The sequence below is a fragment of the Flavobacterium sp. NKUCC04_CG genome (assembly GCF_019345525.1).
Taxonomy (GTDB): domain Bacteria; phylum Bacteroidota; class Bacteroidia; order Flavobacteriales; family Flavobacteriaceae; genus Flavobacterium.
Map to the genome: position 1 here is coordinate 57,672 of NZ_JAHKRA010000006.1, position 57,671 is coordinate 115,342.

Annotated in this window: 47 protein-coding genes (2 of these 47 cut by a window edge); 23 read left to right on the plus strand and 24 right to left on the minus strand. The window is 36.5% G+C overall.

The window, feature by feature from the left end; translation table 11 throughout:
- Positions 1-14, minus strand: partial view of a rhodanese-related sulfurtransferase gene (locus KO524_RS06415; RefSeq protein ID WP_219291974.1) — the 5' portion only. 1,351 nt of this gene lie to the left of the window's left edge; only the first 14 of its 1,365 coding nucleotides appear in the window; its start codon is at positions 12-14; its stop codon lies beyond the left edge, outside the window.
- Between the two features lie 253 nt (positions 15-267).
- Here KO524_RS06415 and recA point away from each other — a divergent pair, with 253 nt between their 5' ends.
- Positions 268-1,272: a recombinase RecA gene (gene recA, locus KO524_RS06420; protein WP_219291977.1), complete on the plus strand. Its 1,005-nt coding sequence runs from the start codon at positions 268-270 to the stop codon at positions 1,270-1,272.
- An 82-nt stretch (positions 1,273-1,354) separates the two neighbouring features.
- On the opposite strand, the gene KO524_RS06425 is transcribed toward recA, so the two are convergent.
- Positions 1,355-2,095 carry a 1-acyl-sn-glycerol-3-phosphate acyltransferase gene (locus KO524_RS06425; RefSeq protein ID WP_219291980.1) on the minus strand — a complete coding sequence of 247 codons (741 nt, stop codon included), beginning with the start codon at positions 2,093-2,095 and terminating at the stop codon, positions 1,355-1,357.
- A gap of 177 nt (positions 2,096-2,272) precedes the next feature.
- Between KO524_RS06425 and trpS the strand changes: the two genes are divergently transcribed.
- Positions 2,273-3,247 (plus strand): tryptophan--tRNA ligase, encoded by a 975-nt coding sequence (trpS, locus tag KO524_RS06430; protein WP_219291982.1) that lies wholly within the window; start codon positions 2,273-2,275, stop codon positions 3,245-3,247.
- Positions 3,248-3,293: 46 nt separating this feature from the next.
- Here the strand turns inward: trpS and dprA are convergent, their stop codons facing one another.
- On the minus strand, positions 3,294-4,397 hold the full coding sequence (gene dprA / locus KO524_RS06435) for a DNA-processing protein DprA (protein WP_219291985.1): 1,104 nt from the start codon (positions 4,395-4,397) through the stop codon (positions 3,294-3,296).
- Between the two features lie 205 nt (positions 4,398-4,602).
- On the opposite strand from dprA, the gene KO524_RS06440 reads away from it, so the two are divergent.
- The 3 genes from KO524_RS06440 (at position 4,603) to KO524_RS06450 (ending at position 6,975) form a co-directional block, all read left to right on the plus strand.
- On the plus strand, positions 4,603-5,529 hold the full coding sequence (locus KO524_RS06440) for an SPOR domain-containing protein (RefSeq protein WP_219291987.1): 927 nt from the start codon (positions 4,603-4,605) through the stop codon (positions 5,527-5,529).
- 69 nt (positions 5,530-5,598) lie between these two features.
- Positions 5,599-6,108: an acyl-CoA thioesterase gene (locus KO524_RS06445; protein ID WP_219291990.1), complete on the plus strand. Its 510-nt coding sequence runs from the start codon at positions 5,599-5,601 to the stop codon at positions 6,106-6,108.
- A gap of 81 nt (positions 6,109-6,189) precedes the next feature.
- Positions 6,190-6,975, plus strand: coding sequence for a S1/P1 nuclease (locus tag KO524_RS06450; protein WP_219291993.1), 786 nt, complete (start codon positions 6,190-6,192; stop codon positions 6,973-6,975).
- 39 nt (positions 6,976-7,014) lie between these two features.
- Here KO524_RS06450 and KO524_RS06455 read toward each other — a convergent pair whose 3' ends face one another.
- The 4 genes from KO524_RS06455 to KO524_RS06470 form a co-directional block, all read right to left on the minus strand.
- Positions 7,015-8,262, minus strand: a complete 1,248-nt coding sequence (locus tag KO524_RS06455; protein ID WP_219291996.1) for a hypothetical protein — start codon at positions 8,260-8,262, stop codon at positions 7,015-7,017.
- Positions 8,263-8,393: 131 nt separating this feature from the next.
- Entirely contained in the window at positions 8,394-10,280 is a 1,887-nt protein-coding gene (locus KO524_RS06460) for an OmpA family protein (RefSeq protein WP_219291999.1), read from the minus strand.
- Between the two features lie 113 nt (positions 10,281-10,393).
- Positions 10,394-11,317, minus strand: a complete 924-nt coding sequence (locus KO524_RS06465; protein ID WP_219292002.1) for a type IX secretion system membrane protein PorP/SprF — start codon at positions 11,315-11,317, stop codon at positions 10,394-10,396.
- Positions 11,318-11,376: 59 nt separating this feature from the next.
- Positions 11,377-16,335 carry a gliding motility-associated C-terminal domain-containing protein gene (locus tag KO524_RS06470; protein ID WP_219292004.1) on the minus strand — a complete coding sequence of 1,653 codons (4,959 nt, stop codon included), beginning with the start codon at positions 16,333-16,335 and terminating at the stop codon, positions 11,377-11,379.
- Positions 16,336-16,779: 444 nt separating this feature from the next.
- Here KO524_RS06470 and hflX point away from each other — a divergent pair, with 444 nt between their 5' ends.
- Positions 16,780-18,012 (plus strand): GTPase HflX, encoded by a 1,233-nt coding sequence (gene hflX / locus KO524_RS06475; protein WP_219292007.1) that lies wholly within the window; start codon positions 16,780-16,782, stop codon positions 18,010-18,012.
- Between the two features lie 49 nt (positions 18,013-18,061).
- Here the strand turns inward: hflX and KO524_RS06480 are convergent, their stop codons facing one another.
- The 5 genes from KO524_RS06480 to KO524_RS06500 form a co-directional block, all read right to left on the minus strand.
- Positions 18,062-18,913: a DUF3078 domain-containing protein gene (locus tag KO524_RS06480; RefSeq protein ID WP_219292010.1), complete on the minus strand. Its 852-nt coding sequence runs from the start codon at positions 18,911-18,913 to the stop codon at positions 18,062-18,064.
- 63 nt (positions 18,914-18,976) lie between these two features.
- Positions 18,977-19,486, minus strand: coding sequence for a DUF2480 family protein (locus KO524_RS06485; RefSeq protein WP_219292012.1), 510 nt, complete (start codon positions 19,484-19,486; stop codon positions 18,977-18,979).
- Between the two features lie 2 nt (positions 19,487-19,488).
- Positions 19,489-19,812 carry a DUF59 domain-containing protein gene (locus tag KO524_RS06490; protein ID WP_219292015.1) on the minus strand — a complete coding sequence of 108 codons (324 nt, stop codon included), beginning with the start codon at positions 19,810-19,812 and terminating at the stop codon, positions 19,489-19,491.
- Positions 19,813-19,814: 2 nt separating this feature from the next.
- Complete coding sequence (locus KO524_RS06495; protein ID WP_219292018.1) at positions 19,815-20,234, minus strand: SufE family protein; 420 nt, start codon at positions 20,232-20,234, stop codon at positions 19,815-19,817.
- Positions 20,235-20,250: 16 nt separating this feature from the next.
- Entirely contained in the window at positions 20,251-21,465 is a 1,215-nt protein-coding gene (locus KO524_RS06500) for an aminotransferase class V-fold PLP-dependent enzyme (protein WP_219292021.1), read from the minus strand.
- 182 nt (positions 21,466-21,647) lie between these two features.
- Here KO524_RS06500 and KO524_RS06505 point away from each other — a divergent pair, with 182 nt between their 5' ends.
- From KO524_RS06505 to KO524_RS06535, 7 genes are all read left to right on the plus strand, one after another.
- Positions 21,648-22,508: a hemin ABC transporter substrate-binding protein gene (locus KO524_RS06505; protein WP_219292024.1), complete on the plus strand. Its 861-nt coding sequence runs from the start codon at positions 21,648-21,650 to the stop codon at positions 22,506-22,508.
- Positions 22,508-23,539 carry an iron ABC transporter permease gene (locus KO524_RS06510; protein ID WP_219292027.1) on the plus strand — a complete coding sequence of 344 codons (1,032 nt, stop codon included), beginning with the start codon at positions 22,508-22,510 and terminating at the stop codon, positions 23,537-23,539. Before KO524_RS06505 ends, KO524_RS06510 begins: the two co-directional genes overlap by 1 nt.
- A gap of 2 nt (positions 23,540-23,541) precedes the next feature.
- On the plus strand, positions 23,542-24,321 hold the full coding sequence (locus tag KO524_RS06515) for a heme ABC transporter ATP-binding protein (RefSeq protein WP_219292030.1): 780 nt from the start codon (positions 23,542-23,544) through the stop codon (positions 24,319-24,321).
- 14 nt (positions 24,322-24,335) lie between these two features.
- Complete coding sequence (locus KO524_RS06520) at positions 24,336-25,388, plus strand: hemin-degrading factor (RefSeq protein WP_219292034.1); 1,053 nt, start codon at positions 24,336-24,338, stop codon at positions 25,386-25,388.
- A 136-nt stretch (positions 25,389-25,524) separates the two neighbouring features.
- Positions 25,525-26,601 carry a peptide-N-glycosidase F-related protein gene (locus tag KO524_RS06525; protein ID WP_219292036.1) on the plus strand — a complete coding sequence of 359 codons (1,077 nt, stop codon included), beginning with the start codon at positions 25,525-25,527 and terminating at the stop codon, positions 26,599-26,601.
- A 346-nt stretch (positions 26,602-26,947) separates the two neighbouring features.
- The gene (locus KO524_RS06530; protein WP_219292039.1) at positions 26,948-27,922 is read left to right on the plus strand and encodes a ribonucleotide-diphosphate reductase subunit beta; all 975 of its coding nucleotides are present in this window, start codon (positions 26,948-26,950) and stop codon (positions 27,920-27,922) included.
- A 29-nt stretch (positions 27,923-27,951) separates the two neighbouring features.
- Complete coding sequence (locus KO524_RS06535; protein ID WP_219292042.1) at positions 27,952-29,652, plus strand: ribonucleoside-diphosphate reductase subunit alpha; 1,701 nt, start codon at positions 27,952-27,954, stop codon at positions 29,650-29,652.
- Positions 29,653-29,716: 64 nt separating this feature from the next.
- Here the strand turns inward: KO524_RS06535 and KO524_RS06540 are convergent, their stop codons facing one another.
- The 3 genes from KO524_RS06540 to KO524_RS06550 all read right to left on the minus strand — a co-directional run bounded on the left by KO524_RS06540 (position 29,717) and on the right by KO524_RS06550 (position 31,693).
- A complete protein-coding gene (locus KO524_RS06540; RefSeq protein ID WP_219292046.1) occupies positions 29,717-30,229 on the minus strand; it encodes a hypothetical protein in 513 nt (170 codons plus the stop codon).
- A 2-nt stretch (positions 30,230-30,231) separates the two neighbouring features.
- A complete protein-coding gene (locus KO524_RS06545) occupies positions 30,232-30,684 on the minus strand; it encodes a hypothetical protein (RefSeq protein WP_219292049.1) in 453 nt (150 codons plus the stop codon).
- 391 nt (positions 30,685-31,075) lie between these two features.
- Positions 31,076-31,693 carry a hypothetical protein gene (locus KO524_RS06550; protein ID WP_219292052.1) on the minus strand — a complete coding sequence of 206 codons (618 nt, stop codon included), beginning with the start codon at positions 31,691-31,693 and terminating at the stop codon, positions 31,076-31,078.
- 235 nt (positions 31,694-31,928) lie between these two features.
- Here KO524_RS06550 and KO524_RS06555 point away from each other — a divergent pair, with 235 nt between their 5' ends.
- The gene (locus tag KO524_RS06555) at positions 31,929-33,626 is read left to right on the plus strand and encodes a helix-turn-helix domain-containing protein (protein ID WP_219292055.1); all 1,698 of its coding nucleotides are present in this window, start codon (positions 31,929-31,931) and stop codon (positions 33,624-33,626) included.
- Between the two features lie 64 nt (positions 33,627-33,690).
- Here KO524_RS06555 and mgtA read toward each other — a convergent pair whose 3' ends face one another.
- Positions 33,691-36,378: a magnesium-translocating P-type ATPase gene (mgtA, locus tag KO524_RS06560; protein WP_219292057.1), complete on the minus strand. Its 2,688-nt coding sequence runs from the start codon at positions 36,376-36,378 to the stop codon at positions 33,691-33,693.
- Between the two features lie 1,036 nt (positions 36,379-37,414).
- Here mgtA and KO524_RS06565 point away from each other — a divergent pair.
- The gene (locus KO524_RS06565) at positions 37,415-38,071 is read left to right on the plus strand and encodes an ATP-binding cassette domain-containing protein (RefSeq protein ID WP_219292060.1); all 657 of its coding nucleotides are present in this window, start codon (positions 37,415-37,417) and stop codon (positions 38,069-38,071) included.
- 216 nt (positions 38,072-38,287) lie between these two features.
- Here KO524_RS06565 and sufD read toward each other — a convergent pair whose 3' ends face one another.
- From sufD to KO524_RS06585, 4 genes are all read right to left on the minus strand, one after another.
- A complete protein-coding gene (gene sufD / locus KO524_RS06570) occupies positions 38,288-39,607 on the minus strand; it encodes a Fe-S cluster assembly protein SufD (RefSeq protein WP_219292064.1) in 1,320 nt (439 codons plus the stop codon).
- Positions 39,608-39,657: 50 nt separating this feature from the next.
- A complete protein-coding gene (sufC, locus tag KO524_RS06575; protein WP_219292067.1) occupies positions 39,658-40,407 on the minus strand; it encodes a Fe-S cluster assembly ATPase SufC in 750 nt (249 codons plus the stop codon).
- Positions 40,408-40,507: 100 nt separating this feature from the next.
- Complete coding sequence (gene sufB, locus KO524_RS06580; RefSeq protein WP_219292069.1) at positions 40,508-41,956, minus strand: Fe-S cluster assembly protein SufB; 1,449 nt, start codon at positions 41,954-41,956, stop codon at positions 40,508-40,510.
- 141 nt (positions 41,957-42,097) lie between these two features.
- Positions 42,098-42,427, minus strand: coding sequence for an iron-sulfur cluster assembly accessory protein (locus KO524_RS06585; protein WP_219292072.1), 330 nt, complete (start codon positions 42,425-42,427; stop codon positions 42,098-42,100).
- Between the two features lie 527 nt (positions 42,428-42,954).
- Here KO524_RS06585 and KO524_RS06590 point away from each other — a divergent pair.
- The 7 genes from KO524_RS06590 (at position 42,955) to KO524_RS06620 (ending at position 52,253) form a co-directional block, all read left to right on the plus strand.
- The gene (locus KO524_RS06590; RefSeq protein WP_219292075.1) at positions 42,955-43,812 is read left to right on the plus strand and encodes an MBL fold metallo-hydrolase; all 858 of its coding nucleotides are present in this window, start codon (positions 42,955-42,957) and stop codon (positions 43,810-43,812) included.
- A 646-nt stretch (positions 43,813-44,458) separates the two neighbouring features.
- Positions 44,459-46,072 carry a S8 family peptidase gene (locus KO524_RS06595; protein ID WP_219292078.1) on the plus strand — a complete coding sequence of 538 codons (1,614 nt, stop codon included), beginning with the start codon at positions 44,459-44,461 and terminating at the stop codon, positions 46,070-46,072.
- 100 nt (positions 46,073-46,172) lie between these two features.
- Positions 46,173-48,065, plus strand: coding sequence for a M1 family metallopeptidase (locus tag KO524_RS06600; RefSeq protein ID WP_219292081.1), 1,893 nt, complete (start codon positions 46,173-46,175; stop codon positions 48,063-48,065).
- A 94-nt stretch (positions 48,066-48,159) separates the two neighbouring features.
- Positions 48,160-48,552, plus strand: a complete 393-nt coding sequence (rnpA, locus tag KO524_RS06605) for a ribonuclease P protein component (protein ID WP_219292084.1) — start codon at positions 48,160-48,162, stop codon at positions 48,550-48,552.
- Positions 48,553-48,565: 13 nt separating this feature from the next.
- A complete protein-coding gene (locus KO524_RS06610; RefSeq protein ID WP_219292086.1) occupies positions 48,566-49,417 on the plus strand; it encodes a DUF4349 domain-containing protein in 852 nt (283 codons plus the stop codon).
- A gap of 26 nt (positions 49,418-49,443) precedes the next feature.
- On the plus strand, positions 49,444-51,423 hold the full coding sequence (locus KO524_RS06615) for a KUP/HAK/KT family potassium transporter (protein ID WP_219292089.1): 1,980 nt from the start codon (positions 49,444-49,446) through the stop codon (positions 51,421-51,423).
- A gap of 8 nt (positions 51,424-51,431) precedes the next feature.
- Complete coding sequence (locus tag KO524_RS06620; RefSeq protein ID WP_219292091.1) at positions 51,432-52,253, plus strand: OmpA family protein; 822 nt, start codon at positions 51,432-51,434, stop codon at positions 52,251-52,253.
- Positions 52,254-52,267: 14 nt separating this feature from the next.
- Here the strand turns inward: KO524_RS06620 and KO524_RS06625 are convergent, their stop codons facing one another.
- The 4 genes from KO524_RS06625 to pgk are packed head-to-tail and all read right to left on the minus strand — an operon-like array spanning position 52,268 to position 56,468.
- A complete protein-coding gene (locus tag KO524_RS06625) occupies positions 52,268-52,729 on the minus strand; it encodes a GNAT family N-acetyltransferase (RefSeq protein WP_219292094.1) in 462 nt (153 codons plus the stop codon).
- Positions 52,722-53,702 carry a DUF4837 family protein gene (locus KO524_RS06630; protein WP_219292098.1) on the minus strand — a complete coding sequence of 327 codons (981 nt, stop codon included), beginning with the start codon at positions 53,700-53,702 and terminating at the stop codon, positions 52,722-52,724. The genes KO524_RS06625 and KO524_RS06630 overlap by 8 nt, the downstream gene beginning before the upstream one ends.
- Before the next feature lie 16 nt (positions 53,703-53,718).
- Positions 53,719-55,224, minus strand: a complete 1,506-nt coding sequence (locus KO524_RS06635) for a lytic transglycosylase domain-containing protein (protein ID WP_219292100.1) — start codon at positions 55,222-55,224, stop codon at positions 53,719-53,721.
- A gap of 53 nt (positions 55,225-55,277) precedes the next feature.
- Positions 55,278-56,468 (minus strand): phosphoglycerate kinase, encoded by a 1,191-nt coding sequence (gene pgk, locus KO524_RS06640; RefSeq protein WP_219292103.1) that lies wholly within the window; start codon positions 56,466-56,468, stop codon positions 55,278-55,280.
- Positions 56,469-56,771: 303 nt separating this feature from the next.
- On the opposite strand from pgk, the gene KO524_RS06645 reads away from it, so the two are divergent.
- On the plus strand, positions 56,772-57,671 hold the 5' portion of the coding sequence (locus tag KO524_RS06645) for an FAD-dependent monooxygenase (protein ID WP_219292106.1). Its footprint extends 252 nt past the window's final position; the window shows 900 of its 1,152 coding nt (coding positions 1-900); the start codon lies at positions 56,772-56,774; its stop codon lies beyond the right edge, outside the window.

Sequence of the window (57,671 nt, forward strand, 5' to 3'; positions counted from 1 at the left end):
TTATACAGTTGCATGCTATTAACTTTTAAGTTGGTAAATAAACAATATGAAAAATCATTCTAATTGGAAGAATGAAGCGACAAAGATACCCTTTTTTAAAAATCCTATAAAATGATAATTATCATTTTATGATGAAACACAGCAGTAAACACTGATTTTACGCTATAAGGAGGGATTTTATCGCTATTATTATAAATTCTAATGGGCAAGCAACTCCTTTGTAACTCAAAAAAAAGCTGTACTTTTACATTTCAAATTTTATGAAAGATGAGTGCAGATAAAGAAGCCAAATTAAAAGCTTTACAGCTTACATTAGATAAATTAGACAAAACCTACGGTAAGGGAACGGTGATGAAATTGGGCGACCGTGCAGTAGTCGAGGTAGAAGCAATTTCTTCAGGTTCGTTAGGATTGGATTTAGCCTTGGGAGTAAATGGATATCCGCGCGGAAGAATCATCGAGATTTACGGCCCGGAATCTTCTGGTAAAACCACACTTACTTTACATGCAATCGCCGAAGCTCAGAAAACAGGAGGTATTGCTGCATTTATTGATGCAGAGCATGCCTTTGACCGTTTTTACGCACAGAAATTGGGTGTTGATATCGACAATTTAATCATCTCTCAACCAGACAATGGAGAACAAGCACTTGAAATTGCAGAAAATTTAATTCGCTCTGGAGCTATTGACTTAGTGGTAATTGACTCTGTTGCAGCATTAACTCCAAAAAGCGAAATTGAAGGTGAAATGGGCGATTCCAAAATGGGTCTTCATGCCCGTTTGATGTCACAAGCCTTAAGAAAACTTACTGGAACAATTAGTAAAACGAACTGTACGGTATTTTTCATCAACCAGTTGCGTGAAAAAATTGGGGTTATGTTTGGTAATCCAGAAACAACAACGGGAGGTAATGCATTAAAATTCTATGCTTCTGTTCGTTTAGACATCCGTAAATCGACTCAGATTAAAGATGGCGATTTAGTAATGGGTAACCGCACCAAAGTAAAGGTTGTGAAAAACAAAGTAGCACCACCTTTCCGTACAGCAGAATTCGACATTATGTATGGTGAAGGAATTTCTAAAGTCGGTGAAGTATTGGACTTGGCTGTAGAATTTGAAATCGTTAAGAAAAGTGGTTCTTGGTTTAGCTATGGCGACACCAAATTGGGTCAAGGTCGCGATGCGGTTAAAGGCGTAATCAAAGACAATCCAGAATTGATGGATGAATTAGAGATTAAAATCAAAGAATTAATCAAAAGCAAAGAAGATTAGTCTAGGAAATCTGGGTTAACAATTCAATAAATATCAGGGCTGTCTAAAAAAGACGGCCCTTTTTTCGTAGCTTATTTTTCTATTATTTAAAAAGCAACAATTGCTTTAACATCATTTCTCTAGCTTGCTGTTTCACTTCTTTTCTATCGGCAAGAGTCTTACCTTTAGTTACTATAAACGGATGAACCACCACGGGGACCGTCCCGGGATAACCTGCAAAAAATTCAAAAGGAAAATAACGTTTTAATCCGCCGAAAGACATAGGAACAATTTCTATTTGATGTTCTATCGCCAAGCGAAATGCACCATCTTTAAACTCATCTAAGACCACGGATTTATCATCAGACACTCCCCCTTCAGGAAAAATACAAATGCTGCGTCCCAATTTTATCTTATCCTCTGCACTTTTTATAGCTTGCATTCTACTTTGGGAATTTCCGCGATCAACCAGAATACAGGTTCTTTTATAAAAGAATCCAAAAATAGGTAATTTTGCCAATTCTTGTTTACCGACAAAAACAAAGGGATTGTCTTTAATCAAAATCAACATCAGCATAATATCCATCATCGATGTGTGATTGGCGATTAACATATAACTCTTCCCTTTTTCTGGTTTTTGTTGCCATTCGACTTGATAACGAAAACCCATACCAAAAAAAACAATTCTAGCCCAAAAACGCGCTAAAATAAAGAAGTACGGATATGTTCGATCGCTAGAAATAGTTAAAATTAGTAAGGGAGACATGATTATGATCACCACCGTCATCAAAAGATAAAACCATATTTTCCACAAAATCCAGAATGCAATTTTCACTAGCCTCATACGTTAACTATTTCTTAAATTTTCAACAAATCAAAAGTAAAACATATAAAGCAATATAACATCACGCACTTTGATCAGCAAGGCTAAAATTAAAAAAAAAGTCTTTAGCAACAGAAAACATTGCTCCTCACTCAAGCAAATCGGTTATCTTTGTTCTAAATTTAGAAAAAATCGAAAATGGCTAAAATTCTAACTGGAGTACAAAGTACTGGTACTCCCCACTTAGGAAATCTTTTAGGCGCTATCCTCCCTGCGATACAAATGGCCAACCTTAAAGAAAACAATTCCTTTCTTTTTATCGCTGATTTACACTCAGCTACACAGATAAAAGAAGCATCTATTTTGCAGGAAAACACCTATAGTGTAGCTGCAACTTGGCTGGCTTGTGGCTTAGACATTAATCACGTAACCTTTTACAGACAATCCGATGTTCCGCAAACCACCGAGTTATCGTGGTATTTGAGTTGTTTTTTCCCTTTTCAAAGATTGACACTAGCGCATTCTTTTAAAGATAAAGCCTCGCATTTAGATGATGTTAATGCCGGACTTTTTACCTATCCAATGTTGATGGCAGCAGATATATTACTGTATGACGCCGAATTTGTTCCAGTTGGAAAAGACCAACTACAACATTTAGAAATCACTAGAGATGTAGCCTCGAGATTCAATCATCAGATGGGCGAAACCTTTGTTTTACCAGAAGCAAAAATCGCAGAGGAAGTGATGATAGTTCCTGGAACAGACGGAGAAAAAATGAGTAAATCCAGAAATAACTATATCAATATATTTCAAGATGACAAGGCCTTGCGCAAGCAAGTCATGGCTATACAAACCGATAGCACTCCTTTAGAAGACCCCAAAAACCCAGATACCTGCCATGTCTTTGCGATTTATAAATTATTAGCTACAACGGAACAAATAGCCGAATTAAAAGCCAAATATCTAGCAGGAAACTACGGATACGGTCATGCTAAACAAGAATTATTTGAGTTAATAACGAACCGTTTTAAAACGGAACGAGAAAAATACGATTACTATATTAACCATTTAGAAGAAGTGGATGACTTATTACAAATTGGCGCCAAGAAAGCAAGCCTTATTGCTCAAAATACGTTAAATCGTGTTCGTCAAAAATTGGGATATCGAATCTAAGCAAAAACTATTCTCTAAAAAAGCTGCCTCAAAAGGGTGGCTTTTTTTATAACAATTCAAACATTTTACCGGGCAAGGGACGAATAATACCCTTTAGTTCCATCTTTAACAATAGTGCCCCAACTTTATAAACTGCCATTTGACAGGAAATTGAAATAAGATCTAACGGTTGTTTTCCAGTAATTCGCAAGTAATCGTAAATTTTTTGTTCGTCGTCACTCAAATCTTCAAAGAGTTGTTTTTGGATTTTAGCTGTTGTTTTTTGCATTTGATCCCATTGCAAAATTTGTACTACATCTTGAGCGGATGTAATCAGTTGGGCTTGTTGCCATTTAATCAATTCATTACAACCCTTACTATATTTATCTGAAATTCTTCCGGGTACAGCAAAAACCTCCCTATTATATTCATTGGCAAAACGGGCTGTACTGATGGAGCCCCCCTTTTCCGCGCTTTCGATGATAATAGTTGCTTCCGACAAACCTGCTACAATTCGATTACGTCTAACAAAATTCTCTTTATCTATAGAACTTCTGGTTTTAAACTCGGTTAAGAAACCGCCACTCGATTCAACAGCTGCAACATATTTTCGATGTGCTTTAGGATAAATATCCAATAGGCCGTGACCTAAAACAGCAACCGTTTTCAATTGATTTTCAATAGCCGCCCTATGTGCCAATATGTCTATTCCAAAAGCAAAACCACTTATTATAACAGGATTATACACCGCGAGATCTTGAATAAAAGTCCGACAAAACTCTTCGCCTCGAGCCGTAGCATTTCTAGTTCCCACTACACTAACTATACGTGGATTATTCCATGCTAATCTCCGCGTAGAGAACAACAAAACAGGGCCGTCTTCACAGTGTTTTAATCGATCTGGATATTCCTTGTCTCGAAAGTAAGTGACTACTATATTGTTTTTAACGATATTGTGCAGCTCTTTCTCCGCTTCCACAAAGATGGTCTTACTCTTTAAGTTGGACAATAAACGATTGCCTATGCCCTCTATTTTTACCAGCGATGAAACGGATGCTTTCAAAACCTCCTCTGCATCTTCAAAGATATTCAACAGCTTTTTCGCAGTCAGGTCTCCCACCCCTTCTACTTGCTGAAGCGCTAGTGTATAAAACAATTTTTCCTCATCCATAAAAATTAGAAAATGAATTAAACATCACCTAATATAATACATATCAACGCATTAGTCTTGCTTTTTTACACAAAATTGCAACTAACGATTTTTCCATTCCATTTATAATCGCTTATGAACAAGTTGTTTACAACTATTTATCGTTTTGTTAATAACATTTGTGGATAAAATTTTGCTTTGTGTGTTGATTCGTTAACTTTGTAATATGATGATAGAAAAATACATATCCGCCTTATTATATCGCTATCAGTGTGTTATAGTTCCTGGGTTTGGTGCTTTTTTAACCGAAGTCCAGTCTGCTAGCTTTCACGAAGGTAGTCAGACTTTTTTTCCACCAAAAAAGTCAATTTCATTTAATGCTCAACTGATTCATAACGATGGGCTTCTAGCCAATCATATCGCATTAGAAGAAGGTATTTCATATGAAAAAGCAGTTGTTCAAATTACAGCCGTTGTTTCCGAATGGAAACAAGGTTTAGCGGATGACCAAACCATCTTTCTTAAGCCGATAGGATCTATCCATTTAAACGAGCGTGCTAATTTGGTTTTTGAACCCCAATTAAGCACCAATTACTTAACTTCTTCCTTTGGATTAAGTACCGTTTCTGCACCCTCAATTGGAAGAATGCAAGCCATAATAGCAGAAACAACCACGCCAATCATCAGCTTGGCACCAAAAAGACAACGCAAATACACTTTTCTTAAATATGCTGCTGTCTTAGTTGTAGCAACAAGTATTGGAGGAACCATATACAAGCAAGAACAGGAAGCTTATATAGCCGAACAAACCTTAAACGTTGAAAAAGCCGTTCAGGACAAAGTGGATTTACAAATTCAACAGGCAACCTTCTTTATCGAAAAACCACTAACACCTGTGGTACTAACAGTAAAAGAAGCGGTAATTTTAAAACCTTATCACATCGTTGCTAGTGCTTTTAAAAGCGAAGAAAATGCAGCCAAAGCAGTAAAAGAGCTTGAGAAAAAAGGTTATGAATCTTCTTTCTTGGAAAAGAACAAATATGGTTTTTACCCAGTTTTATATGGTAGTTATGCTAATCTCGCAGAAGCACAAGCAGCCATGCGAGCAATTCACAAGAAACACAACAAAGAAGCTTGGCTTCTCGTAAAATAAATCAAAAAATCCTGAATTAATTTCAGGATTTTTTTTGTTATAATGTTTTTATCTTTGTAAAAAAAACAAATGAATCCCAAATTAGTATCCGAATCTGTAACCGTAGTAACCGATTTAGTATTACCCGGTGAAACCAATCCGCTAAACAACCTTTTTGGCGGTGAACTATTGGCCCGTATGGATCGTGCCGCTAGTATTACAGCTCGCAGGCATTCTAGACGCGTCTGTGTAACGGCATCTGTAAACCACGTTGCCTTTAACAGAGCCATTCCCTTAGGAAGTGTAGTGACCATCGAAGCACGTATCTCCAGAGCTTTTAACAGCTCTATGGAGGTTTTTATTGACGTTTGGATAGAGGACAGGGAATCGGGCATTAAAAACAAGGCAAACGAAGCCATATACACCTTTGTTGCGGTTGATGAAACCGGCAGACCCATAGTAGTTCCGCAGATTATACCTGAAACCGAATTAGAGAAAGAACGTTTCGAAGCTGCTTTACGTCGAAAACAATTGAGCTTGGTTCTAGCTGGAAAAATGAAACCTTCCGAGGCTACCGAATTGAAGGCTCTTTTTCAATAAGCCATATCTTATCTTTTTATTAACACCCTAGACGGTTTCAACTCTGAACGGTTGTGCCTAACTTTGGATAAAATTTTTAAAATGAGAAAAATAATCTATTTATTTGTAGCGTTGTTTTTAATTAACACCACTGCCGCTTGGGCATGGGGAACAACAGGGCACCGCGTAGTTGCAGAAATTGCCGAGCGCAATTTGACTCGAAAAGCTAAGAAAAATCTAAAAAAAATAATTGGAAATCAAAAACTGGCATATTGGTCAAACTGGCCAGACTTTATTAAGTCTGACTCCTCATGGAAACACGCCGATGGCTGGCATTATGTCAATGTAGGAAGTGATTTAAGCATATCGGATTTCGGCAAAGAAATGGAAGCAACTACTACAGAAAACCTTTATAAGAGAACACTTTCTTTAATAGAAGAACTCCAGGATAAGAACTTGCCTCTAGCAAAAAAACAAGAGAACCTCTATTTCCTAATCCATCTAATTGGCGACGCACACCAGCCCTTACACGTAGGTAAGGCAGAAGATTTAGGCGGTAATAAAATTGGTGTAGAATGGTTTGGACAGAAAACAAATCTACATACCTTATGGGATTCCAAATTAGTAGATTTCACTCAATATAGTTATACAGAGTTTTCAACGGTACTGAACATACACGACAAACAGTATAATTCGGCACTAACACAAGGAGAATTGGTTTCTTGGCTTTATGAATCGTATAGTACTGCACAACGTATATACGATTCCGCTCAGCCCGAAGCTAAATTGAGTTATAAATACTATTTTGACTATCAGAAAGATCTGGAGCAACAATTGCTCAAAGGTGGCTTGCGGCTAGCTAAAATATTAAATGACATATATGGATAAAAAAACAGGCCTTTGGGCCTGTTTTTTTTATAAAGATGATTATCGCGAACTTCTACTAGAACTTCCTACCCCTCTACCACTTGATGAAGAAGACCCCATCGACGAGCTAGAAGATCGACTGCTTGACATCGAAGGCGAAACACTTGAAGAACGACTTGTTGACATAGAAGCTCGGCTACTAGCACCGCTATTATTATAACTAGAAGAAACTCTTGAAGCAGGCGCCGTACGCTCAATTCGAGCAGGCTGACTGTTTACACGCGTAGCAGCAGAAGTATTAGATCTTGTATTCACAGAAGATGACGATACCCTAGAGCTATTAGTTGTTGTTGGCGACACTCTAGTACTCATTTCGGTATTCGTTGCTCTAGCGCCCGTATTAACTGCCCTGGTACTCGTGCTAATATCTCTTGAACTACTGTTACTAACTCTTGAACTGTTACTAACATCTCTAGTACTACTATTAACTTGTCTTAAGCCGCTATTAACGGTATTGCTTCTATTTGAACTTGAATTCAAATTCTGATTTTGTACGGATCGATTGCTCGTTCTCGTTTGATCCAAAACATAACGGTTAGACACATTGCTGTTTCTTTGACTAAAAGAATTTTGCGGATTCTGTCTTTCATAAGAATTAGCACGCACATCACTTAACAATCGAACAGAACGCGAACTTCTACGATCAGCCGCATAAACATAACGATTGCTGTTATTTATATGAACATGTATGTTACTTCTATATCGGTAAATTGGATACGGTTCCCAAGGCGAATAATAAGTAGGGTAATAATTCCAATACCAAGAAGAATAATATGGTCTATACGAAACCCCCCAAAACAAATCAAACATGATAGGCGTCGAAACGTACACAGGCTCGTATATATAATTTCTTCCATAGAGATATTCGTTACCCACAATCTGCACTTGTACCCGGTTTTTTCGATCTTTCTCCACCTCTATAGTAGCCACGTCCTGGAACATATCCTGTCCCAATACCGCTTGAACTACAATCAAGTGAGTTTGCCCCTCAGTAACTTCAATTACACGCAGATAATCAACATAGTTATCTCTGTTTAAATCCAAATTGGAAATTTGGGATTGAGGGTCGTTTAGTCTGCGTTCAAAATCAGCCAAATCTCTTGACTCTCCAAAAATGGAGGCCACTGCCTGTAGGTCCAAGTTGTCACTAATATCATAATTCATAGCTGTGACAGTTGCCTTTTGAGAGAAGCCCAAGGTAGAAAGCAATAAGGCGATACATAAAAATGTTGTTCTATATAAATTCATAAGGTTGTTTTTTCATGGTTGTTATTACTATAATACCAACTACTATGCCAATATTACTTTTGCGTATTAAAACGAACAATCCCAGCACTTAACAAGTACCGGGATTGTTTACAAACAATTTAAAAAGTATTTTATTTCTGTAATATAATGAATTCAGATCTTCTATTTATCGCGTGTTGCTCTTCGGTGCAATTATCACCACAATCCACTTTAGGTTCACTTTCGCCATAGCCTTTTGCAATCAAGCGACTTGGAGAAATTCCCATGGATATTAAATACTGTAAGGTGGTTTGCGCTCTACGTTCAGACAATTTTAAATTGTAAACATCGCTTCCTCTCGTATCTGTATGAGATTTAATCTGCACTTTCATATTTGGATTACGCTCCATTACTTGAACTAATTTATTTAATTCAAATGATCCTTGTTGGGTAATGTTTGCCTTGTCAAATTCGAAATAAACATAACCTAATAAGATTTGCTCTTCAACGACAATCACTTCAATTGGACGAAGTGAAACCGTCACTTGTTGTCTTCCACCCTTATGTGGTGGTAGCTCGATAATCTTACTTTCGTAACCGCTTCTATCGACCTGTAGAACAAAGTTCTTACGACAATCCACTACATATTCAACAATTCCACGAGCATCGCTATATTTGATTTCAATAATGTTATTTCTATCATCTAAGATTTTCACTTGAGCACCAGTAAGTATTTCTCCTGTTTTTTCATTAATCGTAGTTACATACATCTCTACATGACAAACCGGAATTGCTTTGTAAATATCATCTCTACCCACTCGATTAGTTGAGAAGAAACCAATGTTTTTATCTGGATAAAAAGAGAATGAGAAATCGTCTTTTGGTGTATTGATTGGATTACCAAGGTTCTTCACTTCGGCATCTTTAATCTCTAAATCCAAAACATATACATCCAAACCTCCAAAACCTTTTCTGGAATCTGAGGCAAAATACAATTTATTATCATCGGAAATAAACGGAAAGGATTCTCTTCCTTCTGTATTAACCTTAGCACCTAAATTCTCAGGAGCCCCATAAGTTCCATCTTCATTAATAGCCACTTTCCAAATATCCATACCGCCTAAAGTGCCCGGCATATCAGAAGCAAAATAAAGCGTTTTCCCATCCTTACTTAAACTAGGGTTACTGGTAGAGTATTCTTTACCATTATAGGGAAATGCTTCAAAATCGCCCCATTTCTTACCTTTTTTAGTAGCTTTAAATAAACTAACCTTACCGAATTTCAAAAGTTTCGCCTTATTCTTTATAAAGCTCCCTTCACGGAAACTTTCTGTTGCAAAATACATGGTTTTACCATCAGCACTCACGGTAGCAGGTCCGTCATGGTATTTGGTATTGATTTCAGAAACTGCTTTAATTTGGCTGAAAGTTTGAATTTCTGGATCGTATTTTGCTTGAAATAAATCCAAAAAAGGTTGGTTGTTCCACCCGTATGTTTTTTTATTCTCTGTACGGGTAGATGCAAAATACAACGTATCGTTTTGTGTCAGAAAAGCTCCAAAATCAGATCCCGCGGCCATGTTAAGTCCACTGTCTTCAAAGGTATATAAATCTTCTTGGCTTCTCAATCGAGGTATGTAGTCTGGTTCTTTTTGAAACGCAATGGTTCTAAAATCGGTAGGGGCTAATGTGGCGAATTTCTTCATCACATCATTAGCCGTATCATAACGACCACTCGCTTTAAGCATTTGAGCATATTTATAATATACTTCTGCATCAAGTTCTGGATTAACAGCTATCGCTTTGCCATAATACTTTGCCGCCTCAACGGTATTAAAGATATTATAATACGATTCTGCTAATTGTAAATTAATGTAATTGTCGGTTTTAACACCACGAACTAATTTTTGATACTCTTTTGCTGCATTTACAAATTCATATTTGCTAAAAAATTCATCGGCAATTTTTGTTTTTTCATCCTGAGCATGTCCTAAGAACACGCTACAAGAGAAAAACAAACTTAAATATATTTTTTTCATATCTGATTACTATTTTATGTGCTGGTTGCTATGTTATCGCTTGATACTGCTCCTTCTTTTAAAGCAAAAAATGAGAGAAAACGATTTCATATTATAAATATTGATTTTTTAAATTAAAAATATCTCGGTGAACTGGATACTTTTTTAGAAAAATAAATATCGTACAATAAAATAAACTCATGAGATGCTTTCGCCTTAACATTTAAATCAGACATAACATGATCATAAGCATAACCGACACGAATATTTGGCGTAATACGGTAGTTGACCATACCACTGATGGCATCATCGATACGGTAAGAAGCTCCAATTTCGAATTTATTAACATACATCACATTTACAGATAAATCTGCCGACACTGGTGAATCTGGCGCATATTTCACCATAAAGAAAGGTTTTAACTTAAACTCTTTGTTTAAATCAAAAACATATCCCCCTGTCAAAAACATATGCATTACTCGAGTACCGAATTTTTTACCATCGTAATCCAAATAATTGCCTTTAAGCATATTGGGCACCCCTAATCCTACATAATAGTCTTTAGTATAATAAAAAGCACCTGCACCTACATTAAAAAGAGTGCTTTTTGAATCTTCTGCAAAAGCAGGATCTCCTGCATCGGTTATAAAACCATTCCCTATATCAGAAAAAAGGCCAATATCATGTAAAGTAACTCCCGCTTTTAATCCTAATGCCAATTTTTGTTCTCCTCCTAAATCCAAAGTATAAGAGAAATCCCCGTAAATATTATTTTCTTTTACCGGTCCAATTTTATCACTAATTACCGACAGCCCTAATCCGACTTTTTTTCCTACCCGCGTGTGTCCAAATAGTGTTCCTGTTTGCGGAGCTCCATCTAGTCCTACCCATTGTTTACGGTACAACAATCCCATAGCTAATCCCTCTTGTGACCCTGCATAAGCCGGATTAACCACACTCATATTATACATATACTGAGTGTAATGAGGAGCCTGTTGTGCGTGAACTTCAGGAAGGAAGAAAAATGCTGTTAATGCTGCAAGATATAATTTCTTCATAAGTAACTGTTATTTTTAGTTTATAAAGTCGGCAGCAACATACTGCCGACTTTTGAAATTTATTTATTAATCTGAATCCAACCTGTAAAAGTCTCAGTAGAAGTAACTATCTCATAGAAATAAGTTCCATCTGGCAAGGCAGAACCGCTATCTGATTGTCCAGTCCACTGATTCGTATATCCAATACCGTGCGAATACACTTTTTTACCGTATCTGTTAAAAATAGTCAAATTATTGACAACATAACGAGACAAATCAAAAGAATCATTGATGCCATCGCCATTTGGAGAAATCCCCTTTGGAATCATACAATCAACACGGTCCAATTCGATTTTTAAGGTTTCATAACAACCATCTGTAGTTGTTAATAATACACTATACTCCCCTTTTCCAGGAATAACAATCTCTCGTTTATCTGATTTAAACCCATCTGATCCTTCCCAAGCGTACGTCGCTGTAGTCATATCAATATTTTGCAACAAATCCACTACTCTTAATTTATACTCACCACCGCTACATTCGGCATCGTACGTAATCTGGAAACGCTCAAAAATTTCAATCTCCGTCGTTCCTATAGTAGTTTCACCACATCTATCACTTGGAATTGAGTAAGTATATGTAATCACATGTTTACCTGCAGCGCTTTTTTCTACATCAATTACTCCTGTTTTAGGATTAATTGACACACCACTTGCTCCAGAACTAAAAGTTCCTCCCATATCAAAGTCTGTCACAAATTCTGGTGCAATCGTCATATCGTTATTGATACATATTGGAGCAGGATATTTAAATCCTACAACCGGATAAAGCGTTGGCTTAACTACTAAATTCACAGGGAATATTTTTTCACATTTCGAAAGTTCCTTTCTCTTGATTTTTAAAAATACCGTTTTCGCTATACTTTGATAAATTCCGCTTACATCAATAGGATCCAAATTACTCTCCGCATCTAAAATTGAATTATAATACGAATATTCTAAATCCATTTTACCTGGATTAGGATCAGTATTGATCGCATTTAAAGCAAATTTCTTTAAATCAAATTGTCCAACACCATTATTATCTGGATCACATGAATCTATACCACCAGCCACCGTTCCTTCAAACGACTTGACAAACTTAATCACTACCTCATCTTTCGGGTTTTCGATACAATCTACCTTCTCTACCAAAACCTCGTACTTGCCCGATTCTGTTACGGTAATTCTGTCCTCAAAATATACAGCAGGATCCATTGGCTCACCATCTTTAAACCAGTTATATACCAATCCTACAGTATCTCCTCCTGTCGAAACTTTCGCCACGATTACATATTCATCTGTATCACATAAAACTTTATCTTTTCCTAAATCTACGTCGCAATTAAAATTACAATCAGTAGAACCTCCTCCTGGCGCACCTGCATTAATTTGTTTTAATTTAATAAAACCTGCAGATCCTCTGAAATTGGTTATCAATACTGCATAAATCTCACCTTCTTTAGCATTTAGGATATTTAATCTTTCAATTGGGTCACCAGAGTAACTACAATCTACAACATTTCCTCTTGGATAATAAGTCCCGGGTACCAAACCATTATTGTTTTCCCATCTTGGAAGATTGGGGCCGAGGTCCGTTTCGGAACACGCTTGCCTCAAACTTTCGAAAGGACCGAAAGCAACATAATCCACATCTAATCCAGTACCATTAGGATTACCATTAGCATCAAAACTGGTATTTTGAATAATATCAAAAAGTAAATCCCCATCTTGTCGCACTTTTAAATAATACCAAACCGGTCTAGGAGCTTGTCCTAAACAAGCAATATTATTAGGTAAATTAGGAACTCCCATAGTATCATCAACATTCGGAAAAATCAAAGATTCGTCACCTGCACAAAAAGGCAAAGCCTGCGCCATTCTTTTAAAAACTATTCGATAATTTACCTTAGTCCATATACTTTTGTTATCCACTCCACAAACTGCCCTAATAAAGAAAGAATATGTATTTCCCTCTATTAAATTATGGAAAACATGTTCCCTAATATCGTTTTGTACTAAAACAATATCTGCAGGAAGCGGTTCTAATAAGTCCGCATCAAACGGTACCGCAGCAACTTCCCATTCGGTTTCGTCTCCATCCGGTTCCCAGAAAAATTCTGAACCTGTTGGTTCTGGATTGGCACAAAGTCCAATGTTTTTAGCTTTAACACTCGGACAAGTCACTACTTTTATACCTACATTGTCGATCGCAGCAGGAGGCTGAGTACCTCTAGCATTATCATTAACCCACTCAAACAACAATCTCATGTCACGTCCGGCATAACGCCTTACATTTACCTCAACATTTGTTTGAATAAAGTCGCCAGTGAGATTGTTTAAATAATCAAGAGTACTACTGCTTGCTAAATCATATTCTCCTACTTGAACCCCGCCAAATAAAGTAGCGGTAGTACTCACTCTTACACCTTCTACCGGTATAAATTCCGTTGGTACTAACCATACTCTTAAAAAATCTCTAGGTGCCAGTCGAGTTCCTTCTCCAATACCTTTCCAATCAAACGACACTAAAATTTCAACCGTATTGGCAGGAATGGTAATATCTCTATAAAGATGAGAAACTTGCTCTCTAGTAATAGTATAGGTATGATTGACACCGTTATTATTAGAAATATACATTGAATTTCCTACACCAGCTGTCGCTGCCGACCCCTTAAACCATTTATTTACCTTGTCTGAGAATAAACTTGTCCAAGTATTTTGTTCAGTGAAATTTTGTTCAAAATCCTCTGTATATGGCAATACTGCAGGAACCTGAGTTGTAATTATTTTTAAAGGTCCAACCCAATAACTCTTGGAGGTATTTGCCCCTGTTCCACAACTTGATCTTAACCAAACATAGTACACCGTATTGGTTGTCAATCCTGTAATAGTATGTACAGTACCAGTAACCCCAGTAACCGTAGGTGTCGTACTAGTAATCGGCATGTCTTGAGTTGTACTGTGATACAGTTCATATGAACCAGGTCTCACGAACGGGTTATTCCATCTGAATTTTGCCGAATCACGAGTTACAGCATCTAAGTTAAAGGTCGTTGGCACAGCACATGTCAATGCTCTCAAATCTATATTGTCAATGGCCGCTGGAGGTTGATTTCCTAATGTACGGTTATTAACCCATTCGAATACCAATCTACCGCGTTGTCCAGATAAATTTAAATTCGCAACTTGAAATTCTATATTCTCCCTAGTAAAATCGGTTTTATTATTATATGCATCTGTTCCAATTCTAACTCTATTTGCTGCTGCTGTAATCGGTGTTCCTGAAGTAGGAACAAAATCGATAGGTACCATCCAGATTCTAAAATAATCAAAACGCTGTGCAGCAGTAAAGCCTTCTCCAAAACATTTCCAATCAAAGCTCAGACTTAATTCCGTTACCCCTGTATTGATTTGAATGTCTCTATAAGCATGCGATGCCGCTTCTTGATTTAAGGTGTACTCATAAGTGGTACCTGCATCTCTAGAAACATATAACGATTTTGTACCACGACTATTAACCGCTGTGCCTACTGCCCATTTATTGGTTTGAAGAGAGGTTTCAGTGCTGTTTAAATTCCAGCCATGAGTACCTTCAAAACCTTCAACATAAGGTAATTGTTGCGGAACTTGTCCCGTAGTAAACACTGCTGGACCAACCCAAAAACTCTTATTTGTAGCGGCACATTTTGTTCTTACCCAAGCATAATATTTTGTATTTGGAGTTAACCCTTGTAAATCCAGACGGTTTGCAGTAATATTTTCCGTTATAGCCGCTTGATTATCGTAGATAATCGGATTGGGATCAGAAGTATAATACACTTCATAATTAGGAGTCAAAGAAGTGATTCCTGTCCAATTCAAACGAACCGAATTTTCTGTTAAGTCAGAAGTTGTTAGATTTGTTGGCGCTACACAAGTAACATTTTTAATGTCTATATTATCGATTGCTGCAGGTGGTTGATTTCCATCAGTAGCATCATTACGCCATTCGAAAACCAATTTCACTGTTTGTCCGGCAAACTGATTTAAATTAGCTACTAAATTTTCTCTTAAGAAAACAGCATTGTTGTTAAATTCGCGAGCTCTTAATAAAATACCTCCACTTGTAGTCGAAATCAAGGTTCCTGTAGTGGGAACAAAAGTTTCTGGTACAACCCAAACTTTAAAATAATCCAAAGCGGGATTTGGAAGAAAACCATCTCCTTTACATATCCAATCAAAAGAAACGCTTACATCTTGAGTCCCTGCAGGAACAATTATTTTTTTACTAGCATGTGTAACTTGTAAACCCGAAAGGTTATACAAGTGAGAAACCCCATTATCTCTAGAAATATACAAAGATTTTAATCCTGTAGATTTCACAGCTGTATCAACATACCATCTATTAACATGAGCTCCAGTTCCAAATTCAAAACCGTGATTAATGCTTTCAAAACCTTCCGTATAAGGTATACTAGCAAAGGTTGTAAAACTCATAGAACCCAACCAATCACCTTTTACTATGTCTACCGTTGTTCCTGTAGTAATACTACAACTAGAACGAACCCATACAAAATAGGTGGTATTATTTGTTAGCCCATTTAAGGTAGTGTTTAATCCAACAACATCAGCTACAGTCGGAACTGTGGCTACAGTTGGCACTGTGGCTACCGTAGAGTAATATACATCATATTTTGCACCCACACTAACGGAACCTGTCCAAGTTATACGTGCAGAATTGTGCGTCAAACCATCAAATAACAAAGCTGTGGGGGGCGCACAAGCCGGATCTAGTAATAGAACATCCAGCGCATTCCACAAATTCACAGCTGCCTCTCCACTAAAATACTGCTGTAATTTTAATTGAGGATCATAAGACCTTGCGGACCAACTCCAACGAATAACTTCAGAGGAAGCCGCTGTAGAATCTAAATTAAGTCCTGTAATGCTACTGTTTCTGTTGGCGAAGCAACAAAAAGTCAGTAGGAATACCGCTATTAATAATGTAATTTTTCTCATATTTTGGATAACATAAAGATTAGTCTGGCTCCAAATATATAATATATATTTAGCTTTATATTAACAAAGAGTGTTAAAAAAACTAAAAATTTTATTCAAATTGTTTAAACCGAGTTGCTTTCTCCGATAATAATACAGATATACACCCCCAAATATTACTCTTTTATTACTAAATCCTATTATTAATTAGATAGTTCATTAATAAAATCTACATAAACATTTCATAACACGTACTAACTTCGAATTCCTTTTGTCTTTTATAGGTTTGCATTAAATCGCTGTTTGATAAGGATGTAAAAGAAGTATTCGTTCCTATTTTAACATCCAAAAGGGCCTTGTAATTTCATTTTTACGACAACAAAAAATCGTTACTCCCTTTATATTTAAAAGTTAATTCCCTATCCATCATTCTTTTTCCTTATTTTTGTAAGACAAACTCAGACTATGTTAGACAAAGAAGAAATAAATTTTGAACGTTCCGTGATTGTTGGTATCATTACACAAAATCAAGATGAGGAAACGCTAAACGAATATTTAGAGGAATTAGAGTTTTTGACTTATACCGCTGGTGGAAAAGTAATCAAACGTTTCACCCAGAAAATGGAACAACCCAATCCCAAAACTTTTGTAGGTACGGGAAAAATGGAAGAGATTCATACTTACATCTTAGAAAACGATATCAGTACTTTAATCTTTGATGATGAATTAACACCGGCACAACAAAAAAACATCTCTAAAATAATCGATTGTAAGGTTTTGGACCGCACCAATCTAATCTTGGATATTTTTGCACAAAGAGCTCAAACCTCTTATGCCAGAACCCAAGTAGAATTAGCTCAGTTTCAGTATATACTACCTCGCTTGTCTGGTATGTGGACGCATTTGGAACGTCAAAGAGGGGGAATTGGAATGCGTGGACCTGGAGAAACGGAAATCGAAACGGATAGACGTATCGTTAGAGATCGAATTGCCTTGTTAAAAGACAAAATTAAGGTCATCGACAAACAGATGTCTATACAAAGAGGAAATCGCGGCGCTATGGTGCGTGTTGCTTTGGTTGGCTATACCAATGTTGGTAAATCTACTTTGATGAATGCTATTGGAAAAAGCGAAGTTTTTGTAGAAAATAAATTATTCGCGACTCTTGATACCACCGTTAGAAAAGTAGTTATAGGGAATTTGCCTTTCTTGCTTTCCGATACTGTAGGTTTTATCCGAAAACTACCAACACAATTGGTCGAATCCTTTAAAAGCACGTTAGACGAAGTCCGAGAAGCTGATTTATTATTACATGTAGTAGATATTTCTCATCACGATTTCGAAAACCATATAGAGTCGGTAAATCTGATTTTAAAGGAAATCAAGAGCAACGACAAACCGATTATAATGGTTTTCAATAAGATTGATGCTTATGTACCGGAAGTGATTGAAGAAGATGATTTAATGACCGAAAGAACTTCAAAACACAACAGTATTGAGGATTGGAAAAAAACCTGGATGTCTAAAGTTGGAGCAGATAATGCCATCTTTATCTCAGCGACCAACAAGGAAAATTTCGAAGAGTTTAAAGAAAAAGTATATGAAACGGTTCGTAAAATTCACGTGACACGTTTTCCTTACAATAATTTATTATACCCAGACTTCAAAGATATTGAATGGGATACGGAAGAAGAATAAAAAAGGGGCTTGTGGCCCCTTTTTTTATAATTTATATTTTGAATGCCGATTAAAAAGTATAGTTTAAGCCCACTCCAACAGCTTGTCTGATTTGAAATCCTTGATAAGAATTATCGTCATAGATTGTTTGTAGCGCAAAATTGGTAGATAGATATTTGTTGATTTTTAAAACCACGTTCAATTGGTAGTCTATATCTACATTTTGAGGGTCTTCTAAATAATTAGAATATAAATTCAAGATATTTTCAACAGTAACATTCTCCATTAAAGTTGCTTTGTAATATCCAGAGATTGATGCTCCCAACTCATATCTCATATTATCTCCTTGTTCCACACCAAAGGCAGGTGCAAATTCCGTGAAATGGTCATGAACAAAAATAAATTTAGAAGTTGCCGGTGCAAAATTTACTTTTAAATTATCTGATTTTTTCCACAACATACCGGGACCTATTTGCAAATAGGCCGGTGAAAAGAAATGCGAATTTCTAACTTCTTTATCATTTGGATCCATACCTGCATCCATTTGAGTTTTAAAGTTTAAGAATGCAGAGTAAAACCAATTTCCTGAGGCTTTTTTACCTACTAAAGAGTTGAATTCAAAACGATCATCTGTTTTTTGAGAATCACTACCCTTGATTTTTGAAATACCATAGTTGACTTGAATTTTATTATCCCAATTCCAATCCTCACTTTTGTAATTAATATCGTAATTAATTCCCAAAGTTCCGGCAAAGTTATTGTCTCCACCTGCTTGCCAATTGGTAAAACTAGACTGATTCCCCAATAAGGAAAAAGTTCCTTTAGAAGTCCACGGTCCAACTTGAGAATCTGATACAACTTCTTGAGCGTTAGCTCCAAACATAGCGAAGAGCACCATCAAACTAAATGTAATTTTTTTCATTTTCTTGAGTTTTTTATACTCAAAGCTAGTATTTTCCTATAAAACAAACAAATTTCTTTTGAATTAAACTTTTTTCTTAAAAATAGGAACTGCCGAACAAGCTTCACCAAACATCACAGATCGAGCGTGTTTCATCAATTTTTGAGTCGCCAAAACATAAGCTTCTTCTGGAATATCATGTTTAGAACAACCTTTGACAATCGTTGCTTTCCCATCGTATTCCGAATAATCCACTTGTTGTAATAAATCTTGGAAAAGAGCGCTTTCTAAATGTTTACGATCACCCAAAAAAACTTGTTTGGCGATCGGTTGCAAATAGCTGGTTACCAACATAAATGCCCAGGCGGGCAAAATCGCATCTGTAGCACAATACAAAGCGACATAAGCATCAGAAAAAACACTCCAATCATGATCTTTTAAGGCAGCACGAAATTCTTTTTCACGCAATATAAACCCCTCATAAAGCCATTTTGAAATATCCAGTTCCATGCGCGGATTGGAGGGATATAGATCCTCCATATCAAACACCATCAAAGCACTATTGGCCACTTTATTTACAATTTCTCCTTCCATAACTACAACATTCCCAATTCTAACTTAGCCTCTTCACTCATCAAGTCTTTAGTCCAAGTTGGATCGAAAGTCAATTCAACTTCCACGGCCTTTACATGTTCTACAGACCGTACTTTTTCTTCCACTTCTCGGGGCAATGTTTCAGCGACTGGACAGTTTGGCGAAGTTAAAGTCATCAATACTTTAACGTCGTAGTTCTCATTGACGAAAACGTCGTAGATCAATCCTAATTCGTATATATCTACCGGTATTTCAGGGTCAAAAATCGTTTTTAACACCCTTACAATACGCTCTCCTAATTCTTGTACATTAATTTCGTTTTCCATTTTTATTTATTTGCTTGAAAGGCTAATGAATACATTTTTATTTGTTTTATCATCGATACCAATCCGTTGGCACGTGTAGGCGAAAGATGCTCTTTCAACCCAATTTCGTCGATAAAATCCATTTGGGCATTAAAGATATCTTGAGGTGTTTGACCGGAAAAAGTTCGTATCAAAATAGCGATAATACCTTTGGTCAAGATGGCATCGCTGTTGGCTGTAAAATATACTTTGCCGTCTTTGTAGTCAGCATGCAACCAAACTTTAGATTGGCAACCCTTAATCAAGTTGTCTTCGGTTTGATATTTTTCTTCTATAATCGGCAGGCTTTTCCCCAACTCAATCATATATTCATAACGTTGCATCCAGTCTTCAAACATGGAGAACTCTTCGACTATTTCCTTTTGTATTTCTTGTATGCTCATTTTTTTTTACTTTGTTTTATGACAACATCTGTTTTGCTTTTTTTACAGCTTCGACCAAAACATCGATTTCTTCTTTGGTGTTGTAAAAACTAAAAGAAGCTCGAACTGTTCCTGGAATGTCGAAGAAGTTCATTATAGGCTGCGTACAGTGATGTCCTGTCCTCACGGCAACGCCAAGTTTATCAACTATAACGCCAATATCGTAGGGATGAATTCCCTCAATGTTGAATGAAATTACCGCAGCTTTTTCCGCAGCTGTACCAACAATATGAAGTCCCTCAATCTGCAATAACTGCTTCGTTCCATATTCCAACAATTCTTTCTCGTAGGCCGCTATCTGGTCAAATCCAATATTATTCATATAATCGATTGCAACTCCCAGTACAATTCCACCAGCGATATTTGGAGTTCCCGCTTCAAATTTATGAGGCAAACAAGCATAAGTGGTTTTCTCAAATGTAACCTCTTTAATCATTTCACCACCTCCTTGATAGGGAGGTAATTTATTTAACCATTCTTCTTTACCATATAAGATTCCCGTCCCCGTTGGTCCGAAAACCTTATGTCCCGAAAAAACATAAAAATCACAATCTAAGGCCTGAACATCAGGCTTTATATGCGGTGTGGCTTGAGCTCCATCGACTAATACAGCCGCTCCCACTTCATGTGCTTGATCGATAATATACTTTATCGGATTAACTGTTCCCAAAGCATTGGATACATGTGTTACCGCAACTACCTTGGTATTTGAATTTAATAATCTATCAAATTCTTCCAAAATCAATTCCCCCTTTTCATTCATTGGAATCACCTTTAGCACGGCTCCTGTGCGCTCGCATAAAAATTGCCAAGGCACTATATTGGAATGGTGCTCCATAGCAGAAATCAATACTTCATCGCCTGCTTTTAAAAGGCTCCCAAATCCGTGTGCTACTAAATTAATACCAAATGTAGTCCCGGAGGTGAAAAGCACCTCATAAACACTTTTAGCGTTGATATGACGCTGAATCTTTAAACGAGACTCTTCATAAGCATCCGTAGCTAACTGGCTTAAAGTGTGAACACCTCGGTGTATATTGGCGTTTATAGTACTGTAGTAGGTTTCAATAGCATCTAATACTAGCTGTGGTTTTTGAGCTGTTGCCCCATTGTCAAAATAAACCAACTGCTTACCGTTCACCTGTTGGCTTAAAATTGGGAAATCGGCTCTTATGGATTGAATATCTAACATCTTATGTTCAATTTTATACAAAGTTAGTGTTTGTAATCACACCTACTAATATTTAAAGCAAAGATAGCTATTCCCCAAACTATAAATTAAAATTTTAATTTAAAATTAATCTAATTATATTTTATAACTCAATAAAAAAATCTAGATTTGCCTTTATTTAGATTTAATTCAAATAGCGTTATATGAAAAACATGTTGACTATCGCACTTGCAACAGTGCTGTTTATTTCTTGCCAAGACAAGACAAAAAAAGATGATACAACCGAGATTAAGGAAGATGTAAAGATCGAAAAAATAATTTCACTCAACGGTGCAGTTACTGAAATATTGGCCGCATTAGGAGAAAGCACTAATATTGTTGGTGTAGATGTAACCAGCACTTATCCAGAGGACATCAAGCAAACCGCAAAAGATTTAGGTCATGTTCGTTCCCTTTCTTTGGAATCTATTATAGCCCTACAGCCTACACTTATTTTTGCATCTGACAAGGATTTAAACGAAGATTTAAAAGCAAAAATCACCGCTTCTGGCATTCAATTGGAATTGGTAAAACAAGAATATTCTGAAAAAGGTACAGAACTAATGATTGAGCAAGTTGCTAAAAAATTAGGGAAAACCGACTATAAACACTTGACTGAGAAAATCAAAAGTGATTTAGCCCAGCTAAAACCGATTGAACCAAAACCCAAAGTGTTGTTTATCTATGCAAGAGGAGCTGGAACTTTAATGGTTGCCGGAACAGAAACACCTGTTGAAAAGATAATTGCCTTAGCGGGTGGTCAAAATGCTATAACAGAATTTAGCGACTACAAACCTTTGACTCCGGAATCTCTTATCAAAGGAAATCCAGACGTAATTTTATTGTTTACATCGGGACTTGAAAGCTTAGGCGGTATAGACGGTCTATTAAAAGTAGATGGTATTAACGCTACAAAAGCAGGAAAAAACAAAAAAATAATCGCTATGGACGGCGAACTTCTTTCCGGTTTTGGACCGCGTTTGGGAACCGCAGCTATACAATTAAATGAATTATTGAGCAAATAATGCAAAAAAGGTTAACCGTTTATCTTGCACTCTTATTAATCATACTGTTGCTCTTGTCGATCGGTTCTCTTTTTATAGGGGTTTACCAATTTGAAGGCAACGATTTCGATCTTATCGTAAATTTATTTTTTAACAAACACCTTGTTAATGCTAGTGATTATTACGTCTTTTATCAAATTCGATTGCCTCGGATTGTATTGGCCATATTAATTGGAAGTGGTCTTGCTGTTTCTGGAACCTGCCTTCAAGGGATGTTTAAAAACCCTTTAGCTTCCCCAGATTTAATAGGAATAACTTCAGGAGCCGTGCTATTTGCAGCCTTTACCATCGTATTAGGTGTTTATATTAAACCCTATATACCCGAGAGTATACACTACTCTTTATTGAGCATTATGAGTTTTATCGGGGCTTTGATTACGATGAGTTTTGTATATAAGATGTCCACGATAGATGGCCGAACCAATATTGTGATTTTATTGTTATCCGGTGTGGCAATTACAGCCTTAACAGGTGCAGCAACAGGTCTTTTGATCTACTTATCTTCCGAAGAGGAACTGAGGAACTTAACCTTTTGGACCTTGGGAAGTTTAGCTGGAGCAAATTGGACAAAAAATATAATTATGGCAGTGGTTATTATCGTTTCATTTGGTTTTTTACTAAACAAGGGAAAAGCCTTAAATGCGATGATGCTCGGAGAGAAAGATGCCGAACACTTGGGTATACCCGTAGAGAAAATCAAACGTCGGATTGTTGTTTTTTCGGCCTTAATAGTTGGAACCGCAGTTGCTTTTGCGGGAACGATAGGATTTGTAGGCTTGATTGTTCCCTATATACTGAGATTGGTATTTAAATCCAATTACTATTTAATTTTACCGCTATCAGCCGTATTGGGAAGTATCCTATTATTAACAGCGGATACGATAAGTAGAACCATTGTTGCTCCTTCTGAGGTTCCTATAGGAATACTGACAGCCATTATGGGAGCACCTGTATTTATTGCTATCTTAATTAGGTTTAAAAAATCTTTATAATAATGATTAAAGTAACCCAAGTTAATTATAAAGTAAAAAGTGGTATTACCATTTTAAAAGATATTGACTTTGCTGCCGAAAGGGGGCAGTTAATAACCATATTGGGACCCAACGGCGCAGGGAAATCGACCTTGTTAAGTGTTTTGGCCAATGAAATTGATTCCAATAAGAATGAAATCGAGCTAAAATCCATTCCTTATCATAAATGGCACGTCAAGGAATTACCCAAACACAAAGCCAAGTTCTCCCAACAAAACAATGCCGACATCCCTCTGGATGTCAAAGAAATTGTTATGATGGGACGTTATCCTTATTTCGATAGCAAACCTTCAAAAGAAGATGAACAAGCCATAGAAACCAATATGCTATTAACCGATGTGTTGTCTTTACAAAAAAGACCGTACAACAGTCTATCTGGCGGGGAAAAGCAACGAGTACATTTGGCTAGGGTTTTAGCACAACTCGAAAATGGAGTGGAGGAAAAAATCCTATTTTTGGATGAGCCTCTCAACAATTTAGATGTGTTACATCAACACAAGATATTACAATTAATCAAGCAGTTTACACAAATGGGGAATACTGCAGTTGTGGTTTTACACGATTTAAACCTTGCCGCACAATTTTCTGACAAAATTCTACTCTTAAAAAAGGGGGAGAAAATTTGCTATGATACACCAGAGAAGGTCTTAACTCGAGATATAATAAGCTCGGTTTATAATTTTCCCTGTACGGTTTGCGTTAATCCTGTAAACAACAACCCTCTAATAATTTTTGGAACTTAAATAAAAACATACTCATGAATACCGCAACATCTTCTTTAAAAGAAAAGTGGGCCCTTTTAAAATCGGAAAGACCCCACTTAAGAATTAGAAACGCAGCTCAAGAACTTGAGGTTAGTGAAGTGGAACTTTTGGCAACACAAATCCCTGACAGCACCATACGTTTAAAAACGGACATGAAAGAAATTCTATCTGAAGTTCAAACTTTAGGTAAAGTAATGGGACTAACCCGTAATAATGAATGTGTACACGAAAGAAAGGGTGTTTATTTAAACCCGGATTTCAGCTCCCCTCATGCCGGATTGTTTGTCAATGAAGATATTGATTTAAGAATTTTTATCGGTCAATGGTCTACGGCCTTCGCCGTAGTAGAAAAGACTGAAAGAATGGAACGCAAAAGTCTTCAATTTTTTGGAAAAGATGGCGAGGCAATTCACAAGATTTACTTAACTCCTGCCAGCGATGAAAAAGCTTTTGACGAATTGGTCAACAAGTTTAAATCAGACGACCAATCACCGATGCAATCCGTTGAAAAACCCGTTGAAAGTCTTGAACTGCAATTGGAAGAAAGAATGGATGAGGAAATCGATGTAAAAGGGTTTCAAGACGACTGGGAAAACCTACAGGACACACATAACTTTTATGGTTTATTAAAAAAATACAGCATAACTCGTACACAAGCACTCCGCTTAGCGCCAAGTGAATATTATGCAAAACCCATAGAAAAAGAGGCTATTGTAAGCATGCTCGAAACAGCAGCAAGTAAACAAATACCCATTATGGTATTTGTCGGTAATAAAGGAAACATTCAAATACATACGGGTGAGGTCAAAAAAACCATGTGGCATGAAAACTGGTACAACATATTAGATCCAGATTTCAATATGCACTTAGACATGACCAAAGTTGCTCAAACTTGGATAGTTAGAAAACCCACCGAAGACGGCGAAGTAACTTCTATAGAAGTCTTCAATGAAATGGGAGAAATCATTGTTCAATTTTTCGGAAAGAGAAAACCAGGCATTCCAGAATTAACCAGTTGGAAAGAACTTATAGCTTCGCTATCATAAAGCATCTCTTACTAGTTTTTTTTGTGAAAAGTGGAATTCTTTAATTAGTTTTCCACTTTTTTTATCAGTTTAGTAAAGATAATTAATATAATTGCTATTTTTACCCACAACCTATCAACAAAAAAAACATATAATTATGAAAAAAAAACTAGTACTCTGTCTCTTTGCTTTAGGAATAGTATTGACTACAGCAAACTGCAACAGCAAAGACGATAGCCCTAATGAAATTATTATACCACCTATTCCAGAACCAGAGCCAGAACCAGAGCCCGTTAAAGAGGGAACCTATAATTTTAAAACCTTCCAGAAACAAATAGTAGCTTTTGGCGATGGTAAAAATCAGTCTGCCGATAAAACCGTAAATTTACCAACCGATATCGAAAAAGTACAAGCTATAAAAATGTACGTCCAATTCGATTGTCCCTGCAACATTTGGGACGTATTTGCCAATGTTCAAGTCAAAGACCCTAAAACGGGAGTTTGGTACGAAATTGGACGATACATCACGCCTTACGGAAAAGATTCTTCTCCTTTAGCAAGAGGATTGGAATTTGATGTAACCGATTTTAAATCCGTATTAACCGGACCTACTGAATTGAGAATCTTCACAGAAGTATGGGGAGCAGACGGTTGGTTAGTAAGTGTTGATTTCGACTATATCTATGGCAAACCGGACTTCAAGTATTCTGCAGTAACGCCAATATTACAATACAATAAAAACTCTTTAGAGGGAGTGCCTTATGGTGAAGCACATAACTTCGATCTACAGAAAACAATTAATGTACCCCAAAACGCAGAAAGCACACATATCCGAACTATCATTTCAGGCTGGGGCCACGCTACTCCGCTAGACCAAGGTGGTAGAGGTTGTGCCGAATGGTGTTTTAGAACCCATCAAATCAAAATCGACCAACAAGACGCCTTTCAACATGTTTTGGGACCTATTGGCTGTGCCGCTAATCCGATAAAAGCACAAAAAGGAAACTGGCAACCAGATCGTGCTGGATGGTGTCCAGGGATGGCAGTACCAACGAGAATCGACATCTTAAAAAATGCTAAAGCTGGACAATCTTTTGCCTTTGAATATTATTTTGAACCCTGGACAAATAATATGCAAGCAACGACCGACAACAAACACGCTTATTATGCTATTTCTAATTTTGTAGTAGTAAAAAGCAATACTCCTATAGAAAAAGCTATGGTAACGGACTAAGCATTTTCCCTATTTATTACGATTGTCGATAAAAAAACCCCTTTGAAAAAAGATATTTGAAATATCCAATTTTAGAGGGGTTTTTTTTATAAAATCTTATCAAACAAATGTTGATAACAAAACCGAAACTTATTTTCAAATTATTGAAAAAGAAGCTTTTAAATTGTAGCTTTGATTTAAATAAAGAGCAATCTCGATTTGTTATTTCAATTCGAATTTTTATTTTTAATTTGTTTATCTCTTTAAACAAACTCACTATTTACTGAATAAATCAGAATAAAAATAAAAATTTTTTAGAAGAAAAACGAAATCAGTTTCTATGGTTTAATCTAAAAATTTTTTAAGTATGTCCATTTTTGATAAAAGAATTAATTACAAACCTTTCGAGTACCCGGGTGTATATCAGTTTACCGAAGCCATCAACAAATCGTATTGGGTACACAGCGAAGTAGACTTTACTGCGGACACACAAGATTTTCATTCGCATTTAACCAAGGGCGAGCAAATTGCAATCAAACACAGTTTACTAGCGATTGCACAAATTGAAGTGGCCGTTAAATCGTTTTGGGGGAATATTTACCATCATTTCCCAAAACCGGAGTTTAACGGATTGGGAAGCACCTTCGCGGAATGCGAATTTCGCCATTCTGAGGCCTATTCCCGGCTTTTAGAGGTTTTGGGGTACAATGATGAGTTTGAAGATCTTTTAACGGTTCCTGTGATCAAAAAACGCGTTGATTATTTGTCGACAGTACTCGAGAATGCCAATTCAACCGATCGCAAAAAATATGTGGTGTCTTTAATTTTATTCTCACTATTAATAGAAAATGTCTCATTGTTTAGTCAATTTGCGATTATTCTTTCGTTTACTAGATTTAGAGGCCTTATGAAAAACGTGAGCAATATTATTGCCTGGACTTCAATAGACGAACAAGTTCACGCCAATGCTGGTATTTATATCATCAATGCCATACGAGAAGAGTTTCCCGATTTCTTTGACGAAGAATTGGTCAATCACATACAAGAGGTTGTCAAACATTCGATTGAAATTGAAAAGAACATACTCGAATGGATTTTTGAAAACGGTGAAATCGAGATTGTTACCAAGGAAGACTTGTTAAACTTTATGAAATTTCGCGTTGACGAAAGTATGAGAAAGATTGGTCTAAAAGACATTTATGGGATTACCGCCGAAGAATACAAGCCCATGGCTTGGTTTGAAGAAGAGGTTTTCGCCAATAGCCTGGATGATTTCTTCGCTAAAAGACCTGTTGACTACACCAAACACGATAAGAGCATCACAGCCGACGACCTATTTTAAAAAATTGCCAACTGTTAGAAAAAGAAAAAATGATTACATCACATAACGAACTGCCCTTACAAACCGACGAATCCGTACACCTTAGAGAAAAACTATGGTGGAAGAATTCCGAAAGTGAACAAATCTTAAATCGCGGTTATCTTCTTAAAGGAGAAACCGTAGAAGGAGCTATTGACCGTATTTGTTCCGCAGCCGCGAGACGTCTGTATAAGCCCGAATTAAAAGATTCGTTCATAGAGATGATTGAGCGCGGATGGATGAGCCTAAGCTCGCCGATTTGGGCTAATATGGGCACCGAAAGAGGCTTGCCTATTTCATGCTTTAACGTACATGTTCCAGATAGTATCGAAGACATCACGCACAAGCTCGGTGAAGTTATTATGCAAACCAAAATTGGAGGTGGAACATCTGGCTATTTCGGAAACCTTCGAGAGCGCGGAAGCGCAGTTACCGATAATGGTAAAAGCAGTGGCGCTGTAAGTTTTATGAAACTTTTTGATACGGCTATGGATACCATTTCACAGGGCGGTGTTCGTCGTGGTGCCTTTGCAGCTTATCTCGATATTGACCATCCCGATTGTGAAGAGTTTATTCAAATAAGAAATATCGGGAATCCCATACAAAATCTATTTTACGGAGTATCTATACCGGACTATTGGATGCAAGAAATGATTGATGGCAATCCGGAAAAAAGACAATTATGGGCCAAAATCTTGGAAAGTCGCCAACAAAAGGGAATGCCATACCTGTTTTTTTCAGACAATGTAAACAGGAACAAACCCCAAGTCTATAAAGATTTGAATATGCGTATCAATTCGAGTAATCTTTGCTCCGAAATTATGCTGCCCTCATCAAATGACGAATCGTTTATCTGCTGTCTTTCATCTATGAATTTGGAATTATACGACGAATGGAAAGATACGGAAGCCGTAAAATTGGCTATTTTCTTTTTGGATGCAGTTTTACAGGAGTTTATAGAAAAAACAGAAGGTAATTATTATCTAGCATCAGCAAATCGCTTTGCAAAAAGACATCGCGCATTAGGACTGGGCGTATTAGGCTGGCACTCCTATTTACAAAAAAACAACATTCCCTTTGAAGGAATGGAAGCCAAGATGTTGACCACAGAAATTTTTCAAAGAATCCAACAACGCGCTGACAAAGCCACTCAAGATCTAGCTCGCATTTATGGAGAACCGGAAATACTAAAAGGTTATGGAAGAAGAAACACTACTACCATGGCCATAGCACCGACTACCTCCTCATCTGCTATACTTGGGCAAACATCGCCAGGAATCGAACCTTTTAGCAGTAATTATTACAAGGCTGGATTGTCGAAAGGGAATTTTATGCGTAAAAACAAATACCTAAAAATCCTACTAGAACAAAAGGGAATCGACAATGAAGACACTTGGAGAAGCATCATGTTAAGCGGCGGAAGTGTACAACAATTGGACGAGCTTACTGAGCAAGAAAAAGCTGTTTTTAAAACGTTTAAGGAAATCAGTCAGTTGGAAATTATCCAACAAGCATCTATAAGACAAAAGTTTGTTGATCAAGCGCAAAGCCTCAACCTTAATATACCATCAGGTCTCGCCATTAAGGAAGTTAATCGTTTAATGATTGAAGCTTGGCAATTAGGTGTCAAGACCCTATATTACCAACGTAGCCAAAGTGTTTCTAAGGAAATGGTTACCAATTTAGTCAACTGTAGCAGTTGCGAATCATAAAAAAACATAGGGCTTTCTCAAAATTGAGAAAGCCCTATGTTTTTTTAATCTAATCAAATCTTTATTAATCGGGGAGAGTTACCCCAAAGTCATTTAAGATATCCTGATACGTTGTATTTGAATTCCATTCAACAACTCTATAGTACTTTCTAACCGTGTATGACTTACTGTTTATCGCTGTCTTTAACTTTAACACACTTTGGTTTAAGGTGATGATTTCATAACGTTGTATAAGTGGAAGATCGGAATCTTCTCTATTATAAGCGTTCATTAAACCATCTACTACCTTATATTGAAAATCATTTATAGATTTTAGATACCCTTTCTCCACTACTACATCAAATCCTTCCCCCTTCTTATTGAACGCAATATAAGAATTCTCACGCTCCTCATAAATCACAACTGGAAGTTCATAATAAAAGGAATCGACATCACCCTTATCACTCTGAAACGACTCAAAACACACCCATTTACCTGTCAATAAATCCTTTTGTTTTGATGTATCGTCGTCTGAGCTACAAGACAACAAACAAACCACTAACAAACACACACCAAAATAATTAAAAATCTTTCTCATAACTAACGCACCATAAATTTAGTATGTAACAAACCTTTATCTGCTCCTCTATCAATTATATACGAAATTACTAACTCGTCTTTCGTTAATTTTTCAATCTTATAAGAAGTACTGGTATTCATCTCCTCATTTACAAAAGACAACGAGTCTCCTTCAATGTAATACGCATTATTCCACACTTCATATCCCCCTCCAAAAAAAGTACCTCCTGGGTAATAGTACCATATGAACATATTATCATCCCTTCTAAATTCGTATTTATACTTATCTATACGAGCACCTTCACTTTGATCTGGAATATAAACAACTTTTCCATTATCACTAATGGTATAAATTTTAGAATTCCAAACTCCTAAAATAAGCTCTTTATTTCCATTATTTAGTGAATTCGTATCATCCGAACTGCAGCTCACAAACAATGCAAAGACCAAAAACAGACACAACAGTTTTTTCATTTTTTTTTGTAAAAATAATTAAAAAATAACGATTAAAAAGCATAATTGCTCAAAAGCATAAAAACATCATAAAAAAGCACTTTATTATTACGATAAAACGGTGTTTTAAGAATACCTTTGCCCTTATTTACAATAAAAAAAAGGCCGTACTTAATCACTAGTACGACCTCTTTTTAGCAAAATGTGTAAAAATAATTTATTCTGAATAATGTTATTTGGAAAAGAAGCAATCATAACGACAATGATTGCTTTTTTCCATTTGAAAAACCATCCTTTTTTAATACACCCATTAAAAAAGAAAAAACATTAACTTGAATAAAAAAAATCTTTATTTCTTGTTGTTGTTGTTGTTACTAAGTAGTCCGGACTACTTAGTAAGGGAAACAACAATTTACTGTTTCATAGCAATATCCAAAACAGTTGCTGTAATAACTACAGTTAAATCATTATCATATTGAGCTACTAAATACCCCATAAATTTTCTTTTTCTCCATTCGTCATCAACGCCAGTTTCTAATGAAACCACACTCATTTTTATACCGTCAAACAAAATTTGTTTTTCAGACAGGTTTAAATCTGGATTGCTAGCAATTTCTTTACTATAACTATCCAAATTTTCTTCCCCATTAACCATCTTCAATACTTGCATTTGAAATTCGCTCGAATACATTACATTATCGAGTACGCTCCAATCTTTATCAACAATCCTAGAAATATCTTCAGTCGAAACGGAAGCATATGCGTTTGCCAAAAAACTATATTCTTTCAAAAACGAATCAGACTTAGCTAAGCCATCAACTGTTTTAACTAGCTCGCCAATTTCCATTTCAGAATTGTTATTATTGTAAAAATATTTTGTCAAAGTCAAAGAAGCAGATGTTAGATCGCTTATTGAAGTTGATTTCACAACTTGCTCTTTATTGGAAACCGAAACTACTGAATCGGACTCTACTGAACATGCAGTACAAAGTGCCATTAGAGAAATGGATAATATTAATGTTTTTTTCATCGTTATATAGTGATTAGTATGGTGGTCTTATTTTGTTACTTAACTTTTTCAAAACTAGTTGTATAAATTCATTCATACAACTATTTATAGTGTAGATTTATAAATTTACATACATTAAAATATACATATAATTGATTTTAAGTTTTTTAAATCAAGCATAAAATATTGTAGTTTTGCTTAAAACACATTAAAAATGCGACTAATTGGTAAAAGCTATCTAGGGAAAATCTTCTTTTTGAGTATAATCTTACTCCTCAAAAGCACCTTTTCACAAGCTCAAACAGAAAATTTAGCACAGAAAACCTACGCCGAACTAGCGACACTAATTGATTCGCAAGAGCTCAATAGCCCCCTACAAAAAAAATATTTAAACACTTACATTCAAAAAGCAAAGAGAGAAGACAACAAGGCAGAATTGATTGATGCTTATCGAAAAAAGCTTTTTCGCTCGCCGGAATCCGTTCAAATCACCTATGCCGATAGTATTTTTAATCTGGCCAAATCAACTAATGACAACAAACTCATTAGCATCGCCTATCAAACCTATGGAACCATTTATTTCTTACAAAAGAACTACAAAATTTCCGTAGAAAACAGTTTAAAAGCAGAAGAATATATCTCCAAAACCAATGATTTATATATGCTTCACAAAATAAGATATAGCATTGGTGACGTCAAATATTATTTGGGTTCTTTCACCGAAGCGCTAGAAATATACAACGAATGCGCAGCTTATTACCGCGACAAAAACGATATCAACAATCTTCTGGGCTATATCAATTCCATTCGCTCTATCAGCAAATGCTATTACCAACTTGGCGACTATATAAAATCTAGCGAATATAATATCTTAGGCCTTGAAGCTTGCAAAAAAATACAGATATCCACTATATTAACCGAAGAAGAACTTTACTTTCAACAATCTGAAGGAATTGTTCAGTATGCTTTAAAAAAACACGACAAATCCATTGCCCTACTCGAAGGTTCACTCGACGGAATCAAAAACAATAAAGACTACACTAACGAACATCTTACTTATCTATTTCTCGGCAAAAACTATTGGGATTTAAACCAAAAAGAAAAAGCATTAGTCTACTTCCAAAATGTCGATAACTTGTTTAGAGAGAAGAAAATAACGAGTTTAGATTTGCGTCAAGCTTATGTTTTTCTCATAGAATATTATAAAGATAAAAAAGATTTAGAGAAACAACTGAATTATACCAATACCCTAATTCAAATAGACAGCTTATTGCGAGAAGATTACAAATTTTTAAACAATTATCTACATACAGAATACGATAATAAAAACTTATTTCAGTACAAACGAGAGTTAGAACAACAAATAGAAACCAACAAGAAAAACGCGCTTTATTTATATGCACTAGCGCTATTTATCATCTTGTCCATTGGAATTACAACTGTAGTATATTACAAAAAACAACGTCTTTATCGCAAGAAATACGAAGCCTTACTTCGTCCGAGTCCCCAAGCCGAAGAAATAGCCGAAACGGTACCCGAAATCATCCCGGAACTCAAAAACAGTTCGCTCTCTAAAAACATTGATATACATGAAGATATCATTAGATATGTATTGCAAAAACTCGAGAGTTTTCAAACGGATAAGGAATTTCTACAACAGAACATCACGCAATCTCAATTGGCAGAGCAATGGAAAACAAATACCTCTTATCTGTCCAAAATCATCAATACTTACAAAAACAAGAATTTCAATCAATATGTCAACGATTTGAGAATTGACCATGCCCTGGAGTTATTGAGAAAGAACAAGTCCATACGTTCTTATAAAATAAGCGCTATAGCTAATGAATTAGGCTTTACAAGCACCCGAAGCTTTACCAATGCTTTTACAGCTAGAACAGGGCTTAAACCCTCTTATTTTATCGAACAGCTCCATAAAGACAACGATTCTTAAAAGGCATTTATATACTATGCGATGATTTTTAGAATCATCGCATAGTATAATAAAGCTTTTACCGCTAAAACCATTGCCCAAATCGACGGATGTAGATTGTTTTAATAGTTTGCACAACGACAAAATAACTCAACAATATACCCAGCAACCACGGGAAATACGACCCTGGTAATGGTACTAATCCTATATAAGTACCCAAAGGAGAAAACGGAATATACAAGCCCAAACACATCACCATTCCAGTTAACACCAATACGGGTAAAGTAGCGGTACTTTGAATAAATGGGATTTTTTGAGTTCGTAACAAATGCACGACTAAAGTCTGAGACAACAAGCCTTCTACAAACCAACCAGACTGAAACAAGGCTTGATGTTCAACACTATTGGCTCCGATAATATACCACAAAACCGCAAAGGTCGTAATATCAAAAATAGATGAAGTTGGACCGATCCACATCATAAATCTACCAATATTCTTGGAATCCCATTTTCGTGGTTTTTTTAGGAAATCACGATCCATTTTATCCCAAGGCAAGGACAGTTGTGATATATCATAAATTAGATTTTGCAGCAGCAAATGAATGGCCAACATCGGTAAAAAAGGAATAAAAGCACTAGCGACAATAACCGAAAACACATTCCCAAAATTGGAACTGGCTGTCATGTTTAAATATTTAATGATATTGCCAAAGGTCTGTCTGCCAATCAAAATACCCTCATCCAAAACCATCAAGTCCTTTTCCAATAGAATAATGTCTGCCGACTCTTTGGCGATGTCTGTTCCAGAATCTACGGATATTCCAACATCTGCATCCCGTAAGGCAGGTGCGTCATTGATTCCATCACCGAGAAAACCGACTGTATGTCCATTTTTTTGCAAGCATTTAAGCAACGTATTCTTTTGTAAGGGCGATAATTTTGCGAATATGGAGTTTTTTTCAACAGCCTCACTCAACTCCTCTGCATTCATGCGTGCAATATCACTCCCAACCAACCAATTTGTATCGTCAATACCGACTTCACGACATATTTTTCTCGTTATCTCCACATTATCACCAGTCAATACTTTGACTTGAATACCGTTGTCCAAAAGAGCTTGAATTGCGGGTTTTGTCGATGATTTAGGCGGATCCAGGAAGGTTAGAAAACCTTCGATAGTCAACTGCTGTTCTACCTCCAAAGTATAATGCGTTTCCGTAAACACCTCGGGAATCTCTCGAATTCCGACTAACAAAACACGGTATCCCGATTTATTAAATGCTGTTGCTTTTTCCAAGATGTACGAACGAACCTTATCGTCCATAGGCAAAAATTCGTCATTAAGGCGAATATGAGTGGCAATATCCAACAATTCTTCAACAGCACCCTTACAAATCAAGATATGATTGTCGGACGCATCATTGACAATCACTGACAATCTGCGTCTTTCAAAATCAAACGGCAATTCATCTACTTTCGCATGATACGTAAAGGCTTCGAAATCTTCCCGCTCTTCAGTAAATTTAACCACGGCCCGATCCATTAAGTTTTTGACACCGCTTTGATGAAAACTGTTCAACCAGGCCCACTGCAATATGCGCTCATCATCTGCTCCACTGAGATTCATATAGCGATCTAGTACGATTTCGTCCTGTGTTAAGGTTCCCGTTTTATCCGTGCATAAAACATCCATAGCCCCTAGATTCTGAATGGCATTTAAGCGCTTGACAATCACTTTTCTTTTCGACATATTAATAGCTCCTTTAGCTAAGTTGGCACTCACAATCATGGGCAACATTTCTGGGGTAAGTCCAACGGCTACTGCTAAAGCGAATAATACGGAATCCATCCAATTTCCTTTAATTAATCCGTTTACCAAAAACACTACCGGAACCATCACCATCATAAATCGAATCAATAGCCAACTCACACTATTAACTCCCTTGTCAAACGCGGTATCCGGTCTTTTACCAACAATCGAGGTTGCCAACGAACCGATATAGGTCTCACTACCCGTTGAAAAAACCATACCGGAAGCCGTTCCACTAGTTACATTGGTCCCCATCAAACAGATGTGATTCAAACGCAACAAATCATGAAGGGCGTCAGTGCTTTCCGAATTCTCCGATACGTCATGATCACCGGGTATATCAAATTTTTCAACCGGCATCGATTCACCAGTTAAGGCTGCTTCACTAACAAACAAATCACGGGATGTAAACAGACGGATATCGGCCGGTACCAAATCTCCTGCAGAAAGCTGTACGATATCACCCGGAACCAGTTCTTCCACATCGACCTCCAGTATAAGCCCCCCCGCATTCGTATCGGTTCGACGGCGTACAGTGGCTGTGGTTTTAACTAACGAATTAAGAGATTCAGCCGCTTTATTGGTTCTATATTCTTGCCAAAAACGCAACATACCACTAATAAAAATCATGGTTGAAATGATGATACATCCAGCGAGTTCTGTAGGTTCTCCTTGACGGTATGGCAACCAAAAATCCATAAAAAAACTAATGATAGCCAAAATTCCCAAAACAAAAATAAAAGGGTTTTTATAGGCCAATAACAATTGCCAAATTACTGCCGGAGCCTTTTGATGTACAATTTCATTTTTCCCATAAACTTCTAAACGCCGCCCTGCTTCTAAAGAACTAAGTCCCTGTTCGGAAGTGTTAAAAATTTGAAAACACTCGTCTATATGGTCAACGGCATGAGATGTAATTAAAATTTCTCTTTCCTGAGAAAATTTCTTTTTTTTAGTTTTCATAAATAGCTATTTGTATTTGATGATTGCTGTCTTTTAGTAGCAAGCCCTTTTTTAGTAAATCGGCTTACAACAACCAAAGTGGTAGCATCATCGATTAAAACTTACGATATATCAAATAAAATCCTCCCTTGAATTGGGGCATACCAATACCCACTCCATATTCCTATTGAATAGAAGAAACGATGACTAATATTAAATTTTAGGCATCTAAAAAAGCAAAAGAGGTATTAAAACGAGGGAGGGTCGTTGAACTGGTATTGAAAATAGTGTTCAACAGTACCGAAACCAGAACGGCTCAGCACGTATAAAAGGAGTGGTCTCCAAGTTTGAGGTTTAAAAAAGTACGCATTCACAACTCCGAATATTAAGCAACTACATCGTCACGGATTGAAATTCTAAATAGAACTTTATAGCTAAGATTGTGCAAGTAACAAGCTGCTTTATTAAGAAGCTATTTTGCTATGCCATCAATCTTTTATAAATCTATTATTTACAACACGATGCAAAAATAACAAAAAGCGATATTGGCTATTAAAAATGGAAATTAGAATCTTATTAGAGTTTTGTTGTCCGTAGATAAAAAAATAATGTCATTGAAAATTAGGTCTTTATATAGTAATTGTTATATTTACATCATACTGAATAGATTCAAAATCTGATTTTTTATAAGATAAAAACAGTAAACGATATTTAATTTAAACATATCGACGGCTTAAATTCCTTATGCGGAATTAGGAACAAATTTATTAAAGATGATTACCAACAGAGAAATAAGGTTGCTTTTAGAGTTTTATAAAGAAGTTTTTATACTCAATGCTCCGCTATCTCTACTTTTGTTTTTGTTTAAATTTAATCTTCCATCCATTTTAATTTTTTACTCTACTTTAGGATTTGCAATGGTATTGGGATATTTTAGAATATACAAAAGCCACCTTTATATTTACTATCATAATTGTGGCATTACAAAAACCAAACTCCTAGTAGTCACTTCGTTGATCAATGTAATCGTATCGCTATTCATTTATTTCACTCTAATATGGTTCATCATTTAATAGCAGACAGTATAGTTAAGCATCGGGGCAGTAGGGCGATACTTACCGATATCGCCTTAAGTTGTAAGACAGGTGAAATAGTCGGTGTTTTGGGTCGAAACGGTTCCGGTAAAACAACGCTATTAGAAATTATTTACGGCGTTCTTAATTGCGAACACAAATATTTAGCCGTTGATGGAGTGAAAGTCAATCATTTGTATTCGCTACGTCAGACCATTAATTATCTACCTCAACATCGCTTCATTCCTCCCTATTTAACGGTATCTAAAGCGATTACACTTTTTTTAGAAAACGATATAAAACAGGCTATTTATAAAGATGACATCATCCTTTCCTTAACCGATAAAAAGATTAAGGAACTCTCCTTTGGTGATTTGCGGTATTTAGAGATTATGCTAATTCTTAGTTCGCCTTCTAAATTTACCTTACTCGATGAGCCCTTTCAAGGTTTAGCACCCATAACTGTTGAAAGAATACAGAAACTTATTACAAAAGCCAGCCAACATCGCGGTATTATTATCGTTGACCACAATTACCATACTGTTTTGGAGTTGAGCAATAAACTCTATATACTACAAGAAAGCTGTCTCCACCCCCTTAAAGACCTCTCAGAATTACAGAATTTCGATTATCTGGTATGATTTCTAGTTAGCTGCGTGAAGGATGGAAGCGGCATCCTTTGACGAAGCGAAGCGAAGTTAAAGATATAGCGAACAGCCTGGCCGCTTACAAGGGCTGTTTAAGCCCTAAAAGCGGACACGCCATACCATTAACTTATCCTTTTAAAAATGGCTTTAAATACGAAAGCCAGAACTATGATAGCTCTGGCTTTTATATTGAGATTGATACATCGTATTTTAGATTTCAAAACCCATTTCAACACCTAATTTGGTCGCGATGAGTTTGGATACTTTTTCTTTTAAATCCGGTATTTTTACACTGGACAATACTTCATTGGTAAAGGCATACATCAACAAAGCGCGTGCTTCTTTTTTAGGAATACCGCGTTGCTGCATATAAAACATGGCATCGTGATCCAATTGCCCAATCGTACATCCGTGAGAACACTTCACATCGTCCGCAAAAATTTCTAATTGTGGCTTGGAGTTTACCGTAGCCTTATCGGTCAACAATACGTTGTTGTTTTGTTGGAAAGCATCGGTTTTTTGGGCCAAGCGATCCACATAGATTTTACCGTTAAACACGCCTTCCGAAGCACCGTCATAAATTCCTTTATAGTTTTGGTGGCTCTCACAATTCGGTTGATTATGCGAAACCAAAGTATAATGATCGACGTGTTGCTTGTCGCCTATAATGGTAATTCCCTTTAAGGTACTGTCTATACGCTCTCCATCTTGCGAAAAGTTTAGGTTGTTACGCGTCAACTTTCCTCCAAAAGAAAAGGTATGTACAGAAACGACACTTTCCTGCTTTTGCACGATAAAGGTATTGTCTATCAAGTTAGCCGTTTGATTGTCGTTTTGCAATTTATAATAATCAACAATAGCGCGTTTATGAGCAAATACTTCTGTTACACTATTGGTCAATACCGTATTATCACTTAAACTCTGATGGCGTTCGATGATTTGAACATGAGCATTCTCACCTACTACAACCAAATTACGCGGTTGTGTAAACAAGGCTTGTTCACTATTGGCCGTCGAGAAGTTAATAATTTCTATAGGCTTGTCAACCACTTTGCTTTTCGGAATGTTGATATAAGCTCCTTCTAATGAAAAAGCGGTATTCAAAGCCGTTAAGCTATCTGTTTTATCGGCAGCCATATTGAAATAGGTGTCGATAATCATTTTATATTTGGGTTTGTTTAAGGCCGAAGACATCAAACAAACATCGATTCCATCATGTGTAGTCGATGATAAATACGAACTAAATACGCCGTTAACGAACACCAATTTATAGGTATCGACATCGTTTAGAAAATATTTTTTAACGTCTTTAAAGTCGATTGCCTTTTCGCTTTTAGGTAAAACACTAAAATCGTTTTTTAACAAGGCATTTAAAGAAGTATATTTCCAAGCTTCATCCTTTTTAGTAGGAAAGCCTTGGTTTTCAAAGGTTTTTAAAGCGTCCAAACGCAGGTTGTGCAACTCACTGTTGACATCAACTCTTTGTTCAAAAGCGATAAAAGAGGATATTAATTTATCTTTCAATTCCATAATGTGCAGTTCTAAATTAGATTGATAATTGTTTTAAGTGGTCGATCGAATTACTCGATTTCGTTCTTAATCCAATCGTAACCTTTTTCTTCTAATTCTAATGCCAATTCCTTTCCACCCGTTTTCACAATCTTACCATCGTATAATACGTGTACAAAGTCTGGAACGATATATTCTAACAATCTTTGGTAATGCGTAATCAAGATTACCGCATTGTCCTGGCTTTTTAATTTATTAACTCCATTAGCAACGATACGCAAAGCATCGATATCCAAACCGGAATCCGTCTCATCCAATATCGCCAACTTCGGCTCTAACATGGCCATTTGGAAAATTTCATTTCTCTTTTTCTCTCCTCCAGAAAAACCTTCGTTTAATGAGCGGGAAAGGAATTTACGATCGATTTCCAACATTTCCGATTTCTCACGAATCTTTTTCAACATCACGTTAGCCGGCATTTCTTCCAAACCTTGTGCTTTTCTAGATTCGTTAATAGCCGTTTTCATAAAGTTCGTTACCGATACTCCCGGAATCTCAACAGGATATTGAAACGAAAGGAAAACACCTTTATGCGCTCTTTCCTCTGGTGCCATTTCCTTGATATCTTCTCCTTCAAGAAGAATCTCTCCTTGAGTAACTTCGAAATTTTCATTTCCAGCGATAACAGAAGACAAGGTACTCTTACCAGCTCCATTAGGGCCCATAATCGCGTGAACTTCTCCGGCATTAACTACCAAGTTAATTCCTTTTAATATTTCTTTATCTTCTACGCTAGCGTGTAAATTCTTAATTTGTAACATGCTTTGATTTTGAATTTGAGATTTGAAATTCTAGATGCGAATCTGCGATTGCAAAACTCTGTTGTTTTATTATATGTTTTATCTATAAGTTCTCTGTCAATTATCCAACACTTCCCTCTAGGGAAATCTCTAATAATTTTTGTGCTTCTACAGCAAATTCCATCGGAAGTTTGTTTAAAACCTCTTTGGAGAATCCGTTTACAATTAAGGCAATCGCCTTTTCTGTAGGAATTCCTCTTTGATTACAATAGAATACCTGATCTTCACCAATTTTACTGGTCGTTGCTTCGTGTTCCAATTGTGCCGTACTGTTTTTTACCTCGATATAAGGGAATGTATGCGCACCACATTGATCACCCATCAATAAAGAATCACATTGGGTAAAATTACGCGCATTATCTGCACGAGCACCGATTTGAACCAATCCACGGTAACTGTTTTGAGATTTTCCGGCAGAAATACCTTTCGAAATAATCGTCGAACGAGTGTTTTTACCCAAATGGATCATCTTGGTTCCCGTATCGGCTTGCTGGAAATTATTAGTCACTGCAATAGAATAAAATTCTCCAATAGAATGATCTCCTTTTAGGATACATGATGGGTATTTCCAAGTTACAGCAGAACCGGTTTCCACCTGAGTCCAAGAAATCTTCGCTCTGGTTTCACACAATCCTCGTTTCGTAACAAAGTTATATACCCCACCTTTACCTTCTTTATTTCCAGGAAACCAGTTTTGAACGGTAGAATATTTTATTTCAGCATCGTCCAAAGCAATTAATTCCACCACTGCAGCATGCAGTTGGTTTTCGTCTCTAGACGGCGCTGTACATCCCTCTAAATAACTCACATAACTTCCTTCATCAGCAATAACCAAGGTTCTTTCGAATTGTCCGGTTCCAGCCTGATTGATACGGAAATAAGTAGATAATTCCATAGGACAACGTACACCCTTAGGTATATAACAGAAAGATCCATCAGAGAATACCGCTGAATTTAAAGCGGCATAAAAATTGTCTTTACGCGGAACAACGCTTCCCAAATATTTTCTAACCAATTCGGAATGCTCGCGAATCGCTTCGGATATCGAACAGAAAATAATTCCCTTCTCTGCCAATGTCTTTTTAAAAGTAGTGGCTACAGATACGGAGTCAATCACGATATCAATAGCTACTCCTGCTAAACGTTTTTGCTCTTCCAAAGAAATGCCCAACTTGTTAAACGTATCCAACAATTCAGGATCAACCTCATCAATACTGTCGTATTTAGCCTTTGTCTTTGGAGCTGAGTAATAAGAAATCGCTTGGAAGTCCGGTTTTTGATAATGAACATTAGCCCATTCCGGTTCAATCATTTCTTGCCAAGCACGAAAAGCTTCCAGTCTCCATTCTGTCATCCATTCCGGTTCTTCCTTTTTAAGAGAAATCGCACGAACAATCGCTTCGTTTAATCCAATAGGAAAAGTTTCCGATTCGATGTCGGTATAAAAACCATATTCGTACTCCTTGGTTTCCAGTTCTTTTTTAAGTTCTTCTTCGGTATATTTGCTCATATTTTTTTTTAAATCTAAAAACCCTGGATATACTTAATCCCTAAGTTTTCGTTCAATAAATAAAATTTCTTTAATAGAGAAAACAGGTCTTGTAAACCTGTCTTCGTTTTTTCTGTCTAATGCGAATACGTAAACTCTGAATTACAGAGAAAAACTCTCGCCGCAACCACAGGTTCTGTTTGCATTGGGGTTGTTGAATTGAAAACCTTTCCCATTCAAACCACCCTCAAACTCTAAAGTTGTTCCTACCAAGTATAGAAAACTCTTTTTATCAACAGCTATGGTCACCCCGTTGTCAACAAAAATCTTATCTTCTTCACCTGAATCGTGGTCAAACTTTAAATCATAGGAAAGTCCGGAACATCCGCCACTTTTTACGCCCACTCGAACATAATCTTTAGCTACGTCAAATCCCTCATCTTCCATTAGTAGCGCCACGCGCTTACTTGCTGTATCTGAAACTTTTATCATGTGTTTATATGGATTAGTTCTAAAACTATTGCAAAGATATTATAAAAAATGCGGTTTCCTATACGGAATAACATTTTTATAACTAATGACGCAATAGTCAAAACTTATTGTTTTAATCACATAATAACCAATAACTTAACATTTTTTAAACGATTCAATTTTACGGTATTAAAAACACTTTAGCACCCTTTAAACAAACAAAAACAAAAGTATTTAACAATCCGTATAAACAAACATGACAAATATCATACTTTTTTAATTTTTCATATTTTGACGAGAATTTAAAAATCCAATCGTTTTCTGCGAATTGTCTGTTTTCGATTAGCCCTTTCGAACAGTCACTCGGCTTTTAAACCTTTTAATATCTGAGGGTTATTCCGTTTTCATTTCCACAGTTTCCCAGCCCAACCTACGATGAGCTATAAAAATACGGACTAAACTGGTTTGCGATCGACTGCTTGTCCAATTAGGAATTGTAACCCTCAATTAAAATGATTAATTTGCGTCTGACAAAAACAAAGACAATCATGAAATTATATGCTATAGAAAGCGGCAACTTTAAGTTGGATGGCGGTGCGATGTTTGGTGTGGTACCCAAAACTATCTGGAACCGTACCAATCCAGCGGACTCGAACAATTTAATTGACATCGCTGCTCGTTTACTTTTGATTGAAGAAGGTAGTCGATTGATTTTAATTGACACGGGTATGGGAAACAAACAATCGGATAAATTTTTCGGGTATTACTCGCTTTGGGGTGATTATTCGATCGATAAATCGTTGGCACAACACGGATTTCATCGTGACGATATCACCGACGTTTTTTTAACACATCTTCATTTTGACCATTCTGGAGGGGCCATCAATTGGAATGCGGATCGCACGGGTTATGAAACCGCTTTTAAAAACGCCAAATATTGGTCCAATGACAAACATTGGGACTGGGCTGTAAACCCAAATGATCGCGAAAAAGCTTCTTTCCTCAAAGAAAACATACTACCCATTCAAGAAAGCGGTCAGTTGTCTTTTATCACAAGACCTGAAAACGATTTACTTGCCAAATCGGAATTGGATTTTGGAATCTTTTTTGCCGACGGGCACACCGAAAAACAAATGATTCCACTGATCGATTATCAAGGAAAAAAAATCGCTTATGTAGCTGACTTACTTCCTACAGCTGGTCATATTCCTTTACCCTATGTTATGGGATACGACACCAGACCGCTATTAACCCTAAAGGAAAAAGAAAAATTCTTAAAAACGGCGGCAGACGAAAATTACTACCTGTTATTGGGTCACGATGCACACAACCAAATTATTACGGTACAAAATACCGACAAAGGTGTTCGCCTCAACGAGGTTTTCCGCTGTGAAGATATTTTTTAATTTTTTAAACAAATAGCATTCGCCATAATTGGAGTATGCTATTTGCCTTATTTTATTTTATATGGATGGATTCCTGCGTTCAAACTATAAAACACTGCCACTCTATTAATGACTTATACGGTAAAACGTTATAGCCTATCTCCTAAGGCTTTGTTATTGATACACAAATCCCCTAAAGAATAACTGACTTATAGCGCTACTCAAAATATACTTGTAAAAAAGCACAGCGATTCTCTTCTTTACTACTTTCCTTAAAAAAACACTATCTAAATAAATAAAAAACTGTGAACTAAAATAATGTGAATTCAATCAGTCCAAGTGATTATGTTAAACTTTAAAGGTCATAACCGTTAAAAAAACTTTAATGTGGTCCGGCATCGGTTTTAAAAAAGGTTTTCGCAAGCGTGAATTATTAGATAGATGGCAATAAAAAACCCCTAAAAACCTGTGTTTCAATATAAAAACAAAAATTTCATCCGATTTACTTTCAGATGAAGAGATTGTTTGCGTAATTTGTACAACGAGGACAACGCGATAAGCTTTTTATACTTATTTAAAGGCTGTTTGAGTTAAAAGAATTGTTATTTAGCCGTAAATCACTAAATTCGGCCTTGGAAATAAATTATAACCTATTAAAAAATACCAGATGCGTTTATTAAAACCGGTTTATTTATCTGCAACTTTAGCCCTAGTGCTAGCGAGTTGTGGAGGAACAAAATTCGCTAATTACACCCCTATCAGTGGAGTTGATCATTTACCTAAAAGAACAACTGCGTTAACAGATGAGCAATTAAAAAGATGGAGTCATTTAGATTTAGTTCGTGATACCGTACCAGGAATGTCTGTTGACCGAGCTTACAACGAATTACTAAAAGGTAAAAAAGCAACAAAGGTTGTTGTTGGAGTAATTGATTCGGGAGTAGAAATCGAACACGACGATTTAAAAAAGGCTATTTGGACTAATCCGAAAGAAAAGGCTGCAAACGGTATTGACGACGATAAAAATGGTTTTATAGACGATATACACGGCTGGAACTTTTTGGGCAAAGCCGTTCATGAGAATTTAGAATACACCCGTATTGTAAAAAAAGGTGACGACGGTTCGGCTCAATATAAAAAAGCCCTTGCCAAACACCGCGAAGAATTAAGCGAAGCTGCCGAGAGTAAAACGCGTGTTGACATTTTATTAAATGCCAACAAACAATTGTTAGAATACTTTAAGGCGGACACTTATACAGTTCAAGATTTAGAAAAGATAGATGCCAAGGCCGATGCAAAAATCGTCTCAGCAAAAAATATCATGTATGGTATTATGAGCAGAGGTAACGATCTTTCGATTTTGGATAAATACAGAAAACAGGTTGAAAGCAAATTAAATTACCAATTGAATTTAGAATTTGACGGTAGGGCTTTAACCGGCGACAACCCCGACGATATTAAAGATGTTGTTTACGGAGATAACAATGTTCTAGGACCAGACCGCGATGAAGCGATGCACGGTACCCACGTATCGGGAATTATAGCACAAGAACGTCACAACAATCTAGGTGGTGATGGTATTGCTTCTGATGTAGTTGAAATCATGGCCGTACGCGCTGTGCCAGACGGAGATGAATACGATAAAGACATTGCACTGGCTATTCGTTACGCTGTAGACAACGGAGCTAAAGTAATTAACGGTAGTTTTGGTAAATACTTTGAAACCCATTCTCAATGGGTTCGCGATGCGATTGTTTATGCTGCACAAAAAGATGTGTTGATTGTAGTTGCTGCAGGAAATGACGCCTTAGATTTAAACAAAGATGGTGGTGTGGATCGTTTTCCAAACGACAATGTAAAAATGGGTAAAGAAATTGCTGATAACTTCTTAGTTGTTGGTGCATTAAATCCAGAATTTAGCGAAAAATTAATCGCTCCTTTTTCCAATTACGGACATTATGATGTTGATGTATTTGCACCAGGTGTAAAAATTTATGCTACGGTTCCAAACAATACTTACGACTTTTTACAAGGAACTTCTATGGCTTCTCCTAATGTAGCTGGTGTAGCAGCCTTGGTTCGTGCATACTATCCTAAGTTAAGTGCTGGACAAGTGAAAAAGATCTTGATGGATTCTGGAATCGCAATTGACAAGGTGGTAATCTTAGGTGGTGATGTTAAAGACAAAAGAAACTTTAAAGAGATTTCCACTTCTGGAAAAATCGTTAATGCCTACAATGCAATTTTGTTAGCAGACCAATTGTCAAAAGCTAAAAAATAAGTCATTTTAAATTATCAATAACTCAAGTTCACTAGCTTTTCCTCCCTTCGACTTATCGATTTTAGGAATACTAGTGAACTTGTTCTTTTAAAACCTTAATATGAAAAAGTTTTTCCTTTCCCTTAGTTTTTCTCTTGCTTTTCTTGGAGCTCTAGCTCAGAAGAATCCCAATCCAGGATATTGGCAACAACATGTGGACTACAAAATGGAGGTCAACATGGATATCAAAAAATCTCAATACGCCGGAATTCAAAAACTAACCTATACCAATCATTCTCCAGATACATTAAATCGGGTGTTCTTCCATTTGTTTTACAATGCCTTTCAACCGGGGAGCGACATGGATGCCCGTCTAAAGTCGATTGCAGATCCTGATAAACGCATGGTCAACACCATTGAAAAAGGAAATAAAAAGGTTTATGAAAGTAAAATCAGTTTATTAAAACCCGATGAGATTGGCTATTTAAAAGTTAAAAACCTAAAACAAGACGGTGTTGAATTAAAAAGTACTGTAGTAGGAACGGTTTTGGAAGTTACTTTAAAACAACCGATTCTACCAGGAGCTTCTACGGTTTTTACCATGAATTTTGATGGTCAAGCACCAAAGATGATTCGAAGAGCCGGTAGAAATTCTGCTGAAGGAGTTGCCTTATCCATGGCACAATGGTTTCCAAAAATGGCCGAATACGACTTTGAGGGCTGGCATGTAGAACAGTATTTGGGACGTGAATTTCACAGTGTTTGGGGCGATTTTGACGTTAAACTTACCTTGGATAAAAACTACACTGTAGGTGCTACTGGAAACCTCGAAAACAAAAATGAAATTGGACACGGTTATCAAGACGACAACATTACAGTAAACCATCCGAAAAACACCAAAAACTTAACTTGGCATTTCACTGCTAAAAACGTGTTGGACTTTACTTGGGCAGCAGACGATAACTATATACACGACAAATATCCAGGTCCAAATGGTTTGACGCTACACTTTTTGTACAAAAACAATCCTAAAATTATCGACAATTGGAAGTTATTACAATCGCGAACAGCTGCATTATTCGAATTTTACAATAGAACTGTAGGCCTGTATCCTTACGATCAATATTCGGTTATTCAAGGAGGAGATGGCGGAATGGAATACTCTATGTGCACGTTGATTACGGGAAATCGCGATTTCGCAAGTTTGGTTGGTGTAACGGCTCATGAAATGGCGCACAGTTGGTTTCAACACACCCTGGCAACCAATGAAACCAAACACGAATGGATGGATGAAGGTTTTACATCTTTTATTTCTGATTTGGCAGTGATGACCGTCATGGACAAAACAGAACAAGAGGATACTAACCCATTTGGCAACTCGTATAAAAATTACTATTATATGGTGAACAAGGGTATTGAACAACCCTTAACAACACATGCTGACCGCTTTGACCTCAATAGTGCTTACAGCATTTCTGCCTATGTTAAAGGATCGGTGTTTTTGACACAATTGTCTTATATCATTGGAATGGAAAACACCATGAAAACCATTAAGCAATATTATAAAGATTACCAATTCACACATCCTACACCAAACGATTTTAAACGAACTGCGGAACGCGTAAGTGGTGCGGTACTGGATTGGTATATGGTGGATTGGACCCAAACAACCAACACCATCGACTACGGTATTGAATTCGTTGAAGATGCTGGAGCTTCTAAAACAAAAGTAAGTCTCCAACGCATTGGACGAACTCCGATGCCTTTAGATATTATGGTTGAATATGAAGACGGTTCTTTCGAAAGTTTTTATATTCCAAATACTTCCATGCACTGGATCAAACCCAATCCATATCCAGAAATCAAACGCACGGTGTTGACCGGTTGGGGATGGGGTAATCCGCACTATGAATTTACCATCGATCAACCGAGAAAAAAGATTAAAACCATTATTATTGACCCAAGTCAATTCATGGCCGATATCGATCAAAAAAACAATGTTTACAAAGCATAACAGCACTTAAAAACCCCTCAAAAAAGGGGTTTTTTTTATTTCAAATTTGTACGAAAGCTTTTTTTACCTTTGTAGCGCAGAAGAAACCCAACACATGAAATTGAATTACCCCAAAAAAGAGAAATTAAAAAGCCATATCACCATTGCATCTTTATTTACAGAAGGTAAATCTGTGAGCAAATTTCCGTTGCGTTTGGTTTATGTGCCCGTGGATGCTTCTGAACAACAAGTAAAGATAAAGATGGGGGTTTCCGTTTCCAAAAGAAACTTTAAAAAAGCGGTTGATCGCAATTACTTTAAACGGGTATTACGCGAAACCTATCGCCTAAATCAAGAACTGCTCTTGGAAAACCTAGATCAACCTTATGCGATTATGTTTTTTTACCAAACTAAGGAACGTTTGACATTCAACGAAATAAATGAGAAAACGATTCAATTATTTACTAAGTTTATAGTAGCTATATCTAACGATTCAAAAGAATCTTAATTCAACGAAATACATGCGTTATTTTTTGCTATCCCTTTCCCTATTACTACTGCCTTTGGGTTGTGGTCAAGACAACGCATCGTCAAGTTATGCTGTCGAAGCAATGGACGGTGCCCTATCTAAAGAAGCAGCAAACTACGATGAAGTTAATGAAGCGGCAACTGATTCCGAAGAATCCATAAATAAAGAGTCCAAAATTATAAAAACGGGAAACATTCGCTATGAGGTTAAGGATTTAAATACATCCTTTGAAACTTTAAATCAACTCATTAAGTCCCATTCAGGTTTTATACAAAACGACAATTCGGGTAGCCAATATAACTATACCTATAGAAATATTATTATACGCGTTCCCAACAAAAATTTTGACAAACTACTCGACGCGATTAGTAAGGATGTTGCTTATTTCGATAACAAAACGATTACGGCTACAGATGTAACGGAAGAATTTATTGACGTGGAAGCGCGCCTAAAGACCAAAAAAATACTAGAGAATAGATACTTAGAACTGTTGGGCAAAACCAATAAAATAGCTGAGATTCTCGAAATTGAAAAGTCATTATCGCAAATTCGCGAAGAAATCGAATCGGTACAAGGCCGTTTAAACTATCTAAAAAATCAAATTTCATACAGCACATTAACCATCGAAATATACCAAACCTCAGCTTCGGGAATCGGAATAACCGAATCCTATCCTATAAAAATGTGGCATGCTGTAGTTTCGGGATTTAATTCTTTATCTGGATTTATCCTGGGTGTATTAACCCTTTGGCCGTATTTAATTATTACTGCAGTAATTTATATTTTGGTTCGTAAGCGGATCTGGAAAAGAAGAAAAAAATCACAAATCGATAAAGAACAATAACTAATTATAATCTTAAAAATAGCAACTTGAGCACACTATCCAAAACCTCGTCCAATTCCATTAATAAAGTTTCCGTAGGAACTCTTTTAGTTACCTTAGGAATTATATTCGGAGACATTGGTACTTCGCCCTTATACGTGATGAAAGCCATCATGGGCAAAGAAGTTATTCAAGAAGCTATCGTTTTAGGTGCTATTTCTTGTGTTTTTTGGACACTAACCTTACAAACCACCTTCAAGTATGTCTTTCTAACTTTAAAAGCAGATAACAAAGGAGAAGGCGGGATTTTCTCCCTTTATACCCTAGTTAAAAGATTACATAAAAAATGGCTAATTGTTCCGGCAATTATCGGAGGAAGTGCTTTATTGGCCGATGGAATCATCACCCCACCCATTTCGATTTCTTCTGCTTTGGAGGGAATTAAGATTTATCAACCGGACTTACAGACGATACCGTTGGTTTTAGGTATATTATTTGGATTGTTTTTTATTCAGCAGTTTGGAACCAAATTTATTGGAAAGTTCTTTGGACCGATGATGCTTATTTGGTTTGTGATGCTCGGTATTCTAGGTGTTAGTCAAATGATGGGCAGCTTCTACGTATTAAAAGCCTTAAACCCATACTATGCTTTTCACTTACTTTCCATTCACTCCGATGGATATTATGTTTTGGGATTTGTGTTTTTGTGTACCACTGGTGCAGAAGCATTATATAGCGACTTAGGACATTGTGGTATCAAAAACATCCGAATCAGTTGGGCCTTTGTCAAAATCATGTTGGTCTTAAATTATTTTGGACAAGGAGCTTATTTAATTGAACATTCTGGAAAAACTTTAGGTTTTTTATCGGCTAATCCAGACAATCCAGGAAATCCCTTTTACCTCATTATGCCCGAGTGGTTTTTACCCGTCGGAATTACCATAGCCACTATAGCGGCAGTTATCGCATCTCAAGCTTTAATCAGCGGTTCCTTTACCTTAATCAACGAGGCGATGCGTTTGAATTTTTGGCCCAAAGTACGTGTAAAATTCCCTACCGACATCAAGGGACAATTGTATATTCCATCCATAAACTGGTTGTTGTTTTTCGGTTGTTGTTTTGTTGTTTTGCATTTCAAAGAATCCGGAAATATGGAAGCTGCCTATGGTTTGGCCATTGTCATGTGTATGATCATGACCACCATATTACTAGGTTATTACATGGTTCTCAAACGATATAATCCCATATTTATCGTTTTGATTTTATTGGTGTATTTAAGCATTGAGATTTCTTTCTTTATCGCCAACATTCAAAAATTCTCTCACGGAGGTTATGTGTCCATCTTTATAGCCGGAATACTTGCCTTGACCATGACCATTTGTTTTTTGGGAAAACGCATTCGAAAAAACTATACGGAATTTACCAGTATCGACAAGTACAAAACCGTTTTGTCCGAAATTAGTAAAGACCCGACGATTCCAAAATATGCCACCAACTTGATTTATTTAACCAACGCTCAAAACCCAGAGGAAGTGGAATCAAAAATCATGTATTCGATTTTGCAAAAAAGACCAAAACGCGCCGATAATTATTGGTTATTACACGTCAATGTAACCGACGAACCTTATCAAATGGAATACCGCGTAAGAGAACTTTTACACGACAACTTAATACGCGTAGATTTTTATTTGGGATTCCGTATAGCACCGAAAATCAATTTGATGTTTAGAAAAGTTGTTAAAGACCTTATGGAATCTGGGGAAATTGACCTTTCAAGTCGTTATGAATCTTTGAACAGAAACAATATTTTAGGTGATTTTAAATTTGTTTTAATAGAGAAATTAGTATCTTATGACAATGATTTGCCCGTAAATGAAAGAATTATATTAGATTTATACGATTTAATAAAGAAAATCAGTTTGTCCGAGGAGAAAGCTTTTGGTCTAGATAGTAGTTCTGTAAAGATTGAATACTACCCGATGATCATACGTCCAACTCCTGATATACCGCTGATTCGAAGAAAGTAAAAAACCGGATGAAATATTGCAGTTGTATCATAGTATTTGTTGTGTATTTGCTGAGCTTAACTGCATCGGCACAAGAAGACAACATTCATTCTATTTATTTCGATTTTGACCAACATTTAATTAAACAAAAAGAGCAACAACTGCTCTTAGAATATATCAAAGATCTCGATACGGTTTCCCTGGAAGCCATCGAGATCTTTGGCTATTGTGACGACCGTGGTAAAGACGATTACAATTTTAAACTATCGCAACAAAGAGCCAATGCCATCAAAGATTTTATAGTACATCAAGGCATTCGTACTAAGGTCGTCATTACCATTGAAGGCAAAGGTCGTGTTCTTATCGACCAAGACTACGTCAAAGATGTGTCCGCAGTGCGACAGAAAAACAGAAGGGTCGATTTGATCTTAAATTTTAAACAGATTCCATTTGAAAAACAACCCGGTGTTTATACTGAATTTCCCGATACGGTAGTTGAAGGAGATCGCATTATATTACAAAACGTTTATTTTGAACAAGGCAATAGTAAATTAACGCCAAAAGCGAAAAAAGCCTTACGCGATGTTGCCAAACACATGCGTAAAAACAAGGAATTTAACTTTGAGATTCACGGGCATATCTGTTGTACTCCCAAACGATATAAAGAAACCTTTGATAGAAGTACAAATAAACGCGAATTATCGTCTAACAGAGCCAAAAACGTCTATCTGTTACTCACACAGCTCAAGGTACCTAAAAACCGCCTAAAGCATTTCGGGTGCGGCAACCAATACCCTTTAAACCTCACTCCCGACTTGGACCGAAGAGTGGAGATTTTGATTACTAAATAAAATAAATACGCCAATTAACCCACCACACGCCTCATGTGAATATGAGGAATGTCATCTTCCAAATACATCTCAGAAATTTTAACAAAACCGTGGCCTTCATAAAATTTCTGTAAATATTCTTGAGCGGAGATATCGGTTGTTTGAACTTGATATTCCGTTTCAATTTGTTCCAAACACTGCTTGATCAATTGATGACCCAGTCCAAAACTTCTGTATTTTGGATTGACAATGACCCTACCAATAGAAGCGGCATTATCAAAATAAATACCTAGATCAAATATACGCGCGTAGGAGGCCAAATCGTCACCTTTCCATATCATCAAGTGTTCCGCATCGAAATCCTTGTCGTCTATGTCTCCATAAACGCAATTTTGCTCTACTACAAACACCTCACTTCGCAATTGAAGTATTCTATATACTTCGATTGGCAATAAGTCCTTAAATGGCTTTATTTCGATTCTAAAATCGTCATTCATGAAATTTAATGGTTTTAATTATGGCTTCCAATTCAAATAGCAAATCGCGTTTGGAATTGGACGGATGGTAGGTAAAGCCTTCTACAAAGAGGTAACGGTCATAATATTCATCTTTAAACACATAACAAATATAAGGCCCGTTCATAAAACTGTTCTTGATATCCCAGGTCCCCCGCAGTTCCTTAACCTGCATTTGATCGAGTACTACATTTTTAATAAAAGGGGAATATCCCTCATCGGTTTTCATAAATGAACCAGCAACGGTTCCGTGAATATAAGCTTCCCCTATAGAGTCTTTGACTTGAATGATGTTACTAATTTTGTCGTTGCCGTTCTCAATTCGCGAAATAGGCACTTCATAAAACAGCAAATTACTATTTCCAGAAGCGAGATTTTTTTTTAACCAAATAAAATCGTCCTTTTCAAAAACGAATTTGTAATCATTAGGTATCATCATTTTAACCCCAAAAACAGCTGTAATCCGTTGGATATCCAACTTTGCACCACGGTTCAAAGCGTGTTGCATTTCGTTTAATTCTAATTTCTTAATGGTCGAAACAATGGAGTCGATATTAACTCTAAACTCATCGACCATTTCATTATACGATGGTGCATTGATAGTAAAGATATTTTGGGGTGTTGCATATTTACTTCGTTCCAAAGTAAACAAACAATTCGATTTATCTGAAAAAACGATAATATTTCGAGCCAATCTATTTTTATCGACAAAAATTCTCGGAGAAAATTGAATGATATCAAATTGCGGCTCCTCTTGGGATAAACCGTCTATAGATACAGCTAAATACTTCCTAATACTGTCTCCAGCACTTCCGATCCATAACGAATCATTCATAATCAAAGTCAAGTAATTGTATTTTCCGACTGAATCCGGTAATCGACCTGGATGTACTATACGGTTTTCCTTACAAGCTAAAGCGAGAAAGAATATGCATACAATCAGAATTTTTTTCACTTGACTTTAATGGTTTTTATCCGTCAATACGCAATTTCATACCGGGATGAATGCTTTGACCTTCTTTTAAATTATTGATTTTTTTTAATTGTCCTATAGAAACACCGGGATGTTTTTTAGATATGGAATACAAGGAATCCCCATTTTTAACGGTATATACCTTTTGACCTTTGGATGCAGAACTCGTATTGGCAATATTGGCAACCAAAGCACCAACTTTTAATTTCTTACCGGGATGAATCGCATTGGAATTCAAACTGTTCCATTTTTTTATTTGTGCTACTGTAATACCGTATTTATTTGCTACAACGCCCAAGCTTTCGCCATTTCTTACGGTGTGATAAGTCGGTTTAATATCACTAGACACAAGCGCAGTAGTGGTTTCTAAAGCGAAGTTAGGTTTTTCTATTTTATCATCCTCATGGTCGATATAAGCATATATCTTATCTTCATTAGAAGCAAATAAACCGATTTTGTTAATAGGCAATCTCAAAAAATGATTTTTCCCTGAAACAAAAGGAACCTCTTTAAGCTTATAGGTTGGGTTTAAAAACTCGATTTCATGTGATGAAATTTCTAACAGTGATGAAATTTGTTCAAAAGACATGCGTTTTTTAACGGCAATTGTGTCGGTTTGAGCCAATAAAGCAGGCGAATCGTTAGCAATTATCCCGTGTTCTTTTCCGTATTCAAAGATATACATTGTAGCAAAAAAAGCTGGTAAATACCCTTGGGTTTCCTTGGGTAAATTTTTTCTGATATTCCAGTAATTGGTATATCCACCCGAGCGTCTTATAGCTTTAGAAACATTTCCTGGTCCAGCATTATAAGAGGCTAACACCAAATCCCAATCGCCAAAAATAGCATATAAATCAGACAAATACTTTGCAGCAGCTTCGGAAGACTTTAAAGGATCTGAACGTTCATCAACAAAAGAATTAACTTCCAAACCGTATTGTTTTCCAGTCGGATACATAAATTGCCAAAGCCCTGTAGCACCCACTCTTGATCGAGCAACCGGATTTAAGGCCGATTCTACTATCGCTAAATACTTTACTTCTAAGGGAACATCGTATTTTGACAGATGCTCTTCAAACATAGGGAAATAGTATTCTGCCAATCCCATCAAGCGTGCATATGATTTTTTACGGTTCTTTAAAAAAGACTTGATTACGCGCTCTAAAGATTCGTTATATTCAATCTTAAAAGGAGATTTTTGATCGAGTAATTGAAGTCGTTGTTTTAACAATTCCGTAGGTAACTCGTCAAAACTCACTTCTTCATCTCTATACACATTACTGATATCCGATTCCATTTCTTCGAACAAATCAAGACTAACAAGTTCTTTAGTCATGCGTTCTTCAATACACTTACTAACCGAATGATTGACAAATGTTTTTTTGATGGAATCTAAATACGAAATGGTAATTTCTGCATTTTTGTTGTCGTTTTCCGAATGATTCTGAGCGAAAGCTCCAACGGAAAACAAACCTAATAGAAGGGTTGATACTTTAAAATTCATGCTTAACGTTTTGTAATAGAGCGGTAAACGGTACCGCTCTATTAATGATGTGTTTAATTGTTTTCGATAGCGGCTATACCCGGCAATGTCTTTCCTTCCAACATTTCCAACATAGCTCCACCACCAGTAGAGACATAACTCATTTTTGATTCAAGACCAAATTGCTTTACTGCTGCAACCGAATCGCCTCCTCCAACTAAAGAGAATGTACCGGATTGGGTAGCTTCTGCAATATAATTTCCCAAGGAAATTGTTCCATTCGAAAATTTTTCAAGTTCAAAAACCCCAAGAGGTCCATTCCACAAAATAATTTTCGATTCTTTTATAATCGGTTTTAATAGCTCCAAAGTTTTTGGACCTGCATCTAAACCTTGCCATCCGTCAGGAATTTCATCGACGTTGACTATTTTTATTTGAGCTTCATTTGAAAAAGCATCGGCAGCAATAACATCTACCGGCAAATGAATCTGTACATTTTTTTCTTTGGCTTTTTGAATGATTTCCAAGGCCAATTCCATTTTATCGTCCTCGCAAATAGAACTTCCAATATTTCCGCCTAAGGCTTTAATAAAGGTAAATGCCATTCCACCACCGATGATCATATGATCGATTTTATCCAAGATATTCTCTATAATCGTTATTTTAGATGAAACCTTAGAACCGCCCAAAACTGCGGTAACCGGCTTTTCAGAACTGTTTAAAACTTTCTGAATGCTCTCAATTTCTTTTGCCAACAAATAACCAAAAGTTTTGTTCTCTGGAAAAAATTGCGCAATAATCGTTGTTGAGGCATGGGCACGATGTGCCGTCCCAAATGCATCGTTGATATAAATATCTCCTAAACGGGATAATTGCTCTGCAAAAGAAACCGTTCCTTTTTCTTCTTCCTCGTGAAAACGCAAGTTTTCCAATAAAAGTATAGAACCCGCAGCACTATTTTTTACTGCTGTTTCTACTTCACTACCAACACTTTCATTTAAAAAATGTACCGGCATACCCAAAACCTCTTCTGTTTTTGCCACTATATGTTTTAACGAATATTTTTCTTCAACTCCCTTTGGTCTGCCTAAGTGCGACATCAATATGGCTGTTCCACCATCTTGAATAACCTTGAGAATCGTAGGCTTTGCAGCTTCAATTCTATTCGCATCAGTTACGTGGAAATCCGCGTCTAAAGGCACGTTAAAATCAACTCTAATCAGTACTTTTTTATCTTTAAAATTAAAATCGTTAATGGTTTTCATTTTATAATTTAATGGGGTTGAGTTATAGAAATTTCACAAATATAAACTTTTTTAGTTTTTAAATAACTGATTTATACCCAAGCGGAATTTTAAAAACAGCATTTTAAGATTTTAAGATTTATTTAAGAAGGCTAAAATTCCTCGACTACCGACTGGCCAAAATTCAGATATAGAACAACTTGAAACCCATAATTATCTTTTTAATTTTTACCTTTGTTTACTATTAATTGCCTTTAATACAAGCCGGTATAGGTTCTTTAATTTTAAATATTTTAACTTACAATTATTTCCTAAATTTCTAATATGCCTAAACACTTTATCATTATTGGTGGTGGAATCGCTGGTCTTACTACGGCAATCAGTTTAAAGCAACTGGGACATACCGTTAAACTATACGAATCAAAACCCAACATACACGGATTGGGAGCCGGACTAGGACTTGCGGCCAATGCCATGAAAGCACTTGAATATCTTGGTTTAGCCCAAGCACTCATCCCCTTAGGTAATATGTTGCGCTCTCTAACCATTAAGGATGCAAAGGGTTATCCCATTTTTGAAGCCAATACCGAATTGGTAAAAAACGGATCTGCTGACAATTTTAGTATACACCGCAAAGTACTGATTCAATATCTATATGAAAAACTTGATGAAGCCGATACCGAAGTCAATAAAAAATTGATTAAGTTGGTACAAACTGATCGAAAAGTACAGCTAACTTTCGCTGATGGAACACAAGCCAGTGGAGATTATTTAATTGGCTGTGACGGTGTTGGGTCTGCGGTTCGACTCCAATTATTACCGCAATCCAAACCGCAGTATGCCGGATATACTTGTTGGAGAGCCATTACCCCGAATCCCAATATTATCGTTGAAGATGGTACCGAAATTTGGGATAAAGCCGGGCGTTTCGGATTTGTTCCTTTAGTTGGAAATCTAATTTATTGGTATGCTTGCATCAATACCACCACAGAAAATTACCATACCGTAAAGTCTTATGGCATAACCGAACTCCTAACTAATTTTAAAGATTTTTATAACGATATTCCACACATTATTGCACATACCTCAGACGCAGACTTAATTCAAAGCGATATTTTAGACATCCAACCCCTTAAGCAATTTGCCTTTAATCGGGTTTTACTTATAGGCGACGCAGCACATGCAACCACACCAAACATGGGACAAGGAGCATGTATGGCTATA

Bases quoted from the DNA above. Each gene is read 5' to 3' on its own strand.
- KO524_RS06485 (WP_219292012.1), bottom strand. From the start codon at position 19,486: ATGGAAGGAGAAATTGTAAATAAAGTGGCCAATAGTGCTTTGATGGTG.
- KO524_RS06600 (WP_219292081.1), top strand. From the start codon at position 46,173: ATGAAAAAGTTTTTCCTTTCCCTTAGTTTTTCTCTTGCTTTTCTTGGA.
- rnpA (WP_219292084.1), top strand. From the start codon at position 48,160: ATGAAATTGAATTACCCCAAAAAAGAGAAATTAAAAAGCCATATCACC.
- KO524_RS06635 (WP_219292100.1), bottom strand. From the start codon at position 55,224: ATGAATTTTAAAGTATCAACCCTTCTATTAGGTTTGTTTTCCGTTGGA.
- KO524_RS06550 (WP_219292052.1), bottom strand. From the start codon at position 31,693: ATGAAAAAAACATTAATATTATCCATTTCTCTAATGGCACTTTGTACT.
- dprA (WP_219291985.1), bottom strand. From the start codon at position 4,397: ATGGATGAGGAAAAATTGTTTTATACACTAGCGCTTCAGCAAGTAGAA.
- KO524_RS06545 (WP_219292049.1), bottom strand. From the start codon at position 30,684: ATGAAAAAACTGTTGTGTCTGTTTTTGGTCTTTGCATTGTTTGTGAGC.
- KO524_RS06520 (WP_219292034.1), top strand. From the start codon at position 24,336: ATGAATACCGCAACATCTTCTTTAAAAGAAAAGTGGGCCCTTTTAAAA.
- KO524_RS06565 (WP_219292060.1), top strand. From the start codon at position 37,415: ATGGTTCATCATTTAATAGCAGACAGTATAGTTAAGCATCGGGGCAGT.
- KO524_RS06525 (WP_219292036.1), top strand. From the start codon at position 25,525: ATGAAAAAAAAACTAGTACTCTGTCTCTTTGCTTTAGGAATAGTATTG.
- recA (WP_219291977.1), top strand. From the start codon at position 268: ATGAGTGCAGATAAAGAAGCCAAATTAAAAGCTTTACAGCTTACATTA.
- KO524_RS06445 (WP_219291990.1), top strand. From the start codon at position 5,599: ATGAATCCCAAATTAGTATCCGAATCTGTAACCGTAGTAACCGATTTA.
- KO524_RS06440 (WP_219291987.1), top strand. From the start codon at position 4,603: ATGATGATAGAAAAATACATATCCGCCTTATTATATCGCTATCAGTGT.
- KO524_RS06470 (WP_219292004.1), bottom strand. From the start codon at position 16,335: ATGAGAAAAATTACATTATTAATAGCGGTATTCCTACTGACTTTTTGT.
- KO524_RS06455 (WP_219291996.1), bottom strand. From the start codon at position 8,262: ATGAATTTATATAGAACAACATTTTTATGTATCGCCTTATTGCTTTCT.
- KO524_RS06595 (WP_219292078.1), top strand. From the start codon at position 44,459: ATGCGTTTATTAAAACCGGTTTATTTATCTGCAACTTTAGCCCTAGTG.
- KO524_RS06460 (WP_219291999.1), bottom strand. From the start codon at position 10,280: ATGAAAAAAATATATTTAAGTTTGTTTTTCTCTTGTAGCGTGTTCTTA.
- KO524_RS06480 (WP_219292010.1), bottom strand. From the start codon at position 18,913: ATGAAAAAAATTACATTTAGTTTGATGGTGCTCTTCGCTATGTTTGGA.
- KO524_RS06585 (WP_219292072.1), bottom strand. From the start codon at position 42,427: ATGATAAAAGTTTCAGATACAGCAAGTAAGCGCGTGGCGCTACTAATG.
- KO524_RS06610 (WP_219292086.1), top strand. From the start codon at position 48,566: ATGCGTTATTTTTTGCTATCCCTTTCCCTATTACTACTGCCTTTGGGT.
- KO524_RS06515 (WP_219292030.1), top strand. From the start codon at position 23,542: ATGATTAAAGTAACCCAAGTTAATTATAAAGTAAAAAGTGGTATTACC.
- sufB (WP_219292069.1), bottom strand. From the start codon at position 41,956: ATGAGCAAATATACCGAAGAAGAACTTAAAAAAGAACTGGAAACCAAG.
- sufC (WP_219292067.1), bottom strand. From the start codon at position 40,407: ATGTTACAAATTAAGAATTTACACGCTAGCGTAGAAGATAAAGAAATA.
- KO524_RS06530 (WP_219292039.1), top strand. From the start codon at position 26,948: ATGTCCATTTTTGATAAAAGAATTAATTACAAACCTTTCGAGTACCCG.
- KO524_RS06500 (WP_219292021.1), bottom strand. From the start codon at position 21,465: ATGTTAGATATTCAATCCATAAGAGCCGATTTCCCAATTTTAAGCCAA.
- KO524_RS06465 (WP_219292002.1), bottom strand. From the start codon at position 11,317: ATGAAGAAATTATATCTTGCAGCATTAACAGCATTTTTCTTCCTTCCT.
- mgtA (WP_219292057.1), bottom strand. From the start codon at position 36,378: ATGAAAACTAAAAAAAAGAAATTTTCTCAGGAAAGAGAAATTTTAATT.
- KO524_RS06490 (WP_219292015.1), bottom strand. From the start codon at position 19,812: ATGGAAAACGAAATTAATGTACAAGAATTAGGAGAGCGTATTGTAAGG.
- pgk (WP_219292103.1), bottom strand. From the start codon at position 56,468: ATGAAAACCATTAACGATTTTAATTTTAAAGATAAAAAAGTACTGATT.
- KO524_RS06425 (WP_219291980.1), bottom strand. From the start codon at position 2,095: ATGAGGCTAGTGAAAATTGCATTCTGGATTTTGTGGAAAATATGGTTT.
- KO524_RS06495 (WP_219292018.1), bottom strand. From the start codon at position 20,234: ATGAGCATACAAGAAATACAAAAGGAAATAGTCGAAGAGTTCTCCATG.
- sufD (WP_219292064.1), bottom strand. From the start codon at position 39,607: ATGGAATTGAAAGATAAATTAATATCCTCTTTTATCGCTTTTGAACAA.
- KO524_RS06620 (WP_219292091.1), top strand. From the start codon at position 51,432: ATGAAATATTGCAGTTGTATCATAGTATTTGTTGTGTATTTGCTGAGC.
- KO524_RS06625 (WP_219292094.1), bottom strand. From the start codon at position 52,729: ATGAATGACGATTTTAGAATCGAAATAAAGCCATTTAAGGACTTATTG.
- KO524_RS06505 (WP_219292024.1), top strand. From the start codon at position 21,648: ATGAAAAACATGTTGACTATCGCACTTGCAACAGTGCTGTTTATTTCT.
- trpS (WP_219291982.1), top strand. From the start codon at position 2,273: ATGGCTAAAATTCTAACTGGAGTACAAAGTACTGGTACTCCCCACTTA.
- hflX (WP_219292007.1), top strand. From the start codon at position 16,780: ATGTTAGACAAAGAAGAAATAAATTTTGAACGTTCCGTGATTGTTGGT.
- KO524_RS06510 (WP_219292027.1), top strand. From the start codon at position 22,508: ATGCAAAAAAGGTTAACCGTTTATCTTGCACTCTTATTAATCATACTG.
- KO524_RS06590 (WP_219292075.1), top strand. From the start codon at position 42,955: ATGAAATTATATGCTATAGAAAGCGGCAACTTTAAGTTGGATGGCGGT.
- KO524_RS06535 (WP_219292042.1), top strand. From the start codon at position 27,952: ATGATTACATCACATAACGAACTGCCCTTACAAACCGACGAATCCGTA.
- KO524_RS06450 (WP_219291993.1), top strand. From the start codon at position 6,190: ATGAGAAAAATAATCTATTTATTTGTAGCGTTGTTTTTAATTAACACC.
- KO524_RS06540 (WP_219292046.1), bottom strand. From the start codon at position 30,229: ATGAGAAAGATTTTTAATTATTTTGGTGTGTGTTTGTTAGTGGTTTGT.